46 protein-coding genes, 2 tRNA genes and 1 pseudogene (2 of these 49 cut by a window edge) are annotated in these 57,671 nt (G+C 72.5%); 32 read left to right on the forward strand and 17 right to left on the reverse strand.

Annotated features, from left to right (window positions below):
* The 3 genes from K7G61_RS01190 to K7G61_RS01200 form a co-directional block, all read right to left on the reverse strand.
* A protein-coding gene (locus K7G61_RS01190; RefSeq protein WP_225844573.1) for a 6-phospho-beta-glucosidase crosses the window boundary here: on the reverse strand, positions 1 to 401 show its 5' end (the start). The gene continues 877 nt to the left of window position 1, outside the view; 401 of the gene's 1,278 nt are visible here — the first part of the coding sequence; its start codon is at positions 399 to 401; its stop codon lies off the left edge, out of view.
* A 44-nt stretch (positions 402 to 445) separates the two neighbouring features.
* Entirely contained in the window at positions 446 to 1,747 is a 1,302-nt protein-coding gene (locus K7G61_RS01195) for an ROK family transcriptional regulator (RefSeq protein ID WP_225844574.1), read from the reverse strand.
* Positions 1,748 to 1,877: 130 nt separating this feature from the next.
* Complete coding sequence (locus K7G61_RS01200) at positions 1,878 to 2,975, reverse strand: mechanosensitive ion channel family protein (protein ID WP_225844834.1); 1,098 nt, start codon at positions 2,973 to 2,975, stop codon at positions 1,878 to 1,880.
* Positions 2,976 to 3,305: 330 nt separating this feature from the next.
* Here K7G61_RS01200 and K7G61_RS01205 point away from each other — a divergent pair, with 330 nt between their 5' ends.
* A complete protein-coding gene (locus K7G61_RS01205; protein WP_225844575.1) occupies positions 3,306 to 3,842 on the forward strand; it encodes an HNH endonuclease in 537 nt (178 codons plus the stop codon).
* 145 nt (positions 3,843 to 3,987) lie between these two features.
* Here K7G61_RS01205 and K7G61_RS01210 read toward each other — a convergent pair whose 3' ends face one another.
* Positions 3,988 to 4,251, reverse strand: a complete 264-nt coding sequence (locus K7G61_RS01210; protein ID WP_225844576.1) for a type II toxin-antitoxin system RelE/ParE family toxin — start codon at positions 4,249 to 4,251, stop codon at positions 3,988 to 3,990.
* A complete protein-coding gene (locus tag K7G61_RS01215) occupies positions 4,244 to 4,510 on the reverse strand; it encodes a type II toxin-antitoxin system Phd/YefM family antitoxin (RefSeq protein ID WP_225844577.1) in 267 nt (88 codons plus the stop codon). The genes K7G61_RS01210 and K7G61_RS01215 overlap by 8 nt, the downstream gene beginning before the upstream one ends.
* A 226-nt stretch (positions 4,511 to 4,736) precedes the next feature.
* Here K7G61_RS01215 and pepN (K7G61_RS01220) point away from each other — a divergent pair, with 226 nt between their 5' ends.
* The 4 genes from pepN (K7G61_RS01220) to K7G61_RS01235 all read left to right on the forward strand — a co-directional run bounded on the left by pepN (K7G61_RS01220) (position 4,737) and on the right by K7G61_RS01235 (position 11,203).
* Positions 4,737 to 7,313 carry an aminopeptidase N gene (gene pepN, locus K7G61_RS01220; RefSeq protein ID WP_225844578.1) on the forward strand — a complete coding sequence of 859 codons (2,577 nt, stop codon included), beginning with the start codon at positions 4,737 to 4,739 and terminating at the stop codon, positions 7,311 to 7,313.
* Between the two features lie 106 nt (positions 7,314 to 7,419).
* Complete coding sequence (locus tag K7G61_RS01225; protein ID WP_225844579.1) at positions 7,420 to 7,977, forward strand: GNAT family N-acetyltransferase; 558 nt, start codon at positions 7,420 to 7,422, stop codon at positions 7,975 to 7,977.
* A 332-nt stretch (positions 7,978 to 8,309) separates the two neighbouring features.
* Positions 8,310 to 9,734: an alkaline phosphatase family protein gene (locus K7G61_RS01230; RefSeq protein ID WP_225844580.1), complete on the forward strand. Its 1,425-nt coding sequence runs from the start codon at positions 8,310 to 8,312 to the stop codon at positions 9,732 to 9,734.
* A 125-nt stretch (positions 9,735 to 9,859) separates the two neighbouring features.
* Positions 9,860 to 11,203 (forward strand): MFS transporter, encoded by a 1,344-nt coding sequence (locus K7G61_RS01235; protein ID WP_225844581.1) that lies wholly within the window; start codon positions 9,860 to 9,862, stop codon positions 11,201 to 11,203.
* Here the strand turns inward: K7G61_RS01235 and K7G61_RS01240 are convergent.
* Together K7G61_RS01240 and K7G61_RS01245 are read right to left on the reverse strand one after the other, a co-directional pair.
* Positions 11,190 to 12,107 carry an EamA family transporter gene (locus K7G61_RS01240; protein ID WP_225844582.1) on the reverse strand — a complete coding sequence of 306 codons (918 nt, stop codon included), beginning with the start codon at positions 12,105 to 12,107 and terminating at the stop codon, positions 11,190 to 11,192. The genes K7G61_RS01235 and K7G61_RS01240 overlap by 14 nt on opposite strands.
* 138 nt (positions 12,108 to 12,245) lie before the next feature.
* Positions 12,246 to 13,679, reverse strand: a complete 1,434-nt coding sequence (locus tag K7G61_RS01245) for an MFS transporter (protein ID WP_225844583.1) — start codon at positions 13,677 to 13,679, stop codon at positions 12,246 to 12,248.
* 115 nt (positions 13,680 to 13,794) lie between these two features.
* Between K7G61_RS01245 and K7G61_RS01250 the strand changes: the two are divergent.
* Positions 13,795 to 14,283: pseudogene (locus K7G61_RS01250) on the forward strand (MarR family winged helix-turn-helix transcriptional regulator); the annotation flags it as partial.
* Positions 14,284 to 14,635: 352 nt separating this feature from the next.
* Here K7G61_RS01250 and K7G61_RS01255 read toward each other — a convergent pair.
* Together K7G61_RS01255 and malQ are read right to left on the reverse strand one after the other, a co-directional pair.
* On the reverse strand, positions 14,636 to 14,884 hold the full coding sequence (locus tag K7G61_RS01255; protein WP_225844584.1) for a hypothetical protein: 249 nt from the start codon (positions 14,882 to 14,884) through the stop codon (positions 14,636 to 14,638).
* Between the two features lie 127 nt (positions 14,885 to 15,011).
* Positions 15,012 to 17,168 (reverse strand): 4-alpha-glucanotransferase, encoded by a 2,157-nt coding sequence (gene malQ / locus K7G61_RS01260; RefSeq protein ID WP_225844585.1) that lies wholly within the window; start codon positions 17,166 to 17,168, stop codon positions 15,012 to 15,014.
* 191 nt (positions 17,169 to 17,359) lie between these two features.
* Between malQ and K7G61_RS01265 the strand changes: the two genes are divergently transcribed.
* Both K7G61_RS01265 and K7G61_RS01270 read left to right on the forward strand, forming a co-directional pair.
* On the forward strand, positions 17,360 to 18,169 hold the full coding sequence (locus K7G61_RS01265; RefSeq protein WP_225844586.1) for an ABC transporter ATP-binding protein: 810 nt from the start codon (positions 17,360 to 17,362) through the stop codon (positions 18,167 to 18,169).
* The gene (locus tag K7G61_RS01270) at positions 18,166 to 20,676 is read left to right on the forward strand and encodes an FtsX-like permease family protein (protein ID WP_225844587.1); all 2,511 of its coding nucleotides are present in this window, start codon (positions 18,166 to 18,168) and stop codon (positions 20,674 to 20,676) included. The genes K7G61_RS01265 and K7G61_RS01270 overlap by 4 nt, the downstream gene beginning before the upstream one ends.
* A gap of 534 nt (positions 20,677 to 21,210) precedes the next feature.
* Here the strand turns inward: K7G61_RS01270 and K7G61_RS01275 are convergent.
* Both K7G61_RS01275 and pepN (K7G61_RS01280) read right to left on the reverse strand, forming a co-directional pair.
* Positions 21,211 to 22,218 (reverse strand): hypothetical protein, encoded by a 1,008-nt coding sequence (locus K7G61_RS01275; RefSeq protein ID WP_225844588.1) that lies wholly within the window; start codon positions 22,216 to 22,218, stop codon positions 21,211 to 21,213.
* Positions 22,219 to 22,381: 163 nt separating this feature from the next.
* Positions 22,382 to 24,982 carry an aminopeptidase N gene (gene pepN, locus K7G61_RS01280; protein WP_225844589.1) on the reverse strand — a complete coding sequence of 867 codons (2,601 nt, stop codon included), beginning with the start codon at positions 24,980 to 24,982 and terminating at the stop codon, positions 22,382 to 22,384.
* 209 nt (positions 24,983 to 25,191) lie between these two features.
* Here pepN (K7G61_RS01280) and K7G61_RS01285 point away from each other — a divergent pair, with 209 nt between their 5' ends.
* The 5 genes from K7G61_RS01285 to K7G61_RS01305 all read left to right on the forward strand — a co-directional run bounded on the left by K7G61_RS01285 (position 25,192) and on the right by K7G61_RS01305 (position 28,731).
* Positions 25,192 to 25,854: a DsbA family protein gene (locus K7G61_RS01285; protein WP_225844590.1), complete on the forward strand. Its 663-nt coding sequence runs from the start codon at positions 25,192 to 25,194 to the stop codon at positions 25,852 to 25,854.
* Positions 25,855 to 25,962: 108 nt separating this feature from the next.
* Positions 25,963 to 26,349: a VOC family protein gene (locus K7G61_RS01290; RefSeq protein ID WP_225844591.1), complete on the forward strand. Its 387-nt coding sequence runs from the start codon at positions 25,963 to 25,965 to the stop codon at positions 26,347 to 26,349.
* Positions 26,350 to 26,607: 258 nt separating this feature from the next.
* Positions 26,608 to 27,207 carry a biotin transporter BioY gene (locus tag K7G61_RS01295; protein ID WP_225844592.1) on the forward strand — a complete coding sequence of 200 codons (600 nt, stop codon included), beginning with the start codon at positions 26,608 to 26,610 and terminating at the stop codon, positions 27,205 to 27,207.
* Positions 27,208 to 27,338: 131 nt separating this feature from the next.
* Positions 27,339 to 27,827, forward strand: a complete 489-nt coding sequence (locus K7G61_RS01300; protein WP_225844593.1) for a ribose-5-phosphate isomerase — start codon at positions 27,339 to 27,341, stop codon at positions 27,825 to 27,827.
* Between the two features lie 7 nt (positions 27,828 to 27,834).
* Positions 27,835 to 28,731: an Fpg/Nei family DNA glycosylase gene (locus K7G61_RS01305; protein WP_225844594.1), complete on the forward strand. Its 897-nt coding sequence runs from the start codon at positions 27,835 to 27,837 to the stop codon at positions 28,729 to 28,731.
* Positions 28,732 to 28,905: 174 nt separating this feature from the next.
* Here K7G61_RS01305 and K7G61_RS01310 read toward each other — a convergent pair whose 3' ends face one another.
* Positions 28,906 to 30,135 (reverse strand): GNAT family N-acetyltransferase, encoded by a 1,230-nt coding sequence (locus K7G61_RS01310; RefSeq protein ID WP_225844595.1) that lies wholly within the window; start codon positions 30,133 to 30,135, stop codon positions 28,906 to 28,908.
* 129 nt (positions 30,136 to 30,264) lie between these two features.
* Between K7G61_RS01310 and K7G61_RS01315 the strand changes: the two genes are divergently transcribed.
* Together K7G61_RS01315 and K7G61_RS01320 are read left to right on the forward strand one after the other, a co-directional pair.
* Positions 30,265 to 31,410, forward strand: coding sequence for a PP2C family protein-serine/threonine phosphatase (locus K7G61_RS01315; protein WP_374204018.1), 1,146 nt, complete (start codon positions 30,265 to 30,267; stop codon positions 31,408 to 31,410).
* A 178-nt stretch (positions 31,411 to 31,588) separates the two neighbouring features.
* Positions 31,589 to 31,783 (forward strand): hypothetical protein, encoded by a 195-nt coding sequence (locus tag K7G61_RS01320; protein WP_225844597.1) that lies wholly within the window; start codon positions 31,589 to 31,591, stop codon positions 31,781 to 31,783.
* On the opposite strand, the gene K7G61_RS01325 is transcribed toward K7G61_RS01320, so the two are convergent.
* Positions 31,748 to 32,914 (reverse strand): asparaginase, encoded by a 1,167-nt coding sequence (locus tag K7G61_RS01325; protein ID WP_225844598.1) that lies wholly within the window; start codon positions 32,912 to 32,914, stop codon positions 31,748 to 31,750. The genes K7G61_RS01320 and K7G61_RS01325 overlap by 36 nt on opposite strands.
* A gap of 122 nt (positions 32,915 to 33,036) precedes the next feature.
* Here K7G61_RS01325 and K7G61_RS01330 point away from each other — a divergent pair, with 122 nt between their 5' ends.
* Positions 33,037 to 33,489: an Lrp/AsnC family transcriptional regulator gene (locus K7G61_RS01330; RefSeq protein ID WP_225844599.1), complete on the forward strand. Its 453-nt coding sequence runs from the start codon at positions 33,037 to 33,039 to the stop codon at positions 33,487 to 33,489.
* A 221-nt stretch (positions 33,490 to 33,710) separates the two neighbouring features.
* Here K7G61_RS01330 and K7G61_RS01335 read toward each other — a convergent pair.
* A tRNA-Gly gene (locus tag K7G61_RS01335) sits at positions 33,711 to 33,781 on the reverse strand.
* 109 nt (positions 33,782 to 33,890) lie between these two features.
* Here K7G61_RS01335 and K7G61_RS01340 point away from each other — a divergent pair.
* The 5 genes from K7G61_RS01340 (at position 33,891) to clpX (ending at position 38,636) form a co-directional block, all read left to right on the forward strand.
* Positions 33,891 to 33,967 (forward strand) — tRNA-Pro (locus K7G61_RS01340).
* Between the two features lie 190 nt (positions 33,968 to 34,157).
* Positions 34,158 to 35,588 carry a trigger factor gene (gene tig, locus K7G61_RS01345; RefSeq protein WP_225844600.1) on the forward strand — a complete coding sequence of 477 codons (1,431 nt, stop codon included), beginning with the start codon at positions 34,158 to 34,160 and terminating at the stop codon, positions 35,586 to 35,588.
* 201 nt (positions 35,589 to 35,789) lie between these two features.
* Positions 35,790 to 36,428, forward strand: coding sequence for an ATP-dependent Clp protease proteolytic subunit (locus tag K7G61_RS01350; RefSeq protein WP_308190566.1), 639 nt, complete (start codon positions 35,790 to 35,792; stop codon positions 36,426 to 36,428).
* 88 nt (positions 36,429 to 36,516) lie between these two features.
* On the forward strand, positions 36,517 to 37,155 hold the full coding sequence (locus K7G61_RS01355) for an ATP-dependent Clp protease proteolytic subunit (protein ID WP_225844836.1): 639 nt from the start codon (positions 36,517 to 36,519) through the stop codon (positions 37,153 to 37,155).
* Positions 37,156 to 37,352: 197 nt separating this feature from the next.
* Positions 37,353 to 38,636 carry an ATP-dependent Clp protease ATP-binding subunit ClpX gene (gene clpX, locus K7G61_RS01360; RefSeq protein ID WP_225844601.1) on the forward strand — a complete coding sequence of 428 codons (1,284 nt, stop codon included), beginning with the start codon at positions 37,353 to 37,355 and terminating at the stop codon, positions 38,634 to 38,636.
* 735 nt (positions 38,637 to 39,371) lie between these two features.
* Here clpX and K7G61_RS01365 read toward each other — a convergent pair.
* Positions 39,372 to 40,367, reverse strand: a complete 996-nt coding sequence (locus tag K7G61_RS01365; protein WP_225844602.1) for a hypothetical protein — start codon at positions 40,365 to 40,367, stop codon at positions 39,372 to 39,374.
* A gap of 115 nt (positions 40,368 to 40,482) precedes the next feature.
* Between K7G61_RS01365 and K7G61_RS01370 the strand changes: the two genes are divergently transcribed.
* The 10 genes from K7G61_RS01370 (at position 40,483) to K7G61_RS01415 (ending at position 54,188) form a co-directional block, all read left to right on the forward strand.
* Positions 40,483 to 43,116 carry a valine--tRNA ligase gene (locus tag K7G61_RS01370; RefSeq protein ID WP_225844603.1) on the forward strand — a complete coding sequence of 878 codons (2,634 nt, stop codon included), beginning with the start codon at positions 40,483 to 40,485 and terminating at the stop codon, positions 43,114 to 43,116.
* A gap of 63 nt (positions 43,117 to 43,179) precedes the next feature.
* Positions 43,180 to 44,736: a folylpolyglutamate synthase/dihydrofolate synthase family protein gene (locus K7G61_RS01375; RefSeq protein ID WP_225844604.1), complete on the forward strand. Its 1,557-nt coding sequence runs from the start codon at positions 43,180 to 43,182 to the stop codon at positions 44,734 to 44,736.
* Between the two features lie 12 nt (positions 44,737 to 44,748).
* Positions 44,749 to 45,117, forward strand: coding sequence for a DUF4233 domain-containing protein (locus K7G61_RS01380; protein ID WP_225844605.1), 369 nt, complete (start codon positions 44,749 to 44,751; stop codon positions 45,115 to 45,117).
* Between the two features lie 76 nt (positions 45,118 to 45,193).
* Positions 45,194 to 45,607 carry a nucleoside-diphosphate kinase gene (gene ndk, locus K7G61_RS01385; protein WP_225844606.1) on the forward strand — a complete coding sequence of 138 codons (414 nt, stop codon included), beginning with the start codon at positions 45,194 to 45,196 and terminating at the stop codon, positions 45,605 to 45,607.
* Positions 45,608 to 45,823: 216 nt separating this feature from the next.
* Entirely contained in the window at positions 45,824 to 46,846 is a 1,023-nt protein-coding gene (locus K7G61_RS01390) for a rod shape-determining protein (protein ID WP_225844837.1), read from the forward strand.
* A gap of 99 nt (positions 46,847 to 46,945) precedes the next feature.
* Positions 46,946 to 47,992: a rod shape-determining protein MreC gene (mreC, locus tag K7G61_RS01395; protein WP_225844607.1), complete on the forward strand. Its 1,047-nt coding sequence runs from the start codon at positions 46,946 to 46,948 to the stop codon at positions 47,990 to 47,992.
* Between the two features lie 12 nt (positions 47,993 to 48,004).
* On the forward strand, positions 48,005 to 48,664 hold the full coding sequence (mreD, locus tag K7G61_RS01400; RefSeq protein WP_225844608.1) for a rod shape-determining protein MreD: 660 nt from the start codon (positions 48,005 to 48,007) through the stop codon (positions 48,662 to 48,664).
* Entirely contained in the window at positions 48,661 to 50,880 is a 2,220-nt protein-coding gene (gene mrdA, locus K7G61_RS01405; RefSeq protein WP_225844609.1) for a penicillin-binding protein 2, read from the forward strand. Before mreD ends, mrdA begins: the two co-directional genes overlap by 4 nt.
* Positions 50,877 to 52,073 carry a rod shape-determining protein RodA gene (rodA, locus tag K7G61_RS01410; RefSeq protein ID WP_225844610.1) on the forward strand — a complete coding sequence of 399 codons (1,197 nt, stop codon included), beginning with the start codon at positions 50,877 to 50,879 and terminating at the stop codon, positions 52,071 to 52,073. Before mrdA ends, rodA begins: the two co-directional genes overlap by 4 nt.
* Before the next feature lie 156 nt (positions 52,074 to 52,229).
* Positions 52,230 to 54,188 (forward strand): TIGR03960 family B12-binding radical SAM protein, encoded by a 1,959-nt coding sequence (locus K7G61_RS01415; protein WP_225844842.1) that lies wholly within the window; start codon positions 52,230 to 52,232, stop codon positions 54,186 to 54,188.
* Positions 54,189 to 54,286: 98 nt separating this feature from the next.
* Here K7G61_RS01415 and K7G61_RS01425 read toward each other — a convergent pair whose 3' ends face one another.
* Positions 54,287 to 55,663, reverse strand: a complete 1,377-nt coding sequence (locus K7G61_RS01425; RefSeq protein ID WP_225844611.1) for an SGNH/GDSL hydrolase family protein — start codon at positions 55,661 to 55,663, stop codon at positions 54,287 to 54,289.
* 599 nt (positions 55,664 to 56,262) lie between these two features.
* Positions 56,263 to 56,754: a hypothetical protein gene (locus K7G61_RS01430; RefSeq protein WP_225844612.1), complete on the reverse strand. Its 492-nt coding sequence runs from the start codon at positions 56,752 to 56,754 to the stop codon at positions 56,263 to 56,265.
* Between the two features lie 330 nt (positions 56,755 to 57,084).
* Between K7G61_RS01430 and K7G61_RS01435 the strand changes: the two genes are divergently transcribed.
* Positions 57,085 to 57,671, forward strand: partial view of a TIGR03936 family radical SAM-associated protein gene (locus tag K7G61_RS01435; RefSeq protein ID WP_225844613.1) — the 5' portion only. The gene runs 184 nt beyond the window's last position; 587 of the gene's 771 nt are visible here — the first part of the coding sequence; its start codon is at positions 57,085 to 57,087; its stop codon lies off the right edge, out of view.

Here is a 57,671-nt window from a genome sequence, read left to right on the forward strand (position 1 = left end):
GCGACCCGCCGTACCCGCTCGGCGATGTCCAGCACGACCGGCACCGTGCGCAGCGCCTTGGCCAGTCCGCCGGCGCCGGTGGTCTCCTGGCCCACGCAGCCGCACTCCAGCGGCCAGGTCTCGTCCTCCTCGCGGGCGGCCTGCCCGCCGACGCGGAGCTGGATCAGCACCGCGTCGGCGCCGGCCGCGCCCGCCTCCAGGTCGCCGGTGGTGGTGATCCGGCCGGGGTGCCCCTGCCTGGCGAAGATCCGCCGGGCCAGCCCCCCGACCAGGTCCAGCCGGCCCGCCGCCGGATCGATCAGCACCAGCTCCTCCACCGGCAGCGAGTCGCGCAACCGCGCGAACCCGTCGACGAGTTCGGGGGTGTACGTCGACCCGCCGCCCACGACCGCCAGTTTCATCCCTTGACTCCCGTCATGGTCACGCCTTCGACGAAGGCCCTTGGTCAGCGCGAGGTGTCGAACACCTCGTCGCGGGTGGTGGCGAGGGCGCTTTCGAGCGCACCGCTGAGGACGGGGTGGGCCTGGACGGCGCCGAGCACCAGGCGGGGGCGGGGGACGGCGAGTTCGGCCAGCTCGGACTGGATCAGGGCGCGCAGCGGTTCGCCGCCGGCCATGGTGACGTCGCCGGACAGCACGATCAGCCCGGGGTCGAGCACGGCCACCATGGAGGCCAGGCCGATGGCGTGCCCCGTGGCGCAACGGGCCAGCAGTTCGAGGTACGGGTCCGCGTCCCCGGCGCGGCCGTCCCGGCCCGCGGCGGCCTCCTGCCCGGCGCCCCCTTCCGTGGCGTCCCTCCCGGCGCTCTCGTACCGCTGCCTCGCGGTGGCCAGCAGGGCCGCGGCGGACTCGGCCCAGGTGCCCCCGGGCGGGTCGATGCCCAGCTCGCGGGCGACGCGCAGCACGGCGTTGCAGCCGACCAGCTCCTGGAAGCCGCCGTTGTTGGCCTTGGCGACGTCGCGGACCAGGGCCGTGCCGGGCACCGGCAGGAAGCCGACCTCGCCGGCGCCGCCGGTCCGGCCGCGGTGCAGCCGGCCGCCGATGACGATGGCGGCGCCGATGCCCTCCTCGTTCCACAGCAGGACGAAGTCGTCGTGCCCGCGGGCGGCCCCGACGCGCTGCTCGGCGACCGCGACGAGGTTCACGTCGTTGTCGTACACCAGCGGCATCGGCAAGGTGGCGGCCAGCTCGTCCAGCAGCGAGGGGGAGTGCCAGCCGGGAAGGTGGCGGGCGTACCGCAGCCGGCCGGTGCCGGGGTCGAACGCGCCCGGCGTGCCGATCACCACCCGGTGCAGGTCGGACCGGCTCAGTCCGGCCGCCTCCACCGCCCCGTCCAGCGCCCGGACCACCTGCTCCACGGCGCTGCCGGCCCGGTGGCGCGGGGTGGGCAGCGTGAAGGAGCCGACCGTGCGGCCGGTGACGTCCGCGACGGCGGCCCTGATCCGCTCGGTGGTGACGTCGAGCCCGGCGACGTGAGCGGCCGCCGGGTTGACCGAGTAGAGCTGGGCGTTCGGGCCGGGACGGCCCGTGGTGGTACCCGTGGCCAGCACCAGTCCGGCTGCCTCCAGCCGGGCCAGCAACTGGGAGGCGGTGGGCTTGGACAGGCCGGTGAGCTTGCCGATCCGGGTACGGGAGAGCGTGCCGTGCTCCAGCAGGAGGTCGAGCGCGGCGCGGTCGTTCATGGCGCGAAGGAGGCGCGGCGTTCCGGGGGTGCCGAGGACGCGCGGCGTTCCGGGGGTGCCGGTCATGCGCGCCGTCCTCCCTCCGTTCACTGGCACTGTTAGGAAAGTTTCCTAATGATGGAACGAACGGTAGGCCCCCCGCGCGGGGCCGTCAAGGTCCCGCGCGCGGGGGGCGGGCGCGAACCGGCGGGCGGTCTCAGCGCTCCCCGCTCGCGGGCGGGGGGACGGGGCGCGTCGCCGGGCCGGGAACGTCCTGGGCGGGCGCGGCGAGCGCTTGGGCCTCCGGCGCGGAGGGGGACTCCTGGGCCGCGGAGGCGGGCGGGCAGGTTGCCTGAGCCGGGGAGGGGAGCGCGGAGGCCGCCTCGGCCGGGTCCGTCGCCGACGCGACGGGGGCGCCGCCGGTGATCTGGATGCCCTCCTCGTCGAAGGCCCGCTTGATGCGCCAGCGCAGCTCGCGGGCCACCTCGGCGGCCTCGCCCGGCATCGTCTTGGCCTGCGCCTGGATCACCACGAACTCCGGGCTCACCGACTCCAGGCCGAGCACCTTCACCGGCTCCCAGAGCTTCTCGTCCCACGGGTCGCTCTTCGCCAGGTCGTCCGCGGTCGTCGCTATCACCCGGCGGGCCCGCTCCAGGTCCTCCCCGGCGCCGACCTGGACGTCCACCACCGCGGTCGCCCAGCCCTGGCTGAGGTTGCCGATCCGCTTGACCTCGCCGTTGCGCACGTACCAGATCTCGCCGCCCGCGCCGCGCAGCTTCGTCACCCGCAGCCCGACCTCGATGACCGTGCCGGTGGCCACTCCGGCGTCGATGACGTCGCCGACCCCGTACTGGTCCTCCAGGATCATGAACACGCCGGACAGGAAGTCCGTCACCAGGTTGCGGGCGCCGAAGCCGATCGCCACTCCCGCGACACCGGCGCTGGCCAGCAGCGGCGCCAGGTTGATCTTGAGGACGGACAGCACGGTCAGCGCGGCCGTGCCCAGGATCAGGAACGACGCCACGCTGCGCAGCACGGACCCGATCGCCGCGCTGCGCTGCTTGCGCCGCTCGGCGTTGACCAGCAGACCGCCCAGTGTCGTGCCGGCGGCGGCCTCGGCGCCCCGGTTCATCCGGTCGATCAGCCGGGTGATGGTCCGGCGCACCACGTTGCGGAGCACCAGGGCGATGACCACGATCAGCAGGATGCGCAGGCCCGCCGCCAGCCAGTTCGCCCAGTTGTCGTCCACCCAGCTGCTCGCCTGGGCCGCGGAGTGCGGCAGGGCCAGCGTGTGCCGGGAGGGGTGCGCGGCCAGGTGGTGCCCGGACACGTGACGGACGGGCACGTGGTGGATGGCGGGCGCGGCGGCCAGGGACGTCGCGGTGGGCAAGAGAGGGACCTCCGTCGGTGTACCGAACCTCCAATCTAACGGGCGACCGATGCCGTCTCGTTGCCGTCCCCGAGGCGCGGAACGCCGGAAAGCTGGGGATGTAAGGGATGTGAGGTCCCGCCGGAGCGGACGTGTGGTCCAAAACACCCTCGGTCCGTTACCCGGGCATGGTGGCGCCGTGCCCCGCCTTCCGGAGAGACTGAGACAGATCGTCCCGGCGCGAGCCACGCGCCGCCGGCGTTAAAGGAGGCATCCGTGCCGCATGTCCTGGTCCTGAACGCGTCGTACGAGCCGCTCGGCGTCGTACCGCTCCGCCGCGCGCTCGTCCTCGTGCTCAACAACAAGGCCGTGTGCCTGGAGGAATCCGGCGCCTACCTGCACAGCGAGACAAAGGCGCTGCCGGCGCCGAGTGTCGTCAAACTCACCAAATTCGTGCGTGTGCCCTTCCGGGGCACCGTGCCGCTGACCCGCCGAGCACTGTTCGCCCGCGACGGAGGCAAGTGCGCGTACTGCGGAGCCGCCGCAACCAGCGTCGACCACGTCATTCCGCGCAGCCGCGGCGGGCAGCACGCCTGGGACAACGTGGTGGCCGCCTGCAGAAGGTGCAACCACGTCAAGGCCGACCGCCATGTGGCGGAACTCGGCTGGCGGCTGCGCCATCAACCCGCCCCGCCGTCCGGCCTCGCCTGGCGGATCATCGGGACCGGGCATAGGGACCCGCGCTGGCTGCCATACCTGCAGCCTTTCGGCGCGGACGACGCCTTGGCCCGGATCGACGGCATATCAGCCTGAGACCCGGGCCTTCGTGTTTGTTGATAGTGCCCCTGACCAGCGGATTCGCCAGTCGGGGGCACTCTCGTCGGTTGGTACGGCGCACCTGGCTGTCGATCGGGCTGGATGCCGTGCCCGAACCTCCCCCGCGGCGGGTAGGTGCCTTTCAGGAGCCGTAGACGCTGGACCGGTGCCCGACGTGCACGACCCACACGACCAACTCGCCGTTGTCGATGGTGTAGATGACCCGGTAGTCGCCGACGCGCAGACGACGCCGCTCCGGCTGGGACACAAGGGCGGTGGTATTGAATCCGAGAGGGTCGCTCTCCAGTTCTGTCAGCTTGGCGAGGATGCGGAGTGCTGTGTCCCGGGGGACCTTCCGGAGCTCGGCCTGGGCCTCGGGCCGGAAGACGGTGCGGTACTCACTCACTGCGCGCCAGCGTCTCCTTCATGACGTCCTCGATCGGAACGCCGGGGGACCGGTCCGCCATCCGCTCGTCGATGATGCGGTTGATCTCGCGCTCTTCCCACTGCTGGTACTTGCGCAGAACGTCGATCGACACCACTGCGGCGACTTCCTTGCCCCGGCGAGTGATGACGGTGGGCTGATCGTCACGGTCGGCACGATCGACGACCTCGGCCAGATGCGCGCGGACATCGCGGATGGACTCGATGGGCATCTGCGTCATGCTTTGATGGTACCAAGTGACTCATGTGTACACAAACGGCTTTCTCCGGAGGGTGAGAAGCTTGCCGTCGCCGGGCCTTCGTGTATATCCCGTCCGATCACTGTCCGTCACCGCTGCGCGGCCTCCCGAGTTGTCCACAGGGGGCCCGCGGGGGGAGCGATGATCGTGCGAGGATGGGCGTCCTGGGCGGGAACACGTCCTGGACGACGGAGAAGGAGTGGCCACCGTGGCTGGTACGAACCTGACGCGCGAGGAGGCGCAGGAGCGCGCGCGCCTGCTCACCGTGGACAGCTATGCGGTCGAGCTGGATCTCAGCGGCGCGCAGGACGGCGGCACGTACCGGTCGCGCACGACGGTTCGGTTCGAGGCCGCGCGCGAGGGCGCCTCGACCTTCATCGACCTGGTGGCGCCCACCGTGCACGAGGTGGTGCTCAACGGTGAGCCGCTGGACCCGGCCGAGGTCTTCGCGGACTCGCGGATCGCCCTGCCGGACCTGCGCGCGGGGGCCAACGAACTGCTGGTGGTCGCGGACTGCGCCTACACCAACACCGGCGAGGGCCTGCACCGCTTCGTCGACCCCGTGGACAAGCAGGCGTACCTCTACACCCAGTTCGAGGTGCCCGACGCCCGCCGCGTCTTCGCCAGCTTCGAGCAGCCCGACCTGAAGGCCGTCTTCGCCTTCACGGTGAAGGCCCCGGCCGGCTGGACGGTCGTGTCCAACTCGCCCACGCCCGAGCCCACCGCCGAGGGCGTGTGGGTGTTCGAGCCCACCCCGCGCATCTCCACGTACGTGACCGCGCTGATCGCGGGCCCGTACACCTCCGTGCACAGCAGCTGGGAGGACGGCGAGGGCCGCAGCGTGCCGCTGGGCGTCTACTGCCGGCCCTCCCTGGCCGAGCACCTGGACGCCGAGGCGATCTTCGACGTCACCCGGCAGGGCTTCGACTGGTTCGAGGAGAAGTTCGCCTTCCCCTATCCGTTCGCCAAGTACGACCAGCTCTTCGTCCCGGAGTTCAACGCCGGCGCGATGGAGAACGCGGGCGCCGTCACCATCCGCGACCAGTACGTCTTCCGCTCCAAGGTGACCGACGCCGCCTACGAGCTGCGGGCCGAGACGATCCTGCACGAGCTGGCCCACATGTGGTTCGGCGACCTGGTCACCATGGAATGGTGGAACGACCTGTGGCTGAACGAGTCGTTCGCCACGTACACCTCCATCGCCTGCCAGGCCCACGCGCCGGGCTCGAAGTGGCCGCACGCGTGGACCTCCTTCGCCAACTCCATGAAGACCTGGGCCTACCGGCAGGACCAGTTGCCGTCCACCCACCCGATCATGGCCGAGATCAAGGACCTCGACGACGTCCTGGTCAACTTCGACGGCATCACCTACGCCAAGGGCGCCTCGGTGCTCAAGCAGCTCGTGGCATACGTGGGGATGGACGAGTTCTTCGCGGGCGTGCAGGCGTACTTCAAGCGGCACGCCTGGGGCAACACCCGGCTGACCGACCTGCTGGGCGCCCTTGAGGAGACCTCGGGCCGCGACCTGAAGACGTGGTCCAAGGCCTGGCTGGAGACGGCCGGCATCAACGTCCTGCGCCCCGAGCCGACCGTCGCCCCCGACGGCACCCTCACCTCGCTCGCCGTGCGCCAGGAGGCCCCCGACCTGCCGGCCGGCGCCAAGGGCCAGGCGGTGCTGCGCCCGCACCGCATCGCGGTGGGCCTGTACGACCTGAGGGACGGCAAGCTGGCCCGCACGCAGCGGATCGAGCTGGACATCGACGGCGAGCTCACCCAGGTGCCGCTCGACGCGGGTACCCGCCGCCCCGACGTGATCCTGCTCAACGACGACGACCTGTCCTACGCCAAGGTCCGGCTCGACGAGCAGTCCCTCGCCTTCGTCCGCGACCACCTGGGCGACTTCACCGAGTCGCTGCCGCGCGCCCTGGTGTGGGCCGCGGCCTGGGACATGACCCGAGACGGCGAGGTGGCCGCCCGCGACTACCTGGAGCTGGTGCTGCACGGCATCGCCAAGGAGACCGACATCGGCGTCGTGCAGTCCCTGCACCGCCAGGTCAAGCTGGCGCTGGACCTTTACGCGGCGCCGGCCTGGCGGGAGACCGGCCTGGCCCGCTGGACCGAGGCGACCCTGGAGCACCTGCGGGCCGCGGCCCCCGGCAGCGACCACCAGCTCGCCTGGGCCCGCGCGTTCGCGACCGTCGCCCGCACCCCCGAGCAGCTCGACGTCCTGACCGGCCTGCTGGACGGCTCGGTGTCGTACGAGGGGCTGGCCGTGGACACCGACCTGCGCTGGACGCTGCTGAACCGGCTCGCCGCGACCGGCCGGGCCGGCGAGGAGGAGATCGAGGCCGAGCTGAAGCGCGACCCCACCTCGGCCGGCGAGCAGCACGCGGCGGCGGCCAGGGCGGCCCGGCCCACCGCCGAGGCCAAGTCGGCGGTGTGGGCGTCGGTGGTGGAGGACGACAAGTTGCCGAACGCGGTGCAGGACGCGGTGATCGGCGGCTTCACCCAGGCCGATCAGGGCGAGCTGCTGGCGCCGTACGCCGAGCGGTACTTCGCCGAGGTCAAGCGGGTCTGGGAGACCCGCAGCCACGAGATGGCCCAGCAGATCGTGGTCGGCCTGTACCCGACGCTCCAGGTCTCGCAGGCCACCCTCGATGCCACCGACGCCTGGCTGGCAGAGGCCGAGCCCGTGCCGGCGCTGCGCCGCCTGGTCGTCGAGAGCCGCGCGGGCGTGGAGCGCGCCCTGAAGGCCCAGGAGGTGGACGCGGCGGCGGCGAGCTGACCGCGGACGGCGAGCGGCGGGCAGGACGACAACAGAAGCCGACACGACGGCAGCAGCACGGCAGCAGCACGACAACAGAACGACAACAGAAGGGGTGCCCCGGCGCATGACCGGCGTCCGGATCGAGTCCGAGCACACCGCCGGGCTGGGCGTCCAGCGGCTGCGGGCGGTGCGCGAGTTGCTGGACGCGGCGTTCGCCGGGCACCCCGACGGGGACTTCACGGACGCCGACTGGGACCACACCGTGGGCGGCATGCACGTCATGGCGTGGGAGGGGGAGCGGCTGATCGGGCACGCCTCGGTGGTGCAGCGCCGGCTGCTGAACGGCGGGCGGGCGCTGCGCACCGGATACGTGGAGGGTGTCGCGGTGTCCGCCGACCGGCGTGGGCGGGGCCACGGGGCCGCCGTGATGGCCGAGGCGGAGCGGCTGATCAGGGGTGCGTACCGGCTCGGGGCGCTCGCCCCGACCGAGGAGGCGGTCGGCTTCTACGCCGCCCGGGGCTGGCGGCCGTGGCCGGGCCCCACTTGTGTCCTGACCCCCGACCGGGGCGTGCGCCGCACACCGGACGCGGACGGCTGGGTCCACGTGCTGCCCGTCACCGGCACCCCGCTGGACACGGCCGAGCCCCTGATCTGCGACTGGCGCGACGGCGAGGTCTGGTGACCCCGGGCGGGCGCAGAGGGTCCGCCGCAGCCCGCAAGCCCGCAGGCGGCCCGCCCGCAGCCCGTGCAGGGCCCGCCCGCCGCTCGCCGACGTACTGTCAAACATCCTGTGGGCAAAGCCGATCGATCGAGCTCATCACGGGACCCGCTCCGGTGACGTCCCGGCGTGTTTGAGGGAAACCCGGGGCGAAGCCGGTAAAGGTGAGGCCGACCGGCTCCTGCTCGTTGGCCACGTGTTCACCGGCAACCTCCATCGCCCCGTACCCGACTCCCCGGAGAGTTTTGAGGGGTCCACGACAGGACTCGCACCGGCAGCTCTAGGGAGGAACGTCCATGGCCGAGTTGACTCGACGCCGGCTCCTCGGCGCGGCGGCGGGGGCGATCGGCGGATCGGCGGCGCTCACGCTGCTCCCGCCCAGCCTGCAGCGGGCGGTCGCGGCAGGTCCGCCCCGCAACAGCTCGCTCGCCGACATCGAGCACGTCGTACTGCTCATGCAGGAGAACCGCTCCTTCGACCACTACTTCGGCACCCTGTCCGGAGTCCGGGGCTTCGGCGACCCCGCCGCGCTGAAGCTGTCCACCGGCCGTTCGGTCTTCTACCAGCCCGACTCGGTCAACCCCGACGGATACGTGCTGCCCTTCCACCTCGACACCAAGAAGTCCAGCGCCCAGGCCATCCCCTCCACCAGCCACGCCTGGTCGGTCCAGCACCAGGCGTGGAACAACGGCAGGATGGACAAGTGGCTGCCCGCCCACCGGGCGGCGGACGGCGCCAACGGTCCGTACGTCATGGGCTACTACACGCGCGACGACATCCCCTTCCAGTTCGCGCTCGCCGAGAACTTCACCGTGTGCGACAACTACTTCTGCTCGGTGATGGGCCCGACCTGGCCCAACCGCCTGTACTGGATGACGGGCACCATCGACCCCGGCGGCACCAAGGGCGGCCCGGTGATCAGCAACAGCGCGCCCAAGCCGTACACCTGGACGACCTACGCCGAGCGCCTGCAGGCGGCCGGAGTGAGCTGGAAGGTGTACCAGCAGACCGACGACTACGGCTGCAACCTGCTGGAGCAGTTCGCCGCCTTCAAGAACGCCAAGCCCGGCTCCGCGCTCTACGAGCAGGGGGTGCGCCCCCAGCCGGCCGGCACCTTCGAGGACGATGCCCGTGCCGACCGGCTGCCCACCGTCTCCTGGATCATCCCCACCAGCACCCAGTCCGAGCACCCCGACTACCTCCCGGCGGCCGGCGCGGACTTCGTCGCCCAGAAGCTGGAGGCCATCGCCGCCAACCCCGACGTGTGGGCCAAGACCGCGTTCATCCTCAACTACGACGAGAACGACGGCCTCTTCGACCACGTCCCGCCGCCCACCGCGCCGGCCGGCACCGCCGCCGAGTACGTGAACGGCCTGCCCATCGGCGCCGGCTTCCGGGTCCCCGCGATCATCGTCTCGCCCTGGACGGTCGGCGGCTACGTGGCGAGCGAAGCCTTCGACCACACGTCCCCCCTGCGCTTCCTGGAGCACGTCACCGGCGTGAAGGAGACCAACATCTCCGCCTGGCGGCGCAGCACCTTCGGTGACCTGACCTCGGTGTTCCGCTTCACCGACACCCAGCCCGCCCCGCGGTTGCCCACCGACACCGCCCAGCAGCTCGCCGAGGCGCAGCAGGAGGTCGCCACCCTGCCCAAGCCGACCCTGCCCGGCGCCGACCAGTCCCTCCCCGTTCAGGAACCGGGTTCCCGCCCGCACGTGTAGCCGCCGCCCCGGGCGCCGGCCCGCCCGCACGTGCGGCCGGCGCCCGGGCGGAAAGCCGTGGGCGGGCGCCCGGGCCGCCGGTAGCATCGGTGCCTTTGGCCGGGCGGCGCGGGGGAGGCACGGGTATGGCGGCGACGGGACTCGGCAAAGACTTCCGGGTGCTGTGGGCGGCCAACTCGGTCTCCACCCTCGGCGACGGCATGGTCGCCGCGGCCGCGCCGCTGCTGGTCGCGTCCGTCAGCGGCAACCCGGTGCTCGTCGGGCTCGCGGTCTTCGTCCAGCAGCTGCCGTGGCTGCTGTTCGCGCTGGTCAGCGGCGTCTTCATCGACCGGCTCGACAAGCGGCGGCTGATCGTGGCGGTGGACGCCGGCCGCGGTGTGCTGACCGCCCTCCTGGCGCTGGCGGTCTGGTCGGGGCACGCGTCGATCCCGGTGATCTACGTGACGGCGTTCGTCCTCGGCACGGGGGAGACCCTCGCCGAGACCGCGGCCTCGACCCTCGTGCCCGCCGTCGTGCCGCCCGAGCTGCTGCCGACCGCCAACTCGCGGCTGCACGGCTCGTACTTCGTGCTCAACAAGTTCGCCGGGCGTCCGGCGGGCGCGAGCCTGTTCGTCCTGGCGGCGGCGGTGCCGTTCGGCCTGGACGCGACCTCGTTCGTCGTCTCTGCCGCCCTGGTGGCGACCATGCACGGGATACGGCGCGAACGCGGGGCCGTGCCCCCGGCCCCCTCGGCCGAGCGCCCGCCGGACGCACCGGCCCCAGCCCCAGCTCCCGCCCCAGCCTCAGCCCCACCCCCTGTCCCCGCCCCTGCTCCCGCCCGCTCCTCCGTACGCGCCGACATCGCCGAAGGGCTGCGTTGGCTGTGGGCCGAGCCCGTGATCCGGATGCTCACCGTGGCGCTGTGCCTGATGAACCTCACCCTCACCGCGGGCATGTCCATCCTCGTCCTCTACGCCCGCGACCGGCTGGGGACGGGCGAGGTGGGCTACGGGTTCCTGCTGTCCGCCAGCGCCGTGGGCGGGGTGTTCGGCGCGCTCCTCGCGCCCCGGCTCCAGGCGTGGCTGTCGGCGTCGGTCCTGCTCAGGGCCGGGCTGGTGATCGAGACCCTGACGCATGTGGGGCTCGCCTGCGCCACCACCGGCTGGGTGGCGGGGGCCGTGCTCGTCGCGTTCGGCGTCCACTCGTCGGTGTTCGGCGGGGTCGAGACGACGTTCCGGCAGCGGCGGGTGCCCGAGGAACTGCGCGGGCGGGTGCAGAGCGCCTTCATGACGTTCGCGCTGGGCGGCAACGTGCTGGGTGCGCTGATCGGCGGCCCGCTGGTCCGGTGGTACGGGGTGACCGCGCCGTTCTGGTGGTCGGCGGCCGGGATGGCGGTGCTGACGGCCGTGGCGTGGCGCCCGTTCGGCCGCAACCTGCGCCCGGGCCAGGGCGGTCGTGCCGCCGGCCGCCCGGCGGTCACGCACTCGTAGAGTGCCGGGTGCGGGGGGTGTCCACGGCCGTACGGGCCCGGTCGCCCTTGGTCCGCCCGGCCGGCCGCTGGCCCCACAAGGTGGCCGCCAGGGCCAGCGCCATGCCGGCGAGCTGGACCGGGCCCAGGGACTGGTGCAGGGCGACCCGGCCGATCAGCGTGGCGGACAAGGTGCTGAGGAAGGCCAGGAGGCTGACGGAGGTGGCGGGGAGCCGGGAGATGCCGCGGAACCACAAGGCGTAGGCCAGGACGGTGTTGACGAGGGCGAGATAGGCGTAGCCGAGGAGATTGCGGGTGTCGAGGGCCGGCGGGAGCCCCTCGGCGAGGAGGGCGACGGGGGCGATGAACAGGGCACCGGCGGTGAGCTGCCAGCCGGTGAAGGGCAGCGGTCCCACCCCGGCCGGGCGCCCCCAGCGCTTGGTGAGCACGGTGCCCGCGGCCATCGCGGCGGCGCCGCCCAGCCCGGCCGGCACCCCGACCGCGTCGAGCCCGGCGCCCGGCCGCAGGACGACGAGCGCCACTCCGAGCGCCCCGAGGACGGCGGCGGCCCAGGCCCGCGCTGTGGGCCGCTCGCGCAGCACCGCCGCGGACATCCCGGCCACGAACAGCGGCCCCACCGCCCCGACCACGGCCGCCACCCCGCCCGGCAGCCGGTACGCGGCCAGGAACAGCAGCGGGAAGAACGCCCCGATGTTCAGCGCCCCCAGCACCGCCGACTTCCACCACCACGCCCCGCGTGGCAGCGTCCTGGTCGCCGCCACCAGCAGCAGCCCGGCGGGCAGCGCCCGCATCAGCCCGGCGAACAGCGGCCGGTCGGCGGGCAGGAACTGGGTCGTCACGGCGTACGTCGACCCCCACGCGACCGGCGCCAGCCCGGTCAGTACGACATCGGCGGTTCGGGACACGGTCTTTCTCCTCGGGACTCGGGGGCGGCTCGGGGGACTCGGGGGCGGCTCGGCGCGGGATCGGCGGAGCTCACTCCGCGCGGGCTCGGTGGGTGCGCCGGGTACGCGGTGGTGTGCTGAGGGCGCGGCGGACGGCGGTCACGCGGCCTGGGCCGCCCGCGGGCGCCGCCGCTCGCCGCCGCCCGAGGCCACGGTGGCCGGCACCGTCAGCAGGACCGCCTCCCGCGGCAGGCGGCGTTCCAGGCGCAGGAGAAGGGCGGCCGCCGACAGGCCCGTGGCGGTCAGCAGGAGCCACGGCAGGCGGGCGTCGGCCGCGACCAGGGCGGTGAACAGGGAAGGGGCCAGTGTGCTGGCGAACGACCAGGAGAGCTGGTAGGCGGCCATGTAGCGGCCCCGCAGGGCGTCGGGCGCGGCGGCCATCGCCAGTGTGCCGGCGGCCGGGTTGTGGACGAGTTCGGCGACCGTGTAGAGGGTGACCAGGGCCAGCAGCGCGCCCACCACGATCCATCCGGTGTGCGGGCGCACCGTCCCGAGCACCGCGAGCCCCGCGAAGGAGGCCGCGAACAGCGCCGAGCCCAGGGCCGCCGACCGCGTCCTGCGCGCCCCCGTACGCCGTACCGCTCCCGCGACGGCCACCCCGCCGATCCCGCACAGCACCGTGTTCACCGTGAAGGCCGCCCCGGTCAGCGCCTGCGGCGCGCCCAGCGTGCTCCCGATGAACAGCGGGAAGAGCACCGCCAGCGCCGAATATCCCAGTGCGACGAGGAAGTTGACGGCGGTGAGCCCGAGGAAGGGCCGGTCCGCCAGCACCAGCCGGTAGCCCGAGGCCCGCCGGACCCCCGCCGCTGCGGATCCGCCACCAGTCGCGGGTCCGGCCGGTCCGCCAACGGTTGCCGGCCCGTCACCGGTTGCCGGTCCGGCCGATGCGGCTGATACGGCCGGTCCGGCGGCCTCGCGCCCGGCCGCGGCCGGTACCGGTACCCGTCGCGTCAGCAGGGCGGCCAGGCCGAAGGAGGCCGCGTTCAGCCAGGCGGCGAGCGCGAAGCCGTGGTCCCCGGCGAGGGTGACGATCAGGGAGGCGAGCAGGGCGCCGGCACCGAGGCCGCCGTTGCGCAGCGCGCGGGAGGCGGCCTGCAGGCGGTCGCGGTCGGCGCCCCGGGCGATCTCGCCGAGGAAGGACTGCTGGACCGCGGGGAAGGCCCGGTCGCCGAAGGCGGTGCCCAGGGCGACGGCGGCGAAGGCCGGCAGCGAGGCCGCGAACGGATAGAGCGCGAAGCCGCCGCCGCGCACCCCGTAGAGCAGCAGTTGCACGCGGCGGGCCCCGTACCGGTCCACCGCCGCCCCCGCGAGCGGGAGCGCGGCCATCCCGGCCAGCCCCACGGCGGTCATGACCGCGCCGACCACGGCGAACGACAACCCGGTGATGTGGTGGAAGAACACCAGGCTGAACGGGATGTACATGCCCGAGCCGACCGAGTCCACCCCCATCGCGGCGAGCATGGCCCGCTCCCCGGGTATCCGCGCGACGCGGCCGCGCGCGCCCTTCCCCGTTCCGGACGTCGTACCAGCCATCGAGAGCCCCCGATCACAGAGTTCCTGTAGGTCGATGCAAAGTAGCTTAGCTCCAAGCAACTTAGTGTCAAGCGACTATCTCGCCGTCAAGCCTGCTGGGCCGATAATGGGCTCCATGGACACACGTGACGCCGTCGACGCCATCACCGCGCAGTGGAACGCGGAGCGGCCGGACCTCGACACCCTCCCCATGGCCGTCTTCGGGCGGATCTACCGCCTGTCACGGCTCATGGGCGACCGGATGGAGAAGGAGTACCAGCGGTACGGGATCGGCCGCGGCGAGTTCGACGTGCTCTCCACGCTGCGGCGCTCGGGGGAGCCGTACACGCTCTCACCGCGGCAGTTGTCGGCGACCTTGATGCTCACCACCGGCGGGATGACCGGCCGGCTGGACAAGCTGGAGCGGGCCGGGCTGCTGGAGCGCGCCCCCGACCCGAACGACCGCCGGGCGCTGCGCATCACGCTGACCGCGCGCGGTTTCCAGGTGATCGAGGAAGCGGTCGGCGCGGGCCTGGCCCTTCAGAAGGCGGCGCTGGCCGGGCTCGACCCGCGGCAGGCCGCGGACCTGGCCGGCCTGCTGCGGCTGCTGATGTCCTCGACCGAGAATCCGCCGCAGGAGACGGACCAGTCGACGGACCAGGACGCTGCCCGGGGCATCGCCCAGGACGCGGACGAGGACACGGCCCCCGACACGGCCGAGGCCGACGCGCGGAACCCGGCGCACGACGCGCCGCGGACGCGGGCGGACAAGGCGGGGCGGGACCCGGCGAGGTGACCGCGCGCCGGTCCGCGGAGGTGCGCCCGCGCGGACGTACCCCGTACGCGTGCGCGGGGCGCGCCGCGCCCGACTTCGCGGAGCCCGCGGGCGACCGTACGCGTACGCCTACGCGTGCGCGGGGCGCGCCCCGCGCACGGCGGGACCCGCGGCGGAGCGGCCCCGCGGCCGGCGTGCGCTCTCAGCCGCGCTGTTGCGGCTGCTTGCGGGACTTGTCGGTCACCATGACCAGGCCCGCGATGATCCCGAACAGCACGAGCGGGATGGCGACGTACAGGCCGAGCGTCTCGGCCACGCTGAGGCCGGAACCGGGGTCCTCGCCGTCGTCGTGGGCCAGCGCGAACGCCGGTGTCGCCATCAGCATGACTATCGCCGTGCCGGCGGTCACGACCCCTGCGCGCACGGCCTTCTTGGTGAGCTTCTTGTCCACACCCTCAATGTAGTGACCGCCCCGGTGGGCCGCGCGCCCGGGGTGCCCCAGAAACGGTGTGCCCCAGGAACGGTGTGCCCCGCGAATGGGCGCCCCTGCGAACGGCGCGCCCCGCGTACGGGGTGCGCTACGCCGGGGCTCCCTGGGACGGGGCCTCCCGGGACCCCTGGGAGGGAGGTTGCGCGGCCGGGCCCGGCGGCGCGGGCGCCGTACCGCCCGCCAGCGCAGCGCGGACCTCCGCCGCGAGGGCGTGCAGCCTCGGGGAGGCGGCCAACTGCTCCAGGGTGAGGGGCGTGCCGTCGGGGCCCGCCACCGGCAGGCGCCAGTTGGGGTACTCGTCGGAGGTGCCGGGCAGGTTCTGCGGGCGGCGGTCGCCCACCGTGTCCGGCAGCCAGACGCCGACCATCCGGGCCGGGGTGCGGGCCAGGAACCGGTGCACCGCCTTGATGACCGCCTCCTCGTCCGCCGCGCCCTCCGGGAGCAGGCCCAGCCGGCCCAGCAGCGCGATCCATTCGGCGACCTCGGCCGCCTCCTCGGTCCGCTCCTCGGCCACCGGCCGGGTCAGCAGCCCCAGCCGGTGGCGCAGCTCCACGTGCTCGCCGGTCAGGCGGGCGGCGGTGCTCGGCAGGTCGTGGGTGGTCGCCGTGGCCAGGCAGGAGGCCCGCCAGGCGGCGGGCGGGAGGGGGCTGCGGTCGGCGTCCGGGCCCTCGTACCGCCGCTCGAACCACAGGACGGACGTGCCGAGCACCCCGCGGTCGGCGAGTTGTTCGCGCACCCCCGGGCCGACCGTGCCGAGGTCCTCGCCTATGACGACGGCGCCGGCCCGGTACGCCTCCAGGGCCAGCAGGCCGAGCATCGCCTCCGCGTCGTAGCGCACGTAGGCGCCCTCGGTCGGCGGGCGGCCCTTGGGCACCCACCACAGCCGGAACAGGCCCATCACGTGGTCCATGCGCAGGCCGCCCGCGTGCCGCAGCATCCGGGCCACCAGGTCGCGGTACGGGGCGTACCCGGCGGCGGCCAGGGCGTCCGGGCGCCACGGCGGCAGGCCCCAGTCCTGGCCGCGTGAGTTGAAGGCGTCGGGGGGCGCGCCGACGGACATCCCGGCGGCCAGCACGTCCTGCATCGACCAGGCGTCGGAACCGGCCGGGTGCACGCCGACCGCCAAGTCGTGCACGACGCCCACCGTCATCCCGGCGTCCGTGGCCGCGCGCTGGGCGGCACCGAGCTGGCCGTCGGTCAGCCAGGTGAGCCAGCAGTGGTGGTCCACCCGGTCCAGCAGCTCACCGCGGGCCCTGGCCACCTGCGGGGAGCGCGGATCGCGCAGTCCGGCGGGCCAGCCGCGCCAGTCGGGACCGTGCACCTCGGCCAGCGCGGACCAGGTGGCGTGGTCCTCCAGGGCCTGCCCCTGCTCGGCCAGGAACCCGGCGTACGCGGCCCGCCGGCCGGGGCTGAGCGGAACCTTGCGCAGCAGTGCCAGCGCCTCGGCCTTCAGCGCCCACACCGCGTCGCGGTCGATCAGCGCGCCCTCGCGCAGCACGCTGTCGCGCAGGGCTGCGGCCCGCCGCAGCAGGCCCCCGGCCCGCTCCCGGTCCTCCGGCGGCAGGTAGGCGTACTCCGGCACCTCCTCCACCCGCAGATAGACCGGGTCGGGAAAGCGCCGGGAGGACGGGCGGTACGGGGAGGGGTCCGTGGGGTGCCCGGGGAAGGCCGCGTGCAGCGGGTTGATCTGCACGAAGCCCGCGCCCAGGGCGCGGCCGGACCAGGCGCACAGGTCCGCGAGGTCGCCCAGGTCGCCCATGCCCCAGGAGCGCGACGACAGCGTCGAGTACAGCTGCGCCATGAAGCCGAACGTCCGCCGGGACGGGCCGGGCAGCCGCTCCGGTGCGACGATCAGCTCGCCGCGCGCGGTGCGCCCGTCCCCGGCGCGGACCCGCAGGCCGTAGCGGCCGGGGGTGCGGGGAGTGCCCTCCAGCCGCTCGCCGCCCAGGCTCTCCACGGTCACCTCGGCGGTCCCGGCGGCGACCGCCGGGACCCGCGCCGCCAGGGCGTCGCGAACGGTGCCGCGGCCCGCCCGCACGACGGTCAGCGGGGGGAGCAGGAGGCTCGCCGCCGCGCGCTCGTACGCCTCGGCGGCCTCCTTGACCGCCTGCGGGGTGCTCGCGTCCACACCCAGCGCGGCGAGCACCGCCACGACGGTGTCCTCGCCGACCGGCACGCTCCTGCCGGGCGAGGGTTCGTACGTCACGTCCACGCCGTACAGGCCGGCGAGCCGCCCACGGTCCATGTCAGCTCCGTCTCGTGCGTCCCCGGCCGGTCCGTTGGAGCCCTACCCGGGCTCGGGTGGGGAGAACCCCACCCCAAGACGCCGGATGACGTCATGGTTCGCGGGGCGGGCCGGTCCGTAGCGTCGAAGGCGGGACGAAGGACACCAGGGACACACCAGGGACATCGGACACCGGTGCGGAAAGGACGGCCATGGCACGCCGCGGGAAGAAGGATCCGGGCGCAGGGGTGGAGGACGGGCGCGGCGCGCGGTTCGCCGTGGAGCTGCGGGAAGTGCGCCGCACGTACGGGCGCAAGGACGCGGCGGTGCACGCGCTCAGGGGCGTGGACCTGGCGCTGCCCACGGGGAGCTTCACCGCCGTCATGGGGCCCTCGGGCAGCGGCAAGAGCACGTTCCTGCAGTGCGCGGCCGGGCTGGACCGGCCGACCGCCGGGCAGGTGCGGCTGGGCGGCACCGAGATCACCGGGCTGAGTGAGAACAACCTGACCAGGCTGCGGCGCAGCCGCATCGGGTTCGTGTTCCAGTCGTTCAACCTGCTGCCGTCGCTGACGGTGCAGCAGAACGTGCTGCTGCCGCTGCGCCTGGCCGGCCGGCGGCCCGACCGGCGGGCGGCCGAAGCTCTGCTGGAACAGGTCGGCCTGGCCGGCCACGGACGGCGCCGCCCCGGCCGGCTCTCGGGTGGCCAGCAGCAGCGCGTGGCCATCGCCCGCGCCCTGATCACCCGGCCCGAGGTGATCTTCGCCGACGAGCCGACCGGCGCGCTCGACACCGGCACCGCGCGGGAGGTCCTGGGCCTGCTGCGGCAGGCCGTGGACGCCATGGGCGCGACCGTGGTCATGGTCACGCACGACCCGGTTGCCGCCTCGTACGCGGACCGGGTGCTGTTCCTGGCCGACGGGGCCCTGGCGGGCGAACTGCCGCGGCCGGACCCGGCGACCGTGGCCGACCGCATGGTGGCGCTGACCGCGGCCGCCGCCGGACCGATGGGAGCGGCGGCGTGAACGGCCTGGCCCGCGCGTCCGTGCGGTTCCGGCCCGCGTCCTTCGCGGGCACCTTCGTGGCGCTGATGTTCGCGGTGGCGGTCGTCACCGCCTGCGGCACCCTGCTGCAGACCGGGGTCACCGCCCATGTGGAGCCGGTGCGGTACGCCCACGTGCCGGTCGTGGTGGCCGCCGACCCGCAGGCGCACCTCACGACCGGGCACGGCGACGGCAAGGACACCGAGACCGAGCCGCTGACCGACCGGCCGCGGCTGGAGGCGGCACTGGCCGCCCGCGTCGCCGCCCGCCCCGGCGTCGCGGCGGCCGTTCCCGACCTGGCCTTTCCCGTCCAGGCCGCGCACTTGCCACCGCTGACCGGCAGGGACTGGTCGGCCCACGTCATCGACGCCCCCGGGGCGGCCACCGCCCCCCGCCCGGGCGAGGTCGTCCTCGACCGCGCCGCGGCGGCCGCCGCGCACCTGGCGGCGGGGGACACGCTCACCCTGACCACCCCCGCCGGTTCCGCCTCCTACCGGATCGCCGGGGTCGCCGCCGGCACCGCGGGCACCGCGTACTTCGCCGACACCCAGGCGGCCGCGCTCAGCGGGCACCCCGGGAAGGCCGACGCCATAGCGGTGTTCGGCAGGCCCGGCGTCCCGACCGACCGGCTCGCCGAGGAGGCCCGGGCCGCCGTCGGCGGACAGGCGAAGGTACGCACGGGGAACGGGCGCGGCGAGGCGGAGCAGCCCGAGCTCGCCTCGGCCCGCGAGATGCTGACGGCGATCGGCGGATCGTTCGGCGGTATCGCCACGGCCACGGCGGTGTTCGTGGTGATGGGCACGGTCGCCCTGGCCATCGGGCAGCGCGGCCGGGAGATCGCGCTCCTGCGCGCGGTCGGCGCCACCCCGCGCCAGATACGGCGGACGGTGGCCACCGAGGCGGTCCTGGTCACGCCGCTCGCCGGCGCCGCCGGCATCCTGCCCGGCCTCGCGCTGGCCCGCTGGTGGCTCGGCCAGCTCGTCGCCAGGGGAGCGGTGCCGCACGGGGTGACGCTGTCCGTGGGCTGGATCCCCATGGTGACGGCGACCGGCGCGGCCCTGCTGGGCTCGCTGCTCGCCGGGTACCTCGCCGCCCGCCGCCCGGCGAAGGCCCGGCCCAGCCAGGCGCTCGGCGAGGCGGCAGTCGAACGCCGGCGGCCCGGCGTGATCCGTACCGTCCTGGGCACCGCGGCCGTCGCCGGCGGCTGCGTGCTGGCCGGGGTCGCCGCGCACACCGACGGCGACGACGCCGCGAACACCGCGCTGGGCGTGGTCTTCTGCTTCATGGCCGGCGTGGCGTTCCTCGGCCCCGTGGTGGCCTGGCTCGCCTCCGCGGTCCTCGGGCTGCCGCTGCGGCTGACCGGCGGCGCCCCCGCGGAGCTGGCGGCGGCCAACACCCGGGCGGCCGCCCGCAGGCTCGCCTCGGCGATCACCCCGATCGTCCTGGTCACGGCCTTCTGCGGCACCCTGCTGTGCATGCAGGCGACGACGACGCACGTCTCGGCCCGGCAGATCAGGGACGGCGTGGTGGCCGACCAGGTGGTGGGCTCCGCCGGGGCCGGACTGCCCGCCGGGACCGCCGACCGCGCGGCGCGGATACGCGGTGCGGCCTCCGCCGTCGGCGTGGTCCGCACCGGAGCGCTCTTCCGGGCCGGCGGCTCGCTGAACTCGGCGAACGTCCTGGGCGTCGGCGGCGACCCGTCCGCCCTGCCCGCCGTCCTGGACCTCGGCGTCACCAGCGGCTCGCTGGACCGGCTGACCGGCGACGGCACGACAGTGGCCGTCGACACCCTGCTGGCCGGCGAGGCGAAGGTGAAGGTCGGCGGCCGCCTCTCGCTGTGGCTCGGTGACGGCACGACCGTACGGCCCCGGGTCGTCGCCCTGTACAGCCGCGGCCTGGGCCTGGGCCAGGTGCTGCTGCCGCGCGCGGCGGTCGCCCCGCACGCGGCGGCCGCGTACGACACCCAGGTGCTGGTCCACGACGCGCCCGGCGCCGATCCGGCGGCCGTCCAGCGCTCGCTGCGCGCGCTCGGGGTACCGGGCCTGACCGTCACCGACCGGGCGGGCTACCGCGCGCAGGCCGACAAGGACCTCGAACTGAACGCCTGGGCCAACCGCGTCATGGCCGCCGTACTCGGCGGGTTCGCCGCGATCGCCGCGGCCAACACGCTGGTCATGACGGTCCTGGACCGGCGCCGCGAGGTCGCGCTGCTGCGGCTGGCCGGGACCACCCGCCGGCAGGTGCTCGGCATGATGCGCCGGGAGGCGCTGCTGGTGTGCGTGGCCGGGCTGGCCATCGGCGGCGCGATCGCCTGGATCACGCTCGTCCCGGTGGCGCGCGGCCTGACGGGCGCGTCCCCCTACGTGCCGCCGGTGACCGCCCTGGCCGTGGCGGCCGGCACCCTGCTGCTCGGCCTGGCCGCCACCGGCCTGCCCGCGCGGGCGCTGCTGCGCACCCCGCCGACGACGGCCGGCGCGGGCCGGGAGTAGCCGGGGCGCCGTTTCGGGGGCTCGGCCAGGGCAACCGGACTGACGACCGGTCAGTCGCGAGCGACGCGTCACGTACGGCACCTCAGCCTTCACGCCGCACGTCAGGCGATACGGGGGCGGGGCCGGACGCGACCGGGCGAGGCCCGTCACGCCGCCCGCGTACGAGGCGTGACGGCTGCCTCCCCCGGGCGGCCCCGAAGGCGTGGCCCGGGCCACGTGAGCAACGCCATGCTCCTCCAGGTGGCCGGCGCCCGCGGCGCCCTGGTGGGCGGCGGCCCGATCGCCGCGGGCGGCATCGCGGCGGGCGCGGTCGCCGGGACCGCCAGGTGCTCCGCCGCCTGCGCCGTCCCGTGCCGCCGCGCGCCCCCGCTCGGCCCGGCGGCCCGGCCGGAGCTGTCCACGGCCGCGCGCCGCGCGCCGCCGCTGCCGCCGTACGCCGCCACCTGTATGCCCGGGCAAGGGGACCGGTTCGGGCGGGCGCCGGGCAGGGCCGGCGCCCGCCGCCTGGGACGCGCCCGGCGTCAAGGCGGCGGTTCAGCGCGGCGTGACCACCACATAGGCGGCGGGCGTACGGTCGGCCGAGGACATCAGCGCCGTCCGGACGACCACCGCCTGCTGCTCCATGGCGTCGCGCAGCTTCTCCGGTGTCACGTACACGACCGTGATGCCCAGCGCCTCCAGCCGTTCGCGCCGGCGGGCGGAGCGCGACCACGTGCCGTCGTCGTCGAGCGAGGCGTCGATCGCCACCGCCACCGCGTGCTCGGGCCAGTAGGCGTCCACTCCGCCCAGCGGCGGACCGCCGGGCAGCGTCAGGCGCACGTTCCACACCGGATCCGGCAGATGGTGGCAGTGCACCATCGCGTACAGCCGCTCCTCGGCGACCGCCCGCCCCTCGGCACGCAGCACGTCCATCGCCCCGCGCACGTACGGCCGCTCCAGCAGTCCCGCGGCGGCCAGTTCCCGCACCACCGCGCGGGCCTCGCAGTGCCCCTCCCGTACCGCCTCGGCGAACAGGACGCGGACGGTGTCGATGTCGTCCAGGGCGTCCACCGCGTCCGCCAGCGCCCGCGCCACGGGGGCGCACGGCACGCCGTCCACGTCCTGCGGGTGCGGCAGTTCGCGGACCCGCCGCACGGCCACGTCCCCGGCGTCCCGCAGCCGCCGCTGCCGGTCCACCAGCACGTCGATCCGGGGCAGGCCGGTCAGCGGCGGCAGGCACGAGAAGCCGTGCAGAGCCAGCGCGGCCGGCCCCGTCACCATCGCAGCGTGCGTGCGAGCGTCCCGCCCGGCCGCGTACAGCAGCGCCGCGCGCACCCGCTCCCCGCCGCTGGGCGGCCCCTCGTGCAGCAGGTACACACGGGGGAGCACCTGCTGCCACGGGCCGCCCGGCCGGCACCGCTCCTCGATCTCGGCCGCCGTCATCCCCTCCGCGCGGAGCTGACGTACCGTCACAACCCTTTCGCCGCACCCCGACCCGATGCCCTCCGGGTGCGGTCCCCTCGCCTGCGAGCCGTACCGGTTCCCGTTCGTGTTCCCGTTCATGCGGCCACGATTCCCGCCGCCCGAGCGCCCGCCAACCGCTGTTACACAGCCGTCGACAAACCCGGACAAGCCCGCGCTAAAGCCGACCGGTTCGGTTGCCGAGGAGCCGTCACCCGCGCGGGTGAACGGTCCGGGCGGACCCGCGCCCGCCCGGACCGGCGCGTCAGCGCTCGCGCGCCCCGTCGCACTCCTGGGCGCGAAGGGCGCGGGCCAGGTCGTCGCGCGCTTCGAGCACCAGGCGGCGAAGGGCGGGCGCGGCCTTCTCGTGGGAGGCGAGCCAGGCGTCGGCTGCCGCCAGCGTCTCCGGCCGGTCCTGCGCGGAGGGGAACAGGCCGCGGACCACGTGCATGCCGATCTCGATCGACCGCGTCGCCCACACGCGTTCGATCACCTCGAAGTAGGGCGCCGCATAGGGAGCGGTCAACTCCCGCTGACCGGGCTGGGCGAAACCGGCGATCGTGGCCTCGACGAGGGCGTTGGACAGGGCGTCGGAGTCCACGACGTCGGCCCAGGCGGCCGCCTTCACCGCGGCCGAAGGGCGCGCGGCCAGGCACCGCACCTGGTGGCGGTGGCCGGAGGCGGTGTCGTCCCGTGCGCGCTCGGCCGCGATGTCGTCGGCGTCGGCCGCGCCCTCGGCCGTGAGCGACTCCAGGAAGGTCCAGCGCAGCTCCTGGTCGACGTCCAGCCCGTCGATCACGGCCGAGCCCTCCAGCAGGCCGCGCAGCAGCCCCAGGTCCTCCCGCGAGGACGCCACGGCGGCGAAGAACCGCGCCCAGGCGAGTTGGTGCCCGCTGCCCGGGGCCGCCTCGCGCAGCCCGCGCAGGGCGCCCTCGGCCAGCTCCCGGCGCGCCTCTTCCCGCGCCTGGGGCGCCACGTAGTGCGTCAGCGCCGAACGCGCCTGCAGATGCAGGGACTGCAGCACGCCGATGTCGCTCTCCCGCCCGGCGAACCGCAGGACCAGCCGCAGGTAGTCGCGGGCCGGCATGAGCGCGTCGCGGGTGAGGTTCCACACCGCCGACCACGTCAGCGCCCGCGCCAGCGGGTCCGCGATGTCGCCCAGCCGCTCCCCGACCGTGGCCAGCGAGGCCGCGTCGAACCGCATCTTGCAGTACGTGAGGTCCTCGTCGTTGACCAGCACCAGGTCGGGCCGCTCCTGCCCGCTGAGCTCGCCGACCGCGGTCACCGGACCCGCCACGTCCGTCTCGGCCCGCGCGTACCGCTCGACGGCCCCGTCCGCGCCCACCCGGTACAGCCCGATCGCCACCCGGTGCGGCCGCAGCCTTGGGTGCGTGGCCTCCGCCGTCTGCTCCACCGTCAACTCGGTGATGCGCCCGGACTCGTCCGTAAGGACGCGAGGTGTCAGCGAGTTGACGCCCGCCGTCTCCAGCCAGGCCGCCGACCAGCCGGCCATGTCCCGCCCGGAGGTCTCCCCGAGCACCGACAGCAAGTCGGCCAGCGTGGTGTTGCCGTAGGCGTGCCGCTTGAAGTACCGCCGCGCCGCCTCCAGGAACGCCTCCCGCCCCACGTACGCCACCAGTTGCTTGAGCACGGACGCGCCCTTGGAGTACGTGATGCCGTCGAAGTTGAGCTTGGCGTCCTCCAAGTCGCGGATGTCCGCCACCACGGGGTGCGTGGACGGCAACTGGTCGGCGCGGTAGGCCCACGCCTTGCGGCGGTTGGCGAAGGTGATCCACCCCTCGGCGTACTTCGTCGCCTCGACCTGGGAGAACGACCCCATGAAGTCCGCGAAGGACTCCTTGAGCCACAGGTCGTCCCACCACCGCATCGTCACCAGGTCGCCGAACCACATGTGGGTCATCTCGTGCAGCACCACGTTGGCCCGGTGCTCGTACGACGCCCGCGTCACCTTGCCGCGGAAGACGAACTCCTCCCGGAACGTCACGCACCCCGGGTTCTCCATCGCCCCCAGGTTGTACTCCGGCACGAACGCCTGGTCGTACTTCCCGAACGGGTACGGGTAGTCGAACACGTCGTGGAAGAAGTCCAGCCCCTGCTTGGTGACCTCGAAGATCTCGTCGGCGTCCAGGTGCCGGGCCAGCGACCTGCGGCACAGCACCCGCAGCGGGATGTCGAGCGCCAAGGAGTCGGGCCGGTTGCGGGCGTAGTGGTCCTCCTCCACGTGGTACGGGCCCGCCACCACCGCCGTGATGTACGTCGAGATCGGCTGGGTGGGCAGGAACCGCACGGTCGCGCCGCCGCCCTCGGCGGGCTCCGGCTCCCCTTCGGCGGCGCTGTTGGACAGCACCGTCCAGCCCTCGGGCGCGGTCACCTGGAAGGTGAAGGGCGCCTTCAGGTCGGGCTGCTCGAAGTTGGCGAAGACCCTGCGCGAGTCGGCCGGCTCGTACTGCGTGTACAGGTAGACCTCGCCGTCCTCGGGGTCCTCGAAGCGGTGCAGTCCCTCGCCGGTGCGGGAGTACGCGCACCAGGCGTCCACCACCAGGGTGTTGCGCTCGGCGAGGCCGTCCAGGGCGATCCGGGCGCCGTCGAACACCGCGGCCGGGTCCAGTTCGCGCCCATTGAGGCGGACGGAGGCCACCGAGGGCGCCAACAGGTCGGCGAAGCTGGAGGCCCCCGGCCGCGAGCAGCGGAACTCGATCACGGTCGTCGAACGGAAGGTCCGCTCCCCGCCGTCCTCGGCGGGCGCGGTCGCCGACCGGACGTCCAGCGCCACGTCGTACCGCTCGACGGACAGGATCTCGGCCCGGGCACGGGCCTCCTCGCGGCTGAGGTTCTCGCCGGGCACAGGCGCACTCCTTCGATGGTGCATACAGTGATGGTGCATACAGTCGGCGTACGGTGGTACGTAAGGTGGCACGTACGGCCGGGACGTGGGATGTCGTCCCGACAGGGCATCCTTTCACCGGGGAATGCCGTCGCGCACGCCATGTGTTGTGCGTCGCGTAGAGCGCCCCGGCCCGTGTCCCACCACAGCAGGATCCGAGGAGCAACCCCGTGACCGCGACCGCACCGGAAACCGAGCAGACCGGCACCGGCAGGACCCCCGCAGACTTCTGGTTCGACCCCCTGTGCCCCTGGGCGTGGATGACCTCCCGCTGGATGCTGGAGGTCGAGAAGGTCCGCCCGGTCGAAGTGCGCTGGCACGTGATGAGCCTGGCGGTGCTCAACGAGAACAAGCTCGACACCCTGCCCAAGAGCTACGCCGACTTCCTGCGCGACGCGTGGGGCCCGGTCCGCGTGGTGACCGCCGCCCAGCAGGAGTACGGCGACGAGGTCGTCGGCCGCCTCTACACGGCCCTCGGCACGCGCTTCCACAACATGCGTCTGCCCAGGACGCGCGAGACGATCGTCGCCGCCCTGGCGGAGGTCGGCCTGCCCGAGTCCCTCGCCGACCACGCCGACAGCGACGCCTACGACGGCCCGCTGCGCGCCTCCCACAAGGAGGGCATCGACAAGGTGGGCGAGGACGTCGGCACCCCGGTCATCGCCGTCCCCGGCGCCGACGGGAAGCAGGTCGCCTTCTTCGGACCGGTCGTGACCCCCACCCCGCGCGGCGAGGACGCGGCGAAGCTGTGGGACGGCACGCTGCTGGTCGCCTCGATCCCGGGCTTCTACGAGATCAAGCGGACCCGCACCCAGGGCCCCGTCTTCGACTGAGCGCCACTGCCCGCCCGATCGCACGCGACCTGCCCGTCCCCGCCCGCTCCCACCCGACCCGTCCGTCCCCCGCCCGGCCGCGGACGGCCGACCGAAAGCCACGCTGCCATGCCACACCTCGGACTGGTGGCCGTCGTGGTCCGCGACTACGACGAAGCCATCGACTACTACCGCCGCGCCCTCGGCTTCGAGCTGCGTGAGGACACCCCACGGGAGGACGGCGGCCGCTGGGTGGTCGTGGCCCCGCCCGGCTCCCGGGAGACCGGGCTGCTGCTCGCCCAGGCCGCGGGTCCGGAACAGCAGGCGCGGATCGGCGACCAGACCGGCGGGCGGGTCGCGCTGTTCCTCACCACCGACGACTTCGACCGCGACTACAAGCGGATGGTCGCCGCGGGCGTCGTCTTCGAGGAGGAGCCGCGCTACGAGCCGTACGGCGCGGTCGTGGTCTTCCAGGACCTCTACGGCAACCGGTGGGACCTGATCCAGCCGGCCTGAGGCGCGGAACCGGAGTTGGAGATTCCCCACAGCCGGCGGCGCCGCGGGCCGGCCCGCCCGGAGCCTCGCCGCGTACGTGACGTGGCTCACGCCACCTGCGGAAACAGGGGTGCGGTCGAGGTCCGGGCGATACCTTGAGGCTGCACGGAAATCTCCAAGGAGAAGATCGCGGCTTTGTCGGGGTCTCACGATGATCGGCCCCGTACCGCTGCGTTAGCGTCACGGAGTCCCGTCCACCCTCACCCCGCGGAGTCCCCGATGAGCACCGCCGCACCCGCCGCCTCGGCCGGCACCGTCCTGGCCGATCTGCTGCCCGCCTCCTCCGCCTCGCGCGCCCGGCTGCGCGACGCGGCCCTGATCGCCGGGGGCGCCGCGCTGACCGGGCTGGCCGCGCAACTGTCCGTCCCGGTCCCCGGCTCGCCCGTTCCCGTCACCGGCCAGACGTTCGCCGCCCTCCTGGTCGGCACCGCCCTCGGCGCCCGCCGCGGCTTCGCCTCGCTGCTGCTGTACGCGGTGGCCGGCGTCGCGGGGCTGCCGTGGTTCGCCGACGGCTCCTCCGGCTGGTCCATGCCGAGCTTCGGCTACATCCTCGGCATGCTCGCCGCTTCCGCCGCCGTCGGCGCCCTGGCCCGCCGCGGCGGCGACCGCACCGTCCTGCGCATGGCCGGCGTGATGGTCCTCGGCTCGGCCGTGATCTACGCGGTCGGCGTGCCCTACCTGGCCCACAGCGCCCACCTGTCGGCGTCCCAGGCCGTGTCCCTCGGCCTGCGGCCGTACCTCCTCGGCGACGCGCTCAAGGCCGCCCTGGCCATGGGCGCGCTGCCGGCCACCTGGCGGCTGGTGGGCCGCAGCAGCTGATCCCGGCACGGCGGGCACGCCCGGGGCGCCGCGGACGTACCGCCGGGCGCCCCGGGCGTTCGTCGTCCGGCAACCGCGGTTGTCCACAGGCCGATCGCGCCGTGGGCGGCCGGTCGTGAAACACTCGGCTCATGCGCGTGTACCTCGGCTCGGATCATGCCGGCTTCGAACTCAAGAACCACCTCGTCGAGTGGCTCGCCGCGGGCGGCCACGAGCCCGTCGACTGCGGTCCGCACGTCTACGACGCGGAGGACGACTACCCGCCGTTCTGCCTGCGTGCGGCGGAGCGCACGGCTGCCGATCCGGGCAGCCTGGGCATCGTGATCGGCGGCTCCGGCAACGGCGAGCAGATAGCCGCGAACAAGGTGCGCGGCGTGCGCGCCGCCCTGGCCTGGAGCGAGCAGACCGCCGCCCTGGCCCGGCAGCACAACGACGCCAACGTGCTGAGCATCGGCGGCCGCATGCACACCCGGGAGGAGGCGACCAAGTTCGCCGAGATCTTCCTGGCCACGCCGTACTCGCAGGAGGAGCGCCACCAGCGCCGGATCGACATGCTGACCGGGTACGAGACGAGCGGCGTGCTGCCGCCCCTCCCGGCGCACCACCCGCAGGAGGACTGACCGGGCGATGCCGGAGGGCCATACGATCCACCGGCTCGCCCTCGACTGCCGGGAGCGGTTCGCCGGGCGGCTGGTGCGGGTGAGCAGCCCGCAGGGCAAGTTCGCGGACAGCGCGGCGCTGCTGGACGGCACCGTGCTGCACACCGCGGACGCCCACGGCAAGCACCTCTTCCTGGGCTTCCTGGGCTTGGGCTTCCACGGCGCCGGGGGCGGCGAGCAGGTGGGGTGGGTGCACATCCACCTCGGCCTGATCGGCAAGGTCACCTTCGACGGCGTGGCGAGCGGGACGGTACGGCTGCGGATCGAGGCCGGCGGGGCGGCGGAGGGCCGGGACGGGCACGGGGAAGCCGGTTCGGCGGCGGGGCCGGGCACCACCATGGACCTGCGCGGCCCCGCCGCCTGCGAGCTGATCACGGACGACGAGAAGCGGGCGGTGCACGCCCGGCTCGGCCCCGACCCGCTGCGGCCGGGGGACGACCCGGACCGGGCCTACGCCCGGATCTCCCGCTCCAGGGTGCCGGTCGCCGCGCTGCTGATGGACCAGAGGGTGCTGGCGGGGGTGGGCAACGTCTACCGCGCCGAGGTGCTGTTCCGGCACGGCGTCGACCCGTTCCTGCCAGGGCGCGACCTCGGCCGCGGGCTGTGGGACGCCATGTGGGCCGACCTGGCGACCCTGATGCGGCAGGGCGTGCGCACGGGCCGCATCGACACCGTGCGCCCGGAGCACGAGCCGGAGGCGATGGGCCGCCCGCCGCGCCGCGACGACCACGGCGGCGAGGTGTACGTCTACCGCAGGACCGGTCTGCCCTGTCTGGTGTGCGGCACCCCGGTGCTGACCCTGCCCCTCGCCGCCCGCAACCTGTTCTGGTGCCCCACCTGCCAGCCGCCGGCCGCCGCGAGGTGACGGGGCGGCCCGGGCTTCCGGCGTCGGGTCCGCGCCCGCCGCCCCGAGCCCCGGGCCCGGCGGTCCGCTCCCGGCGACCCCGGCCCGGCGGCGGCAAGCCGCGAGCGGGCCGCCGCCCGGAACCGGCCGCGAGCGCCGCGCCAGGAGTGCCGTGCCAGGAGTGCCGCGCTCGAACTAGAAGCCGTGCGGGAGCCAGGGCGCGATGTCGCCGTGGAACGCCCTGGACGCCTCCGCGAGGGCGCCCGGCCGCAGTTCGCTCACGAGGCCGGCGCCCGCCAGCGCGCGCAGCGACGGACCGCCGAGGTAGGCCGCGCCCAGCTCCCGTACCGCCAGCGCCAGATCGGCCGGGTCGGTGGTGCGCTCGCACTGCGCGCCCTTGGTGTCGCCGGACAGGCGCCAGCGTCCGGAGTTCCACGGGCAGAAGGCGTCCTCGACGTCCAGCACCACGTCCACCGGGGCGGAGTAGGCGCGCGCCGACAGCGCCGCGGCGACGTCCACCACCCGCAGGTGCATGCCGTCGCGATGGCCGACCTCGCAGCGGCGCACGTCCGAGGCCAGGTGCAGCATCGGGTCGTCGGCGGGCCGGTTGCGGAAGTCGATCCGGGACGTGAGGTCGATGGAGCCGAGATAGCGCCACAGCGCCGCATACGTCACCGGATCGAGGGCTTCCACGTCACGGAGCTTGACGGCGTGGTCGGGCCCGGCGGGGGCCCACCCCTCCGCGACCGCGTACCGGGCGTAGCCGCGCACCTCCCCGTCCGATTCGGCCAGGACGCAGAGGAGTTCGCCCGCCGCGCCCCGGTTGCGCGGCGGGTCGAGCAGCGGCACGTCCTGCCAGCCGGGCTGCCGGACGAGCATGCCGGGCCGCTCGGCCGCCAGGCGCGCGTACACGGCCTCGCACGGCTCGGCCACCTCGGCCGCAGGGGCGAGCCGGAACCGCACCCCGTCGGCCCCGGGCGGGGCGGCGAAGGAGACCCGCGCGGTGTCGATCGCCCCGTACAGCTGCGTGGTCGCGACGCCGTAGCCGAACCGGCCGTAGATCGCCGGTTCCGAGGCGGTGAGGACGGCCGCGCTCTCGCCGCGCTCGCGGGCGTCGTCGAGCAGGCGGCGCATCATCGAGGTGAGCACGCCCCGGCGCCGGTGGGTGGGCTGGACGCTGACCATGGTCACGCCCGCCACCGCGGCCGCCGCGCCGCCGGGCAGCGTCATGCGGAACGAGAAGGCGCCGGACGTCCCGACCAGTTCGTCGCCGTCCCAGGCCGCCAGCGACCGCTCCGTCTCGGTCAGGCGCCGCCACAACTCCCGCGCCTCGGGGGCGTCCCCGGGCCCGCCGAAGGCCCTGAGGAGGCGGTCGAAGTAGAGGTCCCACTGCTGCGGCGCCAGAGGCCGGAGATCGGTCGTCATCACCCCTGCCTATCAGCCGATCGAGGGACTGGCGAACGCATTTCCGGCCCGGTTCGCACCCGGCAGGGGGAAGTTCACAGGCCATCCGCCCTGCACGGCGCGGGGCGGGGTGGATAGGGTCGCCGCAACATGACCAGGCGCGTGGCGAATGAGGATATCGGGCTCCGGTGGCGCAGACGCTGGCACCGGGCCCGCATCGCCGTGCGCAGGTCCGCTGTCGACTACTTCCGCGGCGACGCCCCGGACTGGACCGGCCTGGCCGTCCTGCTGCTGACCGTGCCGGCGCTGGCGTACACCACGGTGTGGATACCCGTGTGGTGCCCGCCCAGCGCCCTGGTGCTGCCGATCGTCACCGGCGGGCTGCTGCTTCGCCCGGCCAGCCTGCTGCTGCTCTACGCGGCCTCCGCCGCCGCCCTGGTCGGCGAGTCTGCGGCGCTCGGCCCCTATCGCGACGGACCGGCGCGGGTGACCCCGGGCACGGTGCTGGTGGTGACCGCGGTGGCGCTCACCGGCCTGATCATCGCCCAGTTCCGGGCCCGGGTCGGCGTCCCGTGGCGGCGCGGCCACACCATGCTGTTCGACCTGCGTGAACGCATCCGCGTACAGAGCAGGCTGCCCCTGCTGCCGGCCGGCTGGCACGCCGAGATGGCGCTGCGGCCGGCCGGCGGCCAGTCCTTCTCCGGCGACTTCGTGGTCGCCACCCGCACCTCGGGCGGGCGGGTGCTGGAGGCGGTGCTCACCGACGTCTCAGGCAAGGGCATGGACGCCGCCTCCCGTTCGCTGCTGCTGTCCGGCGCGTTCGGCGGCCTGCTCGGCTCGCTGCCCCCGCACGCCTTCCTCGGCGCCGCCAACGGCTACCTCCTGCGGCAGAACTGGGACGAGGGCTTCGCCACCTCCGTCCACCTCGTACTCGACCTGGAGAGCGGCGACTACGAGCTGCTGTCCGCGGGGCACCTGCCCGGGGTCCAGCTGCACGCCGGCAGCGGGCGATGGGAGGAGAAGGCCGCCGAGGGGCCGCTGCTGGGGGTGTACGACGGGGCCGAGTTCCACGGCGTCAAGGGCACGCTGCGGCCCGGCGACGTACTGCTGCTGTTCACCGACGGGCTGGTGGAGACCGCCGAGCGGGAGCTCACCGAGGGGATGGACCGGCTCATGGGGGAGGCGGACCGCTTCGTGGCGACCGGATTCCGCGGCTCCGCCTGGCGGTTGATCGAGCGGGTGGCCAAGGACGTCAACGACGACCGGGCGCTGCTGGTGGTGTGCCGGGAGGTGTGACGGCCCGGCCCGCCGCAGCCGCGATACTGGTTCGGCCCTGCTCCGCAGGGGAATTGCACCTATGGGTTCTCAACGCCTCCTGTGGCGGCGGCTGATGGCACCATGGGGGATGGGCGAGGCGGGGGCGGCGGAGCGGTCCCCGGACCGATGCATTACCTGAAGAGGGAAGTGATCCGCTGTGGTTATCTCCGCATCCGCCGTACTGGTCCTCGCGATCGTGCTGGTGATCATGATCCGCGGCAAGACCATCAAGGTCGGACCCGCGATCGTTGCCGCGCTCTTCGGCTTCTTCCTCGCCTCGACCAACATGGCGCCGTCCGTCAACCGCTTCCTGACCTCACTTGCCGACACCATCAACCAGATAAAGATCTGACGCGGGCAGGGCCTGCGGGGCGGCCCGCAGCACCTGGTCGAGGATCTCGCCGGCGCGGGCCGCCGTGCCGGCGTCCGTACGGGCATCGGCGTCCGTACGGGTACCGGCGCCGGTTACTGCCCCGGCGCCGCCGGCTCCGTCCGTGCCCGCGGCTGTACCGGCCGCGGAGGTCCCACCGGCCGCGGGGGCCGCGGGGGCGCTCCGTGCGGCCAGCAGCGAGGCCAGGACGGCGATACGCGCCTGGCCCGGCCGCAGCGTGCCCGCCAGCCGCGCCCCGGCCGCCTGGAGGTCCACCGCCCCGCCGCCGGTGTAGACCGGCGCCACCGCGCCGGCCGCCACCCGGGTGCTGACCGCGACCAGCACGCCCCGCTCGGTCGCAGGGCGCACCGCCTCGGCGATCTGCGGGGTGGCGTTCCCCGCCCCCGTACCCACCAGGACGACCCCGCGCGCGCCCGCCGCAAGGGCCGCGTCGAACAGGACGGTGTCGCCGTCGCTGTGGTGCATCACGATGTCCACCCGCGGGGGCGTGACGCCGGGCGCCGGAAGCGGCAGCGCCTCGGGCCGCGGCCGGCGGCGGCCCCAGGTCACCCGGCCGAACTCGACCCGGCCGAGCGGCAGCCCGTCGGGGTCGCCGAAGGCGCGCAGGCCCAGGGTGTGCTGCTTGACGGTGCCGCGTGCGGCGAAGACCTGCCCGGCGAAGGCGATCACCGCGCCGACGTCCCGGCCGGTGGCGGCGGTCAGCAGGGCGTCGTAGAGGTTGCCCGCCGCGTCGCCGTCCGGCGTGTCCAGCGGCTGCTGGGCGCCCGTGAGGACCACCGGGCGGCGGTCGGCGTGGAACAGGTCGAGGAAGAAGGCGGACTCCTCCAGGGTGTCGGTGCCGTGGGTGACCACGACACCGTCCACGCCCGGGTCGGCGAGCTGCTCGTGCACGGCGTGCAGCAGCCGCAACTGGTGGCCGGTGGTGAGCCGGGAGCTGTTGACGGTGAAGAGGTCGACCACCTCGACCCGGACCCCTTCGGGCACCGCGCCCGCGGCGAGGACCTCCCGGCCGGCGGCTTCGGCCGCGTACCCGTCGCCCTGCCAGCGGCTGGCTATGGTGCCCCCGGTGCTGATGACCACGACACGTCGCATGACCCCGCCTCCCTCTGCTCCCGACCCGCATTCCTGTCCAGGACAATGATATGCGCGTAGAATTGCCAGAGGATTGCGAATGTGAGCTGCGCAGGCCCCCATCCGTGCTAGGAACCACTCCTATGGACGCGATCGACAGACGAATCTTGCGCGAGCTCCAGGCCGACGGCCGGCTCACCAACCAGGAACTGGCCCAGCGGGTGGGCCTGACTCCCTCCCCGTGCCTGCGCCGGGTGCGGCAACTGGAGGACGACGGGGTGATCAGGACCTACCGCGCGGTGGTGGACCCCGCCGCCGTCGGCCGCGGTTTCGAGGTCTTCGCCTCGGTGGAGGTCCGCCGCGACCGCGACTCGGTGGCCGCGTTCGAGGCCCGGGTCCAGGCCACCCCCGACGTGGTCGAGGCCTACCGCCTCTACGGCGCCCCCGGCTGCCTGCTGCGTATCGCGGTCGCCGACTCCGGGGCCTACGAGCGCTTCTGGACGGACAAGCTGATCGCCCTCCCGGGCGTCACCGACGTCAACTCCCAGATGATCATGAAATGCATCAAGTCCCCCGAGGGCCTCCCGGTCGACTGACCCCACGCGGCCCTGCACGGATCGAGACGGGCCGTCGCGGGCCGACGGGGGCCTGCACGGGGCGAGACGGGCCGAGTGCCGAAGCGGCTCCAAGCGGTCCGCGACGCCCCCGCCGGGTGGGCGAAGGGGCACGCGCCCCTGGAACAAGATCGCAAAACGCAAGCGGCCCGGGAAGCGGATCACCTCCGCGACCTGGGCCGCTGCCGTCCGAAGACGCACAGAGCGGGCGACGGGAATCGAACCCGCGTAGCTAGTTTGGAAGACTAGGGCTCTACCATTGAGCTACGCCCGCATCGCCAGAGATTCTGGCACACCGCATACTAGCCGGTCGAACCGGTGCGGCGGCGGTGGTTATGGGCTGCCCGCGCCTGCGGCGGCATGTACTCTACGTGTCGCACCAGCGGGGTGTGGCGCAGCTTGGTAGCGCGTCCGCTTTGGGAGCGGAAGGCCGTCGGTTCGAATCCGGCCACCCCGACCAGGACTTCTGCGGCCGGCCGGAGCCGGTACGGGACGGGCGGCACGGCTCCGCCGGGGGTGCGGGCCGACCCCGCCCGCGTCGCGGGTGGTACCGGTAGGATGGGCCGTCGGCGACCGACGCGTACCCATCGCACCGCCCAGCACGCGGCGGACCGCCCCCATCAACGTAAAGCCCCCAAGGAGACCCAACCGTGAAGAGCGCCGTCGAGACTCTGAACCCGACCCGGGTTCGACTCACTGTCGAGGTGCCCTTCGAGGAGCTCAAGCCCAGCCTCGACGCGGCGTACAAGAAGATCAACCAGCAGGTCACGGTGCCGGGCTTCCGCAAGGGCAAGATCCCTGCGCGCGTCATCGACCAGCGGTTCGGCCGTGGCGCGGTCCTCGAAGAGGCCATCAACGACGCGCTGCCGAAGTTCTACACGGAGGCGGTCAACTCCGGCGAGCTGAACGTTCTCGGCCAGCCCGACGTCGACATCACCGAGTTCAACGACGGCGACGAGCTGAAGTTCACCGCCGAGGTGGACATCCGGCCGGCCATCGAGATCCCGGACTACTCCGGCATCGAGGTCGTCGTGGACGCCGTCGACGTCTCCGACTCCGACGTGGACGAGTCGCTGGAGCAGCTCCGCGACCGCTTCGCCTCCACCACGCCGGTCGACCGCGCCGCCGCCGAGGGCGACGTGGTCGTGGTCGACCTGGAGGCCTCGGTCGACGGTGAGGTGCTCGACGACGGCATCGCCAAGGGCGTCAGCTACACCATCGGCTCCGGCCAGCTCCTCGACGGCATCGACGAGGCCGTCACCGGCAAGGAGAAGGGCTCCTCGGTCACCTTCACCTCCCGCCTCGTGGGCGGCTCCGCGGCCGGCAAGGACGCCGAGGTCAAGGTCGACATCACCGACGTCCAGGCCCGCGAACTGCCCGCCCTGGACGACGACTTCGCCCAGCTCGCCTCCGAGTTCGACACCCTGGAGGAGCTGCGCGAGGACAGCCGCAAGCGGCTCGCCCGCATGAAGTCCTACGACCAGGCCACCCAGGCCCAGGAGAAGGTGCTCGACGCCCTCATCGAGCTCACCGAGGTCCCGATCCCGGACAAGCTCCTCAAGGACGAGATCGAGACCCGCACCCACAACCTGGAGCACCACCAGTTCCCGGCGCTCGGCCTGACCTGGGAGACGTACCTGGAGCGCGAGGGCAAGACGCGCGAGGAGTACGACGCCGAGCTGGAGCGCCAGGCGGTCAAGGGCATCAAGACCCAGTTCATCCTGGACGAGCTGGTCGGCAAGGAGAAGCTGTCGGTCAACCAGGAGGAGCTGACCGAGCACCTCATGCGCCGCGCCGCCTCCTCGGGCATGACCCCGGACCAGTTCGCCCAGGCCGTCGTCGAGGGGGGCCAGGTGCCGATGCTGGTCGGCGAGGTCGCCCGCGGCAAGGCCCTGGCCCTGGTCGTGGAGGCCGCGAAGGTCACCGACACCAACGGTGAGGCGGTCGAGCTGGAGGACGAGGAGGACGAGACCGGCGAGACGGTCGAAGCCTCCGCGAGCGGCGAGGCCGAGGCCGCCGCCGACGGGGCCGGCGAGGGCCCCCAGGACGCCGCTGAGGCCGGGGAAACCCCCTCCGAGTGAGGCGTGACGGGCCCGGGCGCGCCGCGCCCGGGCCCGTACTGTCATCACCCTGCGCTCACAGCGAACAGTTCCGCGTAGGGGATTGCTGGGCCCCACCTGCGCGTTAGGGTCCGTAAGCAGGAGGGCCCCCGTAGCACTGCGGAGCCCTGACGAAGACCCTGTGGCGGCCCCCGGGCCGTCCGACAACGAGCAGGTGGATACGTGACGACTCCGATGCCTTCCGCCGCCGGCGAGCCGACCTTCGGTGGCCTCGGCGACCAGGTCTACAACCGACTGCTCGGCGAGCGAATCATCTTCCTCGGCCAGGCGGTCGACGACGAAATCGCCAACAAGATCACCGCTCAGCTGCTGCTGCTGGCCGCGGACCCCGACAAGGACATCTACCTCTACATCAACAGCCCCGGCGGCTCGGTGACCGCGGGCATGGCCATCTACGACACGATGCAGTTCATCAAGAACGACGTCGTCACGATCGCCATGGGCATGGCCGCGTCGATGGGCCAGTTCCTGCTGACGGCGGGCGCGCCCGGCAAGCGTTTCGCGCTGCCGAACACCCGCATCCTCATGCACCAGCCCTCCGCGGGCCTCGGCGGCTCCGCCACCGACATCAAGATCCAGGCCGAGCAGCTGCTGCACACCAAGCGCCGGATGGCGGAGCTGATCGCCCAGCACTCCGGCCAGACCTTCGAGCAGATCACCAAGGACTCCGACCGTGACCGCTGGTTCTCCGCCGACGAGGCCAAGGAGTACGGCCTGCTGGACGGCGTGATGCTCTCCGCCGCGCATGTCCCGGGCGGCGGCGGCACGGGCGCCGGCGGCAGCGGGCGCAACGGCGTCTGAGCCCCCCGATCTCCCGAAGCTCCTCATCACCAGGACGGTGGACGTGAACCCCTTGAACTTCCCCGGCAGCGGCCTGTACGAGCGCACCATGGCCGAGCGGCCCGGTGTCCTCGGCGCCGAGGCCCGCTACGTGATCCCGCGCTTCGTCGAGCGCACCTCGCAGGGCATCCGCGAGTACGACCCGTACGCCAAGCTCTTCGAGGAGCGGGTCATCTTCCTCGGCGTGCAGATCGACGACGCCTCCGCCAACGACGTCATGGCCCAGCTGCTGTGCCTGGAGTCGATGGACCCCGACCGGGACATCTCGGTCTACATCAACAGCCCCGGCGGCTCCTTCACCGCGCTGACGGCCATCTACGACACGATGCAGTTCGTCAAGCCGGACATCCAGACGGTCTGCATGGGCCAGGCGGCGTCCGCGGCGGCGGTGCTGCTGGCGGCCGGCAGCCCCGGCAAGCGGATGGCGCTGCCGAACGCGCGGGTGCTGATCCACCAGCCGTACAGCGAGACCGGCCGCGGCCAGGTGTCCGACCTGGAGATCGCCGCCAACGAGATCATCCGGATGCGCCAGCAGCTGGAGGAGATGCTCGCCAAGCACTCCACCAAGCCGATCGAGCAGATCCGCGACGACATCGAGCGGGACAAGATCCTCACCGCCGAGGAGTCGCTGGAGTACGGCCTGATCGACCAGATCGTGTCCACCCGCAAGAGCTCCGTGAACGTCTGACCGCACCGGATTCGAGCGGCACGGACCAACAGGGTTCCGGGCGGCGCGGTCGGCCCTCCTTGGGCTCGCCGGGACAGTGGGCCCGGCGAGTACCTCCAAGGGGGGCCCACACGGGGGGCGCGGCAAGGTACCGTCGATGAGAGAAGCACCAGGCTCCGTTGAAGGCCGACGGATCCCAGGCGAAGGGGAAACACCTCGTGGCACGCATCGGTGACGGTGGAGACCTGCTGAAGTGCTCGTTCTGCGGCAAGAGCCAGAAGCAGGTGAAGAAGCTCATCGCAGGCCCGGGCGTGTACATCTGCGACGAGTGCATCGACCTCTGCAACGAGATCATCGAGGAGGAGCTCGCCGAGTCCTCCGAGGTGCGCTGGGAGGACCTGCCGAAGCCTCGGGAGATCTACGAGTTCCTGGAGGGCTACGTCGTCGGCCAGGAGCCGGCGAAGAAGGCCCTGTCGGTGGCGGTCTACAACCACTACAAGCGGGTCCAGGCGGGTGAGAGCGGGCGCCCCGGCCACGAGGACGCGATCGAGCTGGCCAAGTCCAACATCCTGCTGCTCGGCCCCACCGGCTCAGGCAAGACGCTGCTGGCCCAGACGCTGGCCCGGATGCTGAACGTGCCGTTCGCCATCGCCGACGCCACCGCGCTGACCGAGGCCGGGTACGTCGGCGAGGACGTCGAGAACATCCTGCTCAAGCTGATCCAGGCGGCGGACTACGACGTCAAGAAGGCCGAGACCGGGATCATCTACATCGACGAGATCGACAAGGTCGCCCGCAAGAGCGAGAACCCCTCGATCACCCGCGACGTCTCCGGCGAGGGCGTGCAGCAGGCGCTGCTGAAGATCCTGGAGGGCACCACGGCCTCGGTGCCGCCGCAGGGCGGACGCAAGCACCCGCACCAGGAGTTCATCCAGATCGACACCACCAACGTGCTGTTCATCGTCGGCGGTGCCTTCGCGGGTCTGGAGAAGATCATCGAGGCCCGGGCGGGCGCCAAGGGCATCGGCTTCGGCGCCACCATCCGCTCCAAGCGCGAGCTGGACATGGCCGACCAGTTCTCCGACATCATGCCGGAGGACCTGGTGAAGTTCGGCATGATCCCCGAGTTCATCGGCCGCCTCCCGGTGATCACCAGCGTGCACAACCTGGACCGGGAGGCGCTGCTGCAGATCCTGGTCGAGCCGCGCAACGCCCTGGTCAAGCAGTACCAGAAGCTCTTCGAACTCGACGGCGTGGAGCTGGAGTTCGAGCGCGGCGCACTGGAGGCCATCGCCGACCAGGCGATCCTGCGCCAGACCGGCGCCCGCGGCCTGCGCGCGATCATGGAGGAAGTGCTCCAGTCGGTGATGTACGAGGTGCCCTCCCGCAAGGACGTGGCCCGCGTCGTCATCACCGCCGACGTCGTGCACTCCAACGTCAACCCCACCCTGGTGCCGCGCGAGCCGCGCATCGTGGGCAAGGGCGAGCAGAAGAGCGCGTAGCGCACCGGGGAGTGCCTGACCATCACGGCAACGGCACGAGGGGCCGGCCCAACCATCGGTTTGGGCCGGCCCCTCGTGCCGTAACGGCATGCAGGTCGGATCAGACTTACCAGGTGCTGTAGCCACTGTGGGCCAGTTCGCATGCTGTCAAGGCGTGTGACGCGCTCACGTTCAGGTCCTCGAGATCCCAGATGCAGAGTTGGATGCCAGTCACTCCGGCAGCGCCGTCGTGGGCCGGGAGGCCACAGGCGTTGGTTGCTCCGGCCGCTACGTGGGCCCCGATGCTGAGAAGGTAATTGACACATTGACCCTGGTCAGCGCTCGCTGAGGTAGCGAATGTCATGGGAAGTCCGACTGCGGCGATCAGCATAGATCCCGCTACGGCGATACGACGTATTCTTTTCATCGGAGATCTCCAGGTGCTTCGGTTGTTCGATGGCGATTGATATATCGAAACGCCCGACGATCTTCAATGTAAGGCGAAAACGCGTCAAGCTTGACCTGGTGTGGCGCGTAATCTGTGCCTGTGAAAATTTAGGATTCCGGAACACGCGATACTCCGCTGATTGCTCCGTGGAATTCTATTTATGGGTGATTCCGTTTCAAGGGCGGGGCGCCGGTAACGAAAGGGCACCGTTCTGCTGACTTTTCAGCGAGCGGTGCCCTTGTGCGCGGTTTGGATACCCCTGCCCACCGTTGCCGCCTTTATGGCCTGTAGACAGGTATGCCCCGTGGTCAGGTCAGCGGTACCCGGACGTCCTTAAGGACTTTCGCTGTGATGTCTGCGGCGTCGCTGATGGACGTGCCGTTGCCGCTGCCCGTCATCGCAACGGTCGCATCGATCGGGATGACGTAGCCCACCGTGCTGTAGTCGGCCCACATGCAGATGGTAGTTGTGATCGACTTGCCCGAGCTGGTCTGGGTGCTCTTGACCTGCTGGCACTTCATGATCGCATCGTCGGCACCGGCCGGATGGACGGTCTGCGGACTGCCGATCAGCTCTTCCTTGTTACCGTCGCTGCCGCTCTGCTGCGATGACTTGGTTTTGGCGTCGGCGAACATGCCGTCCACAACCTTCCCCGGGTCCTTGATGGTGCCGTAGACACCACTGAACTCAAGGTACTTGCCGGTGAGCTCGCTGCCGCTGATGTAGCTTGCGGTGACCTTCGTCGGTTCCGTCACGCCCAGCGATTTCATCTTGGCCAAGTCGTCGTCGTCAAACCCGTCCGAGCTGGACGAGTCGGCGCTCTTCTTGTACGTGCCCGCCACCGTCGCCGGTGTGATCAGCTTGTACTTCTTGCCGTCGTTCTTCAGCGAGCCGCTGTCGCCGCCGCTGCCCTTGGTGACGAAGAAGACGCCCGCGCCGATCGCGACCAGCGCGACCACCGCGCCGACGATGATCCCGGTGCGCTTGCCGCTGCCGCCGCCCTGCGGCGGGACCGGCCCCTGCGGGTAGCCACCGTAGGGCTGCTGCTGCTGGGGCGGGACCTGGCCGTACGCAGGAGGCTGCTGGGGCGGGACCTGGCCGTACGCGGGGGGCTGCTGCGGCGGCGCCTGCTGCGGGTACCCGTAACCGGGCTGCCCCTGCTGCGCCCCGTACCCGGGCTGCGGCTGACCGTAGCCGGGCTGCTGCTGGCCGTACCCGGGGGGCGGGGGCTGCTGCGGCTGACCGTATCCGCCGCCCTGGGGCTGCTGCCCGTACGGGTTCGGCGGCGGCTGGTTGTAACTCATGGGTTCGTCCCCTCCGTTAACGAGTCCGCTCATCCTCGCGGATGGCGGACACGCTCCCGGCAGCGGGGGCGCAACTGATTCGTCACAGGTTTGTCAGCCCCCGTAGAATCCAGCCGTGACCGAGAACCCTCAGCAGGGCCCCGCTCGCGGGCCGCACGACAGCAACCCGCCACTGCCGACCCAGTACGCGCCGGCCGAGGTAGAGGGGAAGCTGTACGAGCGCTGGGTGGAGCGCGGCTATTTCGAGGCCGACGCCAAGAGCGACAAGCCGCCGTACACCATCGTCATCCCGCCGCCGAACGTCACCGGCACCCTCCACCTGGGGCACGCCTTCCAGCACACGCTCATGGACGCCCTCACCCGCCGCAAGCGGATGCAGGGCTACGAGGCGCTGTGGCTGCCCGGCATGGACCACGCCGGCATCGCCACCCAGAACAAGGTCGAGCAGCAGCTCGCCGAGGAGGGCAAGTCGCGGCACGACATCGGCCGCGAGGCGTTCGTCGAGCGCGTCTGGCAGTGGAAAGAGGAGTACGGCGGCAGGATCCTCGGCCAGATGCGCCGGCTCGGCGACGGCGTCGACTGGTCCCGTGAGCGCTTCACGATGGACGAGGGCCTGTCCAACGCGGTCCAGACGATCTTCAAGAAGCTCTACGACGACGGGCTGATCTACCGCGCCGAGCGGATCATCAACTGGTGCCCGCGCTGCCTGACCGCCATCTCCGACATCGAGGTGGAGTACCAGGAGGACGACGGCGAGCTGGTCTCGATCAGGTACGGCGAGGGCGAGGACGCCGTCGTCGTGGCCACCACCCGCGCCGAGACGATGCTCGGCGACACCGCGGTCGCCGTCCACCCCGACGACGAGCGCTACCGGCACCTGGTCGGCAAGCGCATCAAGCTGCCGCTGACCGACCGCACGATCCCGGTGGTCGCCGACGCGCACGTCGACCCGGAGTTCGGCACGGGCGCGGTCAAGGTCACCCCGGCCCACGACCCCAACGACTTCGCGATCGGGCAGCGGCACGGCCTGGAGTCGCTGACGATCATGGACGAGCGCGGCATCATCACCGTCCACGGCCCCTTCCAGGGACTGGACCGGTTCGAGGCCCGCAGCACCATCGTCGGCGCCTTGCGCGAACAGGGCAGGATCGTCGCCGAGAAGCGGCCGTACATCCACTCGGTGGGCCACTGCTCGCGCTGCAGCACCACCATCGAACCGCGGCTGTCGCTGCAGTGGTGGGTCAAGGTCGCCCCGCTGGCGAAGGCCGCGGGCGACGCGGTCCGCGACGGACGGGTCACCATCCACCCCAAGGAGATGGAGAAGCGGTACTTCGACTGGGTCGACAACATGCACGACTGGTGCATCTCGCGCCAGCTGTGGTGGGGCCACCGCATCCCGGTCTGGTACGGACCGGACGGCGAGCAGGTCTGCCTCGGCCCCGACGACCCCAGGCCCGGTGACGGCTGGACCCAGGACTCGGACGTCCTGGACACCTGGTTCTCCTCCGGCCTGTGGCCGTTCTCCACGCTGGGCTGGCCGGAGCGCACCCCGGACCTGGAGAAGTTCTATCCGACCGACGTCCTGCTCACCGGCCACGACATCATCTTCTTCTGGGTCGCCCGGATGATGATGTTCGGCCTGTACGCGATGGACGGCGTGGCGCCGTTCCACACCATCGCGCTGACCGGCCTGGTCCGCGACGAGTTCGGCAAGAAGATGTCCAAGTCCAACCCCAACTCGGTGGACCCGCTGGACTGGATGAACGCCTACGGCTCCGACGCCGTCCGCTTCACCCTGGCCACCGGCGCCAACCCGGGGGCGGACGTGCCCATCGGCGAGGACTGGGTCAAGGCGTCCCGCAACTTCGCCAACAAGATCTGGAACGCCACCCGGTTCGCGCTGATGAACGGCGCCACCGTCGAGGGCCCGCTGCCGGCGCCCGAGCGGCTGTCCGCCGCCGACCGGTGGATCCTGTCCCGGCTGAACCGGGTGGTCGCCGAGGTCGACGGCTACTACGACGACTACCAGTTCGCCAAGCTCAGCGACGCGCTCTACCACTTCGCGTGGGACGAGGTCTTCGACTGGTACGTCGAGCTGTCCAAGACCGCCTTCCAGAAGGGCGGCGAGGGCGCCGAGGTGTCCGGCAGGGTCCTGGGCGAGGTCCTCGACGTGATGCTGCGGCTGCTGCACCCGGTCGTCCCGTTCGTCACCGAGACGCTGTGGACCACGCTCACCGGCCGCGAGTCGCTGGTGATCGCCTCCTGGCCGGCCGACAGCGGCTTCCGCGACCCGGCGGCCGAGGCGGAGATCGCCGAGGTCCGGCGGGTGGTCACCGAGGTCCGCAGGTTCCGCTCGGACCAGGGGCTGCAGCCCGGCCAGCGGGTGCCCGCACGGCTGACCCTGGGCGGCACCATCCTGGTGCCGCACGAGGACGCCATCCGGCAGCTCCTGCGGCTGCAGCCGCCCGCCGAGGGCTTCCACGCCACCGCGACCCTGCCGGTGGCCGGCGCGACCGTCGAGCTGGACCTGTCCGGCACCATCGACGTGGCGGCCGAGCGCAAGCGCCTGGCCAAGGACCTCGCGGCGGCCGAGAAGGAGAAGGAACAGGCGCACAAGAAGCTCGGCAACGAGGGCTTCCTCGCCAAGGCGCCGGAGAAGGTCGTCGAGGGCATCCGCGCCAGGCTCGCGGTCGCCGAGTCCGACATCGCCCGGATCGGCGCCCAGCTCGCGGCGCTCCCGGAGGCGTAGCCCGTTCGTGACGCGGCGGGCCCGGACCGAAAGGTGCGGGCCCGCTTCCGTAGACTGGACGCCGTGAGCAACCCCCCCAGCGACGAGCAGCCGTACGAGACCGACGGGCCGGACGGAACGGACGGGACGTACGACGCCGCCGGTGACGAGGACCGGCAGCCGCCGCGCGAGGCCGACATGGCCGTCATCGAGGCCGGCAGCCGCACCCTGCGGGCCCAGGTCTCCCCGCCCTCGCCCGAGGACGACGTCCCGGGCCGGCCGGCCGACCCCGCGCTGGACCGGGAGCTGCGCGAGGTGGAGGAGGAGCTGCTCGGCCGCTGGCCGGAGACCAAGCTCGACCCGTCGCTGGACCGGATGACCGCGCTCATGGACATCCTCGGCGAGCCGCAGCGCACCTATCCGGCGATCCACGTCACCGGAACCAACGGCAAGACCAGCACCGCCCGCATGATCGAACGGCTGCTGCTCGCCTTCGACCTGCGCACCGGCCGCTACACCAGCCCCCACGTCCAGTCCGTCACCGAGCGCATCAGCCTGGACGGCGTCCCGATCTCCGCCGAGCGCTTCATCGAGACCTACCGCGACCTGCGGCCCTACATCGCGATGGTCGACGAGACCCGGCCGCACCGGCTGTCCTTCTTCGAGGTGCTCACCGGGATGGCGTACGCGGCCTTCGCGGACGCGCCGGTGGACGTCGCCGTGGTCGAGGTCGGCATGGGCGGCAGCTGGGACGCCACCAACGTGGTGGACGGCCAGGTGGCCGTGATCACCCCGATCGCCCTGGACCACACCGAGCGGCTGGGCCCCACGCCGGGCGACATCGCGGTGGAGAAGGGCGGCATCATCAAGAAGGACGCCACCGCCGTCATCGCCCAGCAGCCGGCCGACGCCGCCAAGGTGCTGCTCAAGCGGGCCGTCGAGGTCGACGCGACCGTGGCCCGGGAGGGCATGGAGTTCGGCGTGCTCCACCGCGAACTGGCCGTCGGCGGGCAGATGCTCACCCTGCGCGGCCTCGGCGGCGAGTACGAGCAGGTGTTCCTGCCGCTGCACGGCGAGCACCAGGCGCACAACGCGGCCATAGCGCTCGCCGCGGTCGAGGCGTTCTTCGGCATCGGCAGCATGCACCACCGCATCCTCGACCTGGACACCGTGCGGCAGGCGTTCGCCTCCGTCACCTCGCCCGGCCGGCTGGAGGTGGTGCGCCGCAGCCCCACCGTGCTGCTGGACGCCGCGCACAACCCGGCCGGCGCGCAGGTCACCGCGGCCGCCGTCAGCGAGGTCTTCGGCTTCACCCATCTGGTGGGCGTCGTCGGGCCGAGCGGCGACAAGGACGTGCGGGGCCTGCTGGAGGCCTTCGAGCCGGTCTTCGCCGAGGTCGTGGTGACCCGCAACTCCACCAAGCGCGCGATGGACATCGACGAACTGGCCGCGCTCGCGGTCGAGGTGTTCGGCGAGGAGCGGGTGCAGGTCGAGACGCGGCTCGACGACGCGCTGGAGGCGGCCATCACCCTGGCCGAGGAGGAGGGCGCGTACGCCGGGGCCGGGGTGCTGGTCACCGGTTCGGTCATCACGGTGGGAGAGGCCCGGCTGCTGCTGGGCCCGCAAGGGACTGCGAAATAAGGGGCCGCGGGCATGCGGACGCTGTGTTCGAGCACGCTGATCAGTGAGTTCTTCGTCATCGGCTTCGCCGGGCTGGTCGCGATGAAGCACCCGGACCTGTCCCAGGCCACCGTGTGGACGGTGTGCGGGGCGGCGATGGCGGTGTGCGTGCTGCTGTGCGGCATGCTGAGCCGGCCGGGCGCGATCGCGGTTGGCTGGGCGCTGCAGGCGGCCCTGGTCGCCAGCGGCTTCGTGATCGGTACGATGTACTTCCTCGGTGTGGTCTTCGCGGTCCTGTGGTGGGCGTCCATCCACTACGGCCGCAAGGTCGACGAGATCCGGGCCCGTGGCGCGGGCGGCACCGGCGGTGGCGGCACCGGGGGCACGGCTTCGCCCGCCTGACGTACCGCCCACCCCCGCCTTGTAGGCTCGTCGCACATCCGCACGCCGTCCTCGCCCACGCCCCAGGAGCCGCCCTGTGTCCCAGCGCACCCTCGTCCTTCTCAAACCGGACGCCGTCCGCCGCGGCCTGGTCGGGGAACTCCTCGGCCGGATCGAGCGCAAGGCGGGCTGGACGATCAGCGCCCTGGAACTGCGCACCCTCGACCGGCCCACCCTGGAGCAGCACTACGCGGAGCACGTCGGACGCCCGTTCTACGAGCCGCTGGTGGAGTTCATGTCCTCCGGCCCGTCGGTCGCCCTCGTGGTCGAGGGGGAGCGGGTCATCGAGGGCGTACGCGCGCTGGCCGGACCGACCGACCCGATCGCCGCCGCACCGGGCTCGATCCGGGGCGACTTCGGCACCATCACGCGGGAGAACCTGATCCACGCCTCGGACTCCGAGCAGTCCGCCGAACGCGAGATCAAGATCTTCTTCCCCGGTCTGGCCTAACAGCCCGCTTGTCCAGGGCATATGGCGAGGTCGAACGGGAACCAATCACTCCGACACGGCGTCACCATTACAGAGGTCCGCTGTGTGTTCTGATGACAATGACGTCGGAAGCCCGACGAGACGTCGGAACCCCGACGGCGCGCCCGGCCGGGCGCGACTACGATGGAATCTCCGCTCAAGCTCGGGAAGGCCAGACGTATCCACATGGCGAACAACATGTCGTTCATCGGCCGTGACATGGCTGTCGACCTCGGGACCGCCAACACGCTGGTGTACGTCAGGGGCCGCGGGATCGTCCTCAACGAGCCCTCGGTGGTGGCGGTCAACACCAACACCGGAGGCATCCTCGCGGTCGGCGCCGAGGCGAAGAAGATGATCGGGCGCACCCCCGGCAACATCGTCGCGGTGCGTCCGCTGAAGGACGGCGTCATCGCCGACTTCGAGATCACCGAGCGCATGCTGCGCTACTTCATCCTCAAGGTGCACAAGCGCCGCTACCTGGCCCGCCCGCGCGTGGTGATCTGCGTGCCGTCGGGTATCACGGGCGTCGAGCGGCGCGCGGTCATCGAGGCGTCCACGCAGGCCGGCGCCCGTACCGTGCACATCATCGAGGAGCCCATGGCGGCCGCGATCGGCGCCGGGCTGCCGGTGCACGAGGCCACCGGCAACATGGTCGTCGACATCGGCGGCGGCACCACCGAGGTGGCGGTCATCAGCCTCGGCGGCATCGTCACCGCCCAGTCCATCCGGGTGGCGGGCGACGAGCTGGACAACGCGATCATCCAGCACATCAAGAAGGAGTACAGCCTCCTGCTCGGCGAGCGCACCGCGGAGCAGATCAAGCTGACGATCGGCTCGGCGTTCGCCACGAAGGCTGACGACGAGCACACCGAGATCCGCGGCCGCGACCTGGTCAGCGGGCTGCCCAAGACCGTGGTGATCTCGACCGCCGAAGTGCGCAAGGCCATCGAGGAACCCGTCAACGCGATCGTGGACGCGGTGAAGACCACGCTGGACAAGTGCCCGCCGGAGCTGTCCGGCGACATCATGGACCGCGGCATCGTCCTGGCCGGAGGCGGCGCCCTGCTGCGCGGCCTCGACGAGCGGCTGCGGCACGAGACGGGCATGCCCATCCACATCGCCGAGACGCCGCTGGACTGCGTGGCGCTGGGCGCGGGCAAGTGCGTCGAGGAGTTCGAGGCGCTCCAGCAGGTCCTCGACGCGGCGCCGCGCAGGTGACGCGGCCGTAGCGGGACAGGCAGCGACAGCACACTGGCACCGACCGGCCGCGGCCCCCAGCGGCGGCGGGTCCGATGAGGAAGGCACGGACGGGCGCCCGTGAGGGACACACGAGAGAGCCGGCTTCTGCTGGTGCTGCTGGTGGTGGTGGCGTTCGCGCTGATCACCGTGGACATCCACGGCGGTGAGAACTCGGCGATGGACCGACCCCGCCGGGCCGCCCAGTCCGTGTTCGGACCGGTGGAGAACGCCGTGGCCGGCGCCGTCGACCCGGTCGGCAACGCGGTCAAGGCGGTGCGCGACTCCGGTGGACGCAGCAGCACCATCAAGCGCCTGGAACGCGAGAACGAGGCGCTCAAGGAGCAGCTCGGCAGCAAGGACATCACCCGGGCCCGGGCCGCGGAACTCGACCAGCTGCTCAGGACCGCGGGCGCCGGCCAGTACACCATCAAGGGCGCGCAGGTCATCGCGATAGGAGCGGCCCAGGGCTTCTCCTGGACCGTCACCATCGACGCCGGCAGCCACGACGGCATCACCCGCGACATGACGGTCATCAACGGCCAGGGCCTGGTCGGAAGGGTCACCACCGTCGGCCCGTCGACCTCCACCGTGCTGCTCGCCAACGACCCGGACTTCACCGTCGGTACCCGGCTGGAGGGCTCCATGGAGCTCGGCTTCGCCACCGGCCAGGGCGAGAACCCGATGCGGGTGCAACTGCTCAACGGCAAGGCCGCGGTCCACAGGGGCGACCGGATGGTCACCTTCGGCTCGCAGGCGGGCAAGCCCTTCGTGCCCGGCGTCCCGGTCGGCAAGGTGATCGGCATCGAGCCGTCGGCGGGCAACCTCACCAAGACCGTCGAGGTCCAGCCGTTCGTGAACTTCACCCGGCTCGACATCGTCGGCGTCGTGGTGGTCGGCCCGCGCACCGACCCGCGCGACAGCGTGCTGCCGCCGCGGCCCACCACCCCGCCGCCGCCGGCCAAACCGAGCGCCAAGCCCCGTACCAAACCCGGTGACACGCCCTCGGGGGAACCGGGCGGCACCCCGAACCCGGGCGACACCGCCAACCCGGGCGACACCGCCAACCCGAACAACACAGGCAACCCGGGTGACACCGCGAACCCCGGTACCTCGCCCACCCCCTAGGACGGCTGACCCATGCGCCTCAACCGGATCGTGCTCTCCGCCTTCCTGGTGGTCATCGCCATGGTCGCCCAGGTCAGCGTGCTGGCCCGACTGCACCTGCCCGGTGCCGTGCCCGACCTGCTGCTGCTCACCGTCCTGGGCCTCGCACTCAGCTACGGCCACGTCGGCGGCTGCCTGGTCGGCTTCAGCGCCGGCCTGCTCGCCGACATCGCCCCACCGGCCGACCACGCGGTGGGCCGGTACGCGCTCGTGCTGTGCGTGATCGGATACGCGGCCGGGCTCGCCAAGCCCGAGACGGGCCAACTGCGCACCGCCGCCGGGCCCATGCTCGTGGTGATCGCGGCCGCCGTCACCACCACCCTGCTGTACGCGGGCGTCGGCAGCCTCGTCGGCGACACCGCGGGCGCCCACGTCGGCCTGGTCAAGCTGGTGTCCACCGCGACCGTCTACGACCTGCTGCTCGCGCCCTTCGTCGTGCCCGTGGTGATGGCCCTGGCCCGGCGCTTCGACCGGGACCCGCTCACCGAGGACGCCTCCGGCGGATACGGCGGCAGCCGCTTCGGGCCGCGCGGCGGCTTCAGGAGCGCCGCCACCCCGCAGCGCGGCCTGTTCGGCCGCGCGGGCAAGCTGGTCAGGACCACGACGACGGCCAGGGGCGGGGTCCGCCGATGAGCAACATCCCCGAGACCGGGCGGACCACCCGGATCACCATCCGGCTGGTCATCCTGCAGATCCTCGTCGTGTCGCTGCTGCTCACCCTGGGCGGCCGGCTGTGGTACCTGCAGATCCGCAACGGACAGCAGTACCAGCAGAAAGCGGCCAGCAACAACATCCAGCAGGTCGTCACGCCCGCCGTGCGCGGCACCATCGTCGACGACCGCGGCGTGCCGCTCGCCGACAACGAGACCCGGCTCGTGGTCTCCGCCAGCCGTACCGACCTGCTCAAGCAGGCCGACGACGGCAAGGCCGTGCTCACCCGGCTGGCCGGCGTCCTCGGCATGAAGCCCGAGGACGTCATGCAGAAGGTCCGGCTGTGCGACGCGCACACCCCGCGGCCCTGCTGGAACGGTTCGCCCTACCAGCCGATCCCCATCACCGACTCCGCGACCACCCAGCAGGCCCTGCAGATCATGGAGCGGCGCGAGGACTTCCCCGGCGTCACCGCCCAGCCCACCGCCGTACGCCGCTACGCCTCCCCGGACCACTCCAACGCCGCCCAGGTGCTCGGCTACCTCTCGCCCGTCACCGACGACGAGGTCGCCGCCTCGGAGAAGACCGGCAACCCGCTGCTGCGCTCCGACCAGATCGGCCGCTCCGGCCTGGAGCACACCTACGACGAGCAGTTGCGCGGCAAGGCCGGCGTGACCCGCTACGAGGTGGACAACCTCGGCCGGGTCATCGGCAAGGCCGGCGACACCCCGGCCGTCCCCGGCGGCACCCTCGTCACCAGCCTCGACGCGCGCGTCCAGGCGGTCACCGAGAAGCAGCTGGCCACCGCCATGGACGAGGCCCGCAAGACCTACGACCCGATCACCCACGAGAACTACAAGGCCGACTCCGGCGCCGCGGTCGTCATGGACAACCGCACCGGTCAGATCATCGCCATGGCCAGCGCGCCCACCTACGACCCCAACGCCTGGGTGGGCGGCATCTCCGCCAAGGACTACAAGGCCCTCACCGACACCAAGTCCAACTACCCGCTGCTCAACCGGGCCATCCAGGGCCAGTCCGCGCCCGGCTCCACGTTCAAGGTGGTCTCCACCTCGGCCGCGGTCAACGCCGGCTACTCGATCGACGGCGACTACCCCTGCACCCCGTCGCTGACCATCGGCAACCGCGAGTTCAAGAACTTCGAGAACGAGTCGTTCGGCGACATCTCGCTGGCCAAGGCCCTGGAGGTGTCCTGCGACACCGTCTTCTACGGCCTGGCCTACGACGAGTGGCAGAAGGACGGCGGCACCAGCCCCAAGCACCCCAAGGACTGGTTCTACCGGACCGCCCACCAGTTCGGCCTCGGCGCCAGGACCGGCGTCGACCTGCCCGGCGAGGTCACCGGCCGGGTCCCGGACCGGCAGTGGAAGAAGGACTTCTGGAAGGCCAACAAGGACGAGTGGTGCAAGGTCGCCAAGACCAAGCGCGAGGACTACCAGGCCCAGATCTACCGCGAGGACTGCACCGACGGCGCCGTGCTGCGCGCCGGTGACTCCGTCAACTACGCCATCGGCCAGGGCGACACCCTGGTCACCCCGGTCCAGATGGCCCGGATCTACGCGGCACTGGCCAACGGCGGCACCCTCTACCAGCCGACCATAGGAAAGGCCGTGGTCAGCCCGGACGGCAAGACGGTCACCCCGATCAAGCCCAAGGTGGTCGGCCACCTGCCGGACAGCCCCGACACCCTGAAGTACATCAACAAGGCGCTGGCCGGCGTGATCACCGACGGCACCGCCGCCTGGAAGTTCGGCAACTGGCCGCAGGACAAGATCACCCTGCACGCCAAGACCGGTACCGCCGAGGTCGCCGGCAAGCAGACCACGTCGTGGCTGGACACGTACACCAAGGACTACACGGTCGTGATGACCATCTCGCAGGCCGGTACCGGTTCCGGCGGTTCCGGTACCGCCATCCGGCGGATCTACGAGGCGATGTACGGCATCAAGAAGGACAGCTCGCAGATCGACCCCAAGAAGGGCATCATGCCGAAGCCGGTCACGGCACTGCCGAAGATCTCCTCCGACGGCGTGGTCGTGCCCGCCTCCTACGACGCCGGCCTCCCGTTCGCCATGCCCGGCGGCTCGCGCACCGCGCCCGGCCCCGCCGCCGTCCCGGCCGCCCTCACCCCGACCAGGACCGAGCGCCTGCTCTACGGCAGGAAGTACGCGGCATGAGCGCGCACGGCTACTCGATCCGCCGGTTCACACCCGAACGCTCCACCCTCGGCAAGCTGTTCGCCCGCGACTCCGTGGTGCGCCGGATGGACTGGCTGCTGCTGTTCGCCACCGTCCTGCTGTGCGGCATCGGCACCGTCCTGGTCTACTCGGCCACCCGCAACCGCACCAACCTCACCCACGGCGACCACTACTACTTCCTGATCCGGCACGTGATGAACGCCGGCATCGGCTTCGGCCTCGCCGCCGGGGCCATGGCCATAGGACACCGCAGGATGCGCGGGGTCGCGCCCTTCTTCTACGTCCTGTCCATCCTGGGCATCCTGGCCGTCCTCAGCCCACTGGGCTCCACCGTCAACGGCGCCCACTCCTGGATCGTGATCGGCGGCGGCTTCTCCCTGCAGCCCTCGGAGTTCGTCAAGATCGCCATCATCATCGGCATGGCCATGGTGCTGTCGGGCCGGGTCGACGCCGGCGACAAGGCCCACCCGGACAACCGCACGGTGACGCAGGCACTGGCGCTCGCCCTCCTGCCGATCATGATCATCCTGCTCATGCCCGACCTCGGCTCCATCATGGTGCTGGTCGCCATCGTGCTCGGCGTCCTGCTGGCCTCCGGCTCATCCAACCGCTGGGTCTTCGGCCTGATCCTGGCCGGCGTCGCCGGTTCGCTGACCGTCTGGAAGCTCGGCATCCTCAGCCAGTACCAGGTCGACCGGTTCGCCGCCTTCGCCAACCCCGCCCTCGACCCCTCGGGCGTCGGCTACAACACCAGCCAGGCCCGTATCGCCATCGGCTCCGGCGGCCTCCTCGGCAAGGGCCTGTTCCACGGCACCCAGACCACCGGCCAGTTCGTCCCCGAGCAGCAGACCGACTTCGTCTTCTCCGTCGCCGGAGAGGAGCTCGGCTTCGTCGGCGCGGCCTTCATCATCCTGCTCATCGGCGTCATCCTCTGGCGCGCCTGCGCCATCGCGCGCGCGGCCACCGACCTGTACGGCACGATCGTGGCCGCCGGCGTCGTCGCCTGGTTCGCCTTCCAGTCCTTCGAGAACATCGGCATGACCCTCGGCATCATGCCCGTCGCCGGCATCCCCCTGCCCTTCGTCTCCTACGGCGGCTCCTCCATGTTCGCCAACTGCATCGCCATAGGGCTCCTCCAGTCGGTGAAGATGCAGCGGCCGATGTCGGCCTGACCCGCGGCCCGGGCCGCGGCGGGCGGTGGCGGGCGGCGGCGGGGCGGGCGGCGGGCCGAGGGGCGCGAGCGCCTCGGGTACCCTTGAGGGTCACCCCAAGCAGCCTCGGGGTGCGACCGAGGGTCACCCCACCGCCAGCTCATGAGAGACACCGAGATGCCTGTCGAGTCGGTCTTCCCACGCCTGGAAGCGCTGCTCCCGCACGTACAAAAGCCCATCCAGTACGTCGGCGGCGAGCTCAACTCCACCGTCAAGGACTGGGACAGCGCGGACGTGCGCTGGGCGCTGATGTACCCCGACGCCTACGAGGTCGGCGTGCCCAACCAGGGCGTCATGATCCTCTACGAGGTGCTCAACGAACGCGAGGGCGTCCTCGCCGAGCGCACCTACAGCGTGTGGCCCGACCTCGAAGCCCTGATGCGCGAACACGGCGTACCGCAGTTCACCGTCGACGCCCACCGCCCCGTCCGCGCCTTCGACGTCCTCGGCGTCAGCTTCTCCACAGAGCTCGGCTACACCAACATGCTCACCGCCCTGGACCTGGCCGGCATCCCCCTCGACGCCGCCGACCGCACCCTCGACGACCCGATCGTGCTCGCCGGCGGCCACGCCGCCTTCAACCCCGAGCCGATCGCCGACTTCATCGACGCCGCCGTCATCGGCGACGGCGAACAGGCCGTCCTGGAGATCACCGACATCCTGCGCGCCTGGAAGGCCGAAGGCCGCCCCGGCGGCCGCGACGAACTGCTGCTGCGCCTGGCCAGGACCGGCGGCGTCTACGTACCCAAGTTCTACGACGTCGAATACCTGCCCGACGGCCGGATCGCCCGCGTCGTACCGGCCCGCTCCGGCGTGCCCTGGCGGGTCTCCAAGCACACCGTCATGGACCTCGACGAGTGGCCCTACCCCAAGCAGCCCCTCGTCCCCCTCGCCGAGTCCGTGCACGAGCGGATGTCCGTCGAGATCTTCCGCGGCTGCACCCGCGGCTGCCGCTTCTGCCAGGCCGGCATGATCACCCGTCCGGTCCGCGAGCGCTCCATCACCGGCATCGGCGAGATGGTCGACCGCGGCCTGAAGGCCACCGGCTTCGAGGAGGTCGGCCTGCTCTCGCTGTCCTCCGCCGACCACAGCGAGATCGCCGACATCGCCAAGGGCCTCGCCGACCGCTACGAGGACGACAAGATCGGCCTGTCCCTGCCCTCCACCCGCGTCGACGCCTTCAACATCGACCTCGCCAACGAACTGACCCGCAACGGCCGCCGCTCCGGCCTCACCTTCGCCCCCGAGGGCGGCTCCGAGCGCATCCGCAAGGTCATCAACAAGATGGTCTCCGAGGAGGACCTGATCCGCACGGTCGCCACCGCCTACGGCAACGGCTGGCGCCAGGTCAAGCTCTACTTCATGTGCGGGCTGCCCACCGAGACCGACGAGGACGTCCTGCAGATCGCCGACATGGCCAGAAAGGTCATCCAGAAGGGCCGCGAGGTCACCGGCCAGAACGACATCCGCTGCACCGTCTCCATCGGCGGCTTCGTCCCCAAGCCGCACACCCCCTTCCAGTGGGCCCCCCAACTGGGCGCCGAGGACACCGACGCCCGCCTGACCAAGCTCCGCGACGCCATCCGCGCCGACAAGCGCTACGGCCGCAACATCGGCTTCCGCTACCACGACGGCAAGCCCGGCATCATCGAGGGCCTCCTCTCCCGCGGCGACCGCCGCGTGGCCGCCGTCATCCGCGAGGTCTACGACAACGGCGGCCGCTTCGACGGCTGGCGCGAACACTTCAGCTACGACCGCTGGCTCGACGCCTGCGAGACCGCCCTGCCCCCCCAGGGCGTCGACCTCGACTGGTACACCACCCGCGAACGCGCCTACGAGGAAGTCCTCCCCTGGGACCACCTCGACTCCGGCCTCGACAAGGACTGGCTCTGGGAGGACTGGCAGGACGCCCTCGACGAGACGGAGGTCGACGACTGCCGCTGGACGCCGTGCTTCGACTGCGGGGTGTGTCCCGCCATGGACACGTCAATTCAGGTGGGGCCGACCGGGAAGAAGTTGCTGCCGTTGACGGTCGTCGGGTCGGGGGTCGGGGCCGGGGGTGGCGGCGGGGGCTGAGGGGGCGGCTGCCGGGACGGCGTCGTACGACGGGGACAGCCCCGCGCCCTGGGGAGGGTGCGGGGCTGTCGTCGTCCGGCGCGGGTGGCGCCGGGGGGTCAGTGGGTGGTGGCCGGCGGGAGCTGGGAGAAGGCGGTCGGGGCGGGGGAGTGGCGGAAGAGGGTGGCGGGGACGGCGTCGGCCATGGCGTGGTAGCCGTCGGGGTTGAGGTGGAGGCCGTCGCCGACGTCGTAGGCGGGTGCGAGCCGGTGGGGGTCGGCCGGGTCGCGGACGGTCTTGTCGAAGTCGACGACGGCGTCGAACCGGCCGCTGGTGCGGATCCAGTCGTTGACCGCCTGGCGGGCGGCCTCGTGGTAGCCGGACGGGTCGTCGTAGCCGTTGCCGCCGAAGGGGGTGATGGTGGCTCCGTAGACGCGCAGGCCCTGGGCGTGGGCGCGGGTGATGATCTGCTCGTAGGCGCCGATGAGGTCGGCCGTGACCTGCTTGGATGCTGCCTCGGTGGCGTCGGCGGTGCCGATGTCGTTGACGCCTTCGAAGACGAGGAGCCAGCTCACGCCGCTCTGGGCGAGGACGTCGCGGTCGAAGCGGGCCAGGGCGTTGGGGCCGAGGCCGTCGTGCAGGATGCGGTTGCCGCCGGCCGCCTGGTTGAGGATCGCGATGTCCGAGGTGCCGGGCTTGGACTGCAGCCGGGCCAGGAGCTGGTCGGGCCAGCGGTTGTTCATGTTGGTGGTGGAGCCGCGGCCGTCGGTGATGGAGTCGCCGAGCATGATGGCGGCAGAGGTGTTGCTCCTGGACCACACCTCCAGGCCGCTGAGGAAGTACCAGTGGTCGGCTGTGGTGGCCCCTGGCAGGTCGGTGTCGTCGAGGTGGTCACCGGAGACCATGTAGGAGGTGGTGCGGGAGCCGGGGTGCGAGGTGATGCTGGTCGATGCCTGGCCGTCGGCGAGGTAGAGGGTCACGGTGAGGTTGCTTCCCGGCTGGACGGGGAAGTCCAGCGGGTCGGTGACCGCCTGGGCGCCCATGGGTATGTCCATGCCGGGCTTCCCGCCGAACGTGACGGGGTGTGTGCTGCCGGGTTCGACGGCGCTGACGCCGGCCTTTCCGCCGGCCGGCCGTGCGACGGATACGGCCGTGATCGGCAGGTCGGTGCCGCCGAAGGCGTTGGACAGGCGCAGCCGCATGTAGCGGCCGCCGACCGAGACGTGCACGGTCTGGCGCAGGGTGGTGTGGGCGAAGACGAGGTCGCTCTGGGTGAAGGGCGCCGGCGGCATGTTGCCGGGCTCCGTCAGTTGCGGCATGGCGGTCCAGGTGTTCACCCAGTGGGCGCCGGCCGTGGTCGGGGTCGCGTAGTCGGACCGGGCGGACCGGGAGGTCGCGCTGCCGGCTGCCGCGCCGATCGCCGACGGGACGACGAAGCCCGCCGCCGCGACGGCCAGCGTGACGGCCACGCCGACCAGCGATGATGCTCGCTTCATGAGTGAGATGCCTCCATCGGCTGCCAAGGGTGCGGGTGGTGTGCGGTGGTGTGCGGTGGTGGGTCCGTGGCGGTGCGGCCGGGCGGCGGTACGGATGCGTCCGTACGCATACGGCGGTAGGGATGCGGGGGTACGGATGCGGCGGTACGGGTACGTGCGCTGCGCCCCATCGGGCCTCCACCGCTGACGTCCGGTCCGGTCCTCGAAACATTCGTGCGAATCGCCGAAACGGCGGTCACGGTATTGGGGAGGGAGAGGGCAGTCAATACCTCGTACCGAAATGGCGGGAGGTGTCGGCGGGTGCGGAAACCCTGCTTATAGGGGGGTGGTTGGGTCCACCTTCGCAGGTCGGTCACGTGCGCCGGGTGCGTGAAGCACTCGCTGGCTGCGTGTGTGTTCGGTGGGTCGTGCGTCTGGGCGCCGAAACCTTTCGGGTGGATTTCGGAAGGTTCTGCGGGCCCGGGGGCGTGCCGCCCCTTCCAGGGGGCGCCGACCACGCGGCGGCCCCGCGGCCGGTGCGTCTGCGGCGGCGGGGCGGCCGTCGTGCGGGGGAGGACAGGGCCGGCGCGTGGACCGGCGCGTGGGCCGGGCATGGACCGCTAGAGCGTGAACAGCACCCGGTCCCATCTGCTGTGCCGGCCCGCGATGGTGGTGTCGACGGCGGCCCGCACCTCGTCGCCGTCCGCGTAGAGGCGGACGGTGCCGGTCGCTTCGGGGGGCAGGCGCACGATGGAGGTGACGCCCTTGCCGAGGTTGCCGGACACGGTGGGGGTGGCCCGCCAGCCGCTGCGGGGGCCGGTGCCCGGGATGCGGACGGACGTGGTGTTGGTGACGGCCAGGCTGCCGGGGTCGAGGGTGCCGCGCACCTGGATGTCGTCCATGGCGATCGTGTACTCGACGTACTCCTGCGAGCCGGCCTCCGTGCGGGGCGGTGCGGACGACCGGGCCGCGCCGGGCAGGGCCTCCGGGGCGCGGACCTGGGCCTGGGCCCGCGGTACGGCGGCGGGCAGGAGGAGGACGGCCGCGGCGCCCAGAGCGGCCGCGGCCGTGACGGTGAGGGTGGTACGCGCGGTGGTACGCGGCGAGCGCATGGGGTGCTCCGTAAGTTGTCAGGTGGCCCGGCGGTTCACCGCCACCGCTACCCCGTCCCGCCGCGGGCGCCGCGCCTCATGCGCCGGACGGCCCAGCCGCACGACCCGCACGCGCGAACCTCGGGGCGGCGACCGGCGCGGCGCACCGGGATCGGCGGCGGTTTTCCACAGGGGGCGCGGCAGCGGCGGATACTGGGGCGCGACGCGGCGTAACCTTGGACATGCGGTGCGGGACAGCCGTACCGCACTCGTACGAGCCGCACACACACGACGAGGGACTGAACGACACTGGGCAAGCGACAGCCCGAAGGCCCGCCGCCCGCACCCGCGGTGCAGCGCATCCGCCTGCGTTACACCAAGCGCGGCCGCCTCCGGTTCACCAGCCACCGCGACTTCCAGCGCGCCTTCGAGCGGGCACTGCGCCGCGCCGACGTGCCGATGGCGTACTCGGCGGGCTTCACCCCCCACCCCAAGGTGTCGTACGCGGGCGCCGCACCCACCGGCGTCGGCAGTGAGGCGGAATACCTGGAGATCGCGCTCGCCCAGGCGCGGGACCCGGAGGAGCTCAGGCTCCTGCTCGACGAGTCGCTGCCCGCCGGACTGGACGTCATCGAGGCGGTCGAGGCCCGTACCCCGGGCCTCGCCGAGCGCCTGGAGGCGTCGGTCTGGGAGCTGCGGCTCGAAGGTGTCGAGCCGGCGCAGGCGCGGCGGGCGGTCGCCGCGTTCCTCGCCGCGGACACCGTGGAGGTGCGGCGCAGCACCAAGAACGGCATGCGCACCTTCGACTGCCGGTCCGCCGTCACCCGCCTCGAGGTCGCCGACGGCGTCGAGACGGAGGGCGCGGACCCGGCAGTAGGGGGAGGCGATGGGCCGCGGGACCGCGCTTGTGCGATACTGCGGCTGGTTGTGCGGCACCT

The sequence above is a fragment of the Streptomyces sp. HPF1205 genome (assembly GCF_020400825.1).
Taxonomy (GTDB): Bacteria; Actinomycetota; Actinomycetes; order Streptomycetales; family Streptomycetaceae; genus Actinacidiphila.

Excerpts from the sequence above, each read along its gene's own strand:
- K7G61_RS01290 (WP_225844591.1), top strand. The coding sequence starts at position 25,963 with ATGCCACACCTCGGACTGGTGGCCGTCGTGGTCCGCGACTACGACGAA.
- K7G61_RS01230 (WP_225844580.1), top strand. The coding sequence starts at position 8,310 with ATGGCCGAGTTGACTCGACGCCGGCTCCTCGGCGCGGCGGCGGGGGCG.
- K7G61_RS01305 (WP_225844594.1), top strand. The coding sequence starts at position 27,835 with ATGCCGGAGGGCCATACGATCCACCGGCTCGCCCTCGACTGCCGGGAG.
- K7G61_RS01245 (WP_225844583.1), bottom strand. The coding sequence starts at position 13,679 with ATGGCTGGTACGACGTCCGGAACGGGGAAGGGCGCGCGCGGCCGCGTC.
- mrdA (WP_225844609.1), top strand. The coding sequence starts at position 48,661 with ATGAGCAACATCCCCGAGACCGGGCGGACCACCCGGATCACCATCCGG.
- K7G61_RS01315 (WP_374204018.1), top strand. The coding sequence starts at position 30,265 with ATGACCAGGCGCGTGGCGAATGAGGATATCGGGCTCCGGTGGCGCAGA.
- K7G61_RS01195 (WP_225844574.1), bottom strand. The coding sequence starts at position 1,747 with ATGACCGGCACCCCCGGAACGCCGCGCGTCCTCGGCACCCCCGGAACG.
- K7G61_RS01300 (WP_225844593.1), top strand. The coding sequence starts at position 27,339 with ATGCGCGTGTACCTCGGCTCGGATCATGCCGGCTTCGAACTCAAGAAC.
- K7G61_RS01310 (WP_225844595.1), bottom strand. The coding sequence starts at position 30,135 with ATGACGACCGATCTCCGGCCTCTGGCGCCGCAGCAGTGGGACCTCTAC.
- K7G61_RS01325 (WP_225844598.1), bottom strand. The coding sequence starts at position 32,914 with ATGCGACGTGTCGTGGTCATCAGCACCGGGGGCACCATAGCCAGCCGC.
- K7G61_RS01355 (WP_225844836.1), top strand. The coding sequence starts at position 36,517 with ATGGCCGAGCGGCCCGGTGTCCTCGGCGCCGAGGCCCGCTACGTGATC.
- K7G61_RS01215 (WP_225844577.1), bottom strand. The coding sequence starts at position 4,510 with ATGACGCAGATGCCCATCGAGTCCATCCGCGATGTCCGCGCGCATCTG.
- K7G61_RS01330 (WP_225844599.1), top strand. The coding sequence starts at position 33,037 with ATGGACGCGATCGACAGACGAATCTTGCGCGAGCTCCAGGCCGACGGC.
- K7G61_RS01295 (WP_225844592.1), top strand. The coding sequence starts at position 26,608 with ATGAGCACCGCCGCACCCGCCGCCTCGGCCGGCACCGTCCTGGCCGAT.
- K7G61_RS01225 (WP_225844579.1), top strand. The coding sequence starts at position 7,420 with ATGACCGGCGTCCGGATCGAGTCCGAGCACACCGCCGGGCTGGGCGTC.
- K7G61_RS01425 (WP_225844611.1), bottom strand. The coding sequence starts at position 55,663 with ATGAAGCGAGCATCATCGCTGGTCGGCGTGGCCGTCACGCTGGCCGTC.
- rodA (WP_225844610.1), top strand. The coding sequence starts at position 50,877 with ATGAGCGCGCACGGCTACTCGATCCGCCGGTTCACACCCGAACGCTCC.
- K7G61_RS01415 (WP_225844842.1), top strand. The coding sequence starts at position 52,230 with ATGCCTGTCGAGTCGGTCTTCCCACGCCTGGAAGCGCTGCTCCCGCAC.
- K7G61_RS01265 (WP_225844586.1), top strand. The coding sequence starts at position 17,360 with ATGGCACGCCGCGGGAAGAAGGATCCGGGCGCAGGGGTGGAGGACGGG.
- K7G61_RS01390 (WP_225844837.1), top strand. The coding sequence starts at position 45,824 with ATGTCGTTCATCGGCCGTGACATGGCTGTCGACCTCGGGACCGCCAAC.
- K7G61_RS01430 (WP_225844612.1), bottom strand. The coding sequence starts at position 56,754 with ATGCGCTCGCCGCGTACCACCGCGCGTACCACCCTCACCGTCACGGCC.
- malQ (WP_225844585.1), bottom strand. The coding sequence starts at position 17,168 with ATGGACCGTGGGCGGCTCGCCGGCCTGTACGGCGTGGACGTGACGTAC.
- K7G61_RS01380 (WP_225844605.1), top strand. The coding sequence starts at position 44,749 with ATGCGGACGCTGTGTTCGAGCACGCTGATCAGTGAGTTCTTCGTCATC.
- K7G61_RS01365 (WP_225844602.1), bottom strand. The coding sequence starts at position 40,367 with ATGAGTTACAACCAGCCGCCGCCGAACCCGTACGGGCAGCAGCCCCAG.
- mreD (WP_225844608.1), top strand. The coding sequence starts at position 48,005 with ATGCGCCTCAACCGGATCGTGCTCTCCGCCTTCCTGGTGGTCATCGCC.
- K7G61_RS01235 (WP_225844581.1), top strand. The coding sequence starts at position 9,860 with ATGGCGGCGACGGGACTCGGCAAAGACTTCCGGGTGCTGTGGGCGGCC.
- K7G61_RS01275 (WP_225844588.1), bottom strand. The coding sequence starts at position 22,218 with ATGAACGGGAACACGAACGGGAACCGGTACGGCTCGCAGGCGAGGGGA.